The 57,671-nt window shown below is 44.7% G+C and carries 49 protein-coding genes (1 of these 49 running past the window's edge); all 49 read right to left on the bottom strand.

Annotation, left to right across the window (positions count from 1 at the left end):
• Window positions 1-140: 140 nt before the first annotated feature.
• Window positions 141-701 carry a cysteine hydrolase family protein gene (locus MH215_RS07550; protein ID WP_239289463.1) on the bottom strand — a complete coding sequence of 187 codons (561 nt, stop codon included), beginning with the start codon at window positions 699-701 and terminating at the stop codon, window positions 141-143.
• A 65-nt stretch (window positions 702-766) separates the two neighbouring features.
• The gene (locus MH215_RS07555; RefSeq protein WP_056700728.1) at window positions 767-1,570 is read right to left on the bottom strand and encodes an NUDIX hydrolase; all 804 of its coding nucleotides are present in this window, start codon (window positions 1,568-1,570) and stop codon (window positions 767-769) included.
• Window positions 1,571-1,628: 58 nt separating this feature from the next.
• Window positions 1,629-2,054 carry a PaaI family thioesterase gene (locus tag MH215_RS07560; RefSeq protein WP_239289465.1) on the bottom strand — a complete coding sequence of 142 codons (426 nt, stop codon included), beginning with the start codon at window positions 2,052-2,054 and terminating at the stop codon, window positions 1,629-1,631.
• Window positions 2,055-2,255: 201 nt separating this feature from the next.
• Window positions 2,256-2,669: a YlbF/YmcA family competence regulator gene (locus MH215_RS07565; protein WP_275446044.1), complete on the bottom strand. Its 414-nt coding sequence runs from the start codon at window positions 2,667-2,669 to the stop codon at window positions 2,256-2,258.
• A 320-nt stretch (window positions 2,670-2,989) separates the two neighbouring features.
• Window positions 2,990-4,546 carry a tRNA (N6-isopentenyl adenosine(37)-C2)-methylthiotransferase MiaB gene (miaB, locus tag MH215_RS07570; protein WP_056700721.1) on the bottom strand — a complete coding sequence of 519 codons (1,557 nt, stop codon included), beginning with the start codon at window positions 4,544-4,546 and terminating at the stop codon, window positions 2,990-2,992.
• Between the two features lie 306 nt (window positions 4,547-4,852).
• Window positions 4,853-5,425, bottom strand: coding sequence for a phosphate propanoyltransferase (gene pduL, locus MH215_RS07575; RefSeq protein ID WP_017689107.1), 573 nt, complete (start codon window positions 5,423-5,425; stop codon window positions 4,853-4,855).
• Window positions 5,426-5,709: 284 nt separating this feature from the next.
• Window positions 5,710-6,687 carry a dipeptidase gene (locus MH215_RS07580; RefSeq protein ID WP_239289467.1) on the bottom strand — a complete coding sequence of 326 codons (978 nt, stop codon included), beginning with the start codon at window positions 6,685-6,687 and terminating at the stop codon, window positions 5,710-5,712.
• Window positions 6,688-6,777: 90 nt separating this feature from the next.
• Entirely contained in the window at window positions 6,778-7,038 is a 261-nt protein-coding gene (locus tag MH215_RS07585) for a stage V sporulation protein S (protein ID WP_019005392.1), read from the bottom strand.
• 117 nt (window positions 7,039-7,155) lie between these two features.
• Window positions 7,156-7,950: a TIGR00282 family metallophosphoesterase gene (locus MH215_RS07590; RefSeq protein WP_239289468.1), complete on the bottom strand. Its 795-nt coding sequence runs from the start codon at window positions 7,948-7,950 to the stop codon at window positions 7,156-7,158.
• 108 nt (window positions 7,951-8,058) lie between these two features.
• Window positions 8,059-9,600, bottom strand: coding sequence for a ribonuclease Y (gene rny, locus MH215_RS07595; RefSeq protein ID WP_239289469.1), 1,542 nt, complete (start codon window positions 9,598-9,600; stop codon window positions 8,059-8,061).
• 306 nt (window positions 9,601-9,906) lie between these two features.
• The gene (locus MH215_RS07600; RefSeq protein ID WP_239289470.1) at window positions 9,907-10,647 is read right to left on the bottom strand and encodes a regulatory protein RecX; all 741 of its coding nucleotides are present in this window, start codon (window positions 10,645-10,647) and stop codon (window positions 9,907-9,909) included.
• Between the two features lie 445 nt (window positions 10,648-11,092).
• On the bottom strand, window positions 11,093-12,157 hold the full coding sequence (recA, locus tag MH215_RS07605; RefSeq protein WP_275446018.1) for a recombinase RecA: 1,065 nt from the start codon (window positions 12,155-12,157) through the stop codon (window positions 11,093-11,095).
• A 241-nt stretch (window positions 12,158-12,398) separates the two neighbouring features.
• Window positions 12,399-13,655, bottom strand: a complete 1,257-nt coding sequence (locus MH215_RS07610; RefSeq protein WP_239289471.1) for a competence/damage-inducible protein A — start codon at window positions 13,653-13,655, stop codon at window positions 12,399-12,401.
• A gap of 106 nt (window positions 13,656-13,761) precedes the next feature.
• Window positions 13,762-14,349: a CDP-diacylglycerol--glycerol-3-phosphate 3-phosphatidyltransferase gene (pgsA, locus tag MH215_RS07615; protein ID WP_056700707.1), complete on the bottom strand. Its 588-nt coding sequence runs from the start codon at window positions 14,347-14,349 to the stop codon at window positions 13,762-13,764.
• 325 nt (window positions 14,350-14,674) lie between these two features.
• Window positions 14,675-15,166 carry a YajQ family cyclic di-GMP-binding protein gene (locus MH215_RS07620; protein ID WP_056700705.1) on the bottom strand — a complete coding sequence of 164 codons (492 nt, stop codon included), beginning with the start codon at window positions 15,164-15,166 and terminating at the stop codon, window positions 14,675-14,677.
• A 158-nt stretch (window positions 15,167-15,324) separates the two neighbouring features.
• Window positions 15,325-15,489 carry a hypothetical protein gene (locus MH215_RS07625; RefSeq protein WP_164848671.1) on the bottom strand — a complete coding sequence of 55 codons (165 nt, stop codon included), beginning with the start codon at window positions 15,487-15,489 and terminating at the stop codon, window positions 15,325-15,327.
• Window positions 15,490-15,562: 73 nt separating this feature from the next.
• The gene (locus tag MH215_RS07630) at window positions 15,563-16,597 is read right to left on the bottom strand and encodes a helix-turn-helix domain-containing protein (RefSeq protein WP_239289473.1); all 1,035 of its coding nucleotides are present in this window, start codon (window positions 16,595-16,597) and stop codon (window positions 15,563-15,565) included.
• Window positions 16,598-16,791: 194 nt separating this feature from the next.
• Window positions 16,792-17,559, bottom strand: a complete 768-nt coding sequence (locus MH215_RS07635; RefSeq protein ID WP_056700702.1) for a DUF3388 domain-containing protein — start codon at window positions 17,557-17,559, stop codon at window positions 16,792-16,794.
• Between the two features lie 198 nt (window positions 17,560-17,757).
• Window positions 17,758-18,021, bottom strand: coding sequence for a DUF3243 domain-containing protein (locus MH215_RS07640; protein ID WP_145046389.1), 264 nt, complete (start codon window positions 18,019-18,021; stop codon window positions 17,758-17,760).
• A 119-nt stretch (window positions 18,022-18,140) separates the two neighbouring features.
• Complete coding sequence (gene ymfI, locus MH215_RS07645) at window positions 18,141-18,914, bottom strand: elongation factor P 5-aminopentanone reductase (protein ID WP_056700700.1); 774 nt, start codon at window positions 18,912-18,914, stop codon at window positions 18,141-18,143.
• A 1-nt stretch (window position 18,915) separates the two neighbouring features.
• Window positions 18,916-20,196 (bottom strand): EF-P 5-aminopentanol modification-associated protein YfmH, encoded by a 1,281-nt coding sequence (gene yfmH / locus MH215_RS07650; protein ID WP_239289475.1) that lies wholly within the window; start codon window positions 20,194-20,196, stop codon window positions 18,916-18,918.
• 3 nt (window positions 20,197-20,199) lie between these two features.
• Window positions 20,200-21,480, bottom strand: a complete 1,281-nt coding sequence (gene yfmF, locus MH215_RS07655) for an EF-P 5-aminopentanol modification-associated protein YfmF (RefSeq protein ID WP_239289477.1) — start codon at window positions 21,478-21,480, stop codon at window positions 20,200-20,202.
• A 217-nt stretch (window positions 21,481-21,697) separates the two neighbouring features.
• On the bottom strand, window positions 21,698-22,525 hold the full coding sequence (gene sleB, locus MH215_RS07660; protein WP_239289479.1) for a spore cortex-lytic enzyme: 828 nt from the start codon (window positions 22,523-22,525) through the stop codon (window positions 21,698-21,700).
• 194 nt (window positions 22,526-22,719) lie between these two features.
• Entirely contained in the window at window positions 22,720-25,446 is a 2,727-nt protein-coding gene (locus MH215_RS07665) for an FtsK/SpoIIIE family DNA translocase (protein WP_239289481.1), read from the bottom strand.
• 102 nt (window positions 25,447-25,548) lie between these two features.
• Entirely contained in the window at window positions 25,549-25,767 is a 219-nt protein-coding gene (locus MH215_RS07670) for a YlzJ-like family protein (protein WP_056700692.1), read from the bottom strand.
• Window positions 25,764-26,537, bottom strand: a complete 774-nt coding sequence (locus MH215_RS07675; protein ID WP_239289483.1) for a ClpP family protease — start codon at window positions 26,535-26,537, stop codon at window positions 25,764-25,766. Before MH215_RS07675 ends, MH215_RS07670 begins: the two co-directional genes overlap by 4 nt.
• A 213-nt stretch (window positions 26,538-26,750) precedes the next feature.
• The gene (locus MH215_RS07680) at window positions 26,751-28,430 is read right to left on the bottom strand and encodes a ribonuclease J (protein WP_056700691.1); all 1,680 of its coding nucleotides are present in this window, start codon (window positions 28,428-28,430) and stop codon (window positions 26,751-26,753) included.
• Between the two features lie 489 nt (window positions 28,431-28,919).
• Window positions 28,920-29,795 (bottom strand): 4-hydroxy-tetrahydrodipicolinate synthase, encoded by an 876-nt coding sequence (gene dapA / locus MH215_RS07685; protein WP_056700689.1) that lies wholly within the window; start codon window positions 29,793-29,795, stop codon window positions 28,920-28,922.
• Between the two features lie 42 nt (window positions 29,796-29,837).
• On the bottom strand, window positions 29,838-31,055 hold the full coding sequence (gene dapG, locus MH215_RS07690) for an aspartate kinase (RefSeq protein ID WP_239289485.1): 1,218 nt from the start codon (window positions 31,053-31,055) through the stop codon (window positions 29,838-29,840).
• 413 nt (window positions 31,056-31,468) lie between these two features.
• Window positions 31,469-32,065 carry a dipicolinate synthase subunit B gene (locus tag MH215_RS07695; RefSeq protein ID WP_239289487.1) on the bottom strand — a complete coding sequence of 199 codons (597 nt, stop codon included), beginning with the start codon at window positions 32,063-32,065 and terminating at the stop codon, window positions 31,469-31,471.
• Complete coding sequence (gene dpsA / locus MH215_RS07700) at window positions 32,062-32,961, bottom strand: dipicolinate synthase subunit DpsA (protein WP_239289489.1); 900 nt, start codon at window positions 32,959-32,961, stop codon at window positions 32,062-32,064. Before dpsA ends, MH215_RS07695 begins: the two co-directional genes overlap by 4 nt.
• A gap of 178 nt (window positions 32,962-33,139) precedes the next feature.
• Window positions 33,140-33,586: a dUTP diphosphatase gene (dut, locus tag MH215_RS07705; protein WP_239289491.1), complete on the bottom strand. Its 447-nt coding sequence runs from the start codon at window positions 33,584-33,586 to the stop codon at window positions 33,140-33,142.
• Entirely contained in the window at window positions 33,546-34,829 is a 1,284-nt protein-coding gene (locus MH215_RS07710; protein ID WP_239289493.1) for a M16 family metallopeptidase, read from the bottom strand. Before MH215_RS07710 ends, dut begins: the two co-directional genes overlap by 41 nt.
• 100 nt (window positions 34,830-34,929) lie before the next feature.
• The gene (locus MH215_RS07715) at window positions 34,930-35,925 is read right to left on the bottom strand and encodes a polysaccharide deacetylase family protein (RefSeq protein WP_239289495.1); all 996 of its coding nucleotides are present in this window, start codon (window positions 35,923-35,925) and stop codon (window positions 34,930-34,932) included.
• A 194-nt stretch (window positions 35,926-36,119) separates the two neighbouring features.
• Window positions 36,120-38,222, bottom strand: coding sequence for a polyribonucleotide nucleotidyltransferase (gene pnp / locus MH215_RS07720; RefSeq protein WP_239289496.1), 2,103 nt, complete (start codon window positions 38,220-38,222; stop codon window positions 36,120-36,122).
• A 275-nt stretch (window positions 38,223-38,497) separates the two neighbouring features.
• Entirely contained in the window at window positions 38,498-38,767 is a 270-nt protein-coding gene (gene rpsO / locus MH215_RS07725; protein WP_056700672.1) for a 30S ribosomal protein S15, read from the bottom strand.
• 159 nt (window positions 38,768-38,926) lie between these two features.
• Window positions 38,927-39,865, bottom strand: coding sequence for a bifunctional riboflavin kinase/FAD synthetase (locus tag MH215_RS07730; RefSeq protein ID WP_239289497.1), 939 nt, complete (start codon window positions 39,863-39,865; stop codon window positions 38,927-38,929).
• Window positions 39,866-39,932: 67 nt separating this feature from the next.
• Window positions 39,933-40,856 carry a tRNA pseudouridine(55) synthase TruB gene (truB, locus tag MH215_RS07735; RefSeq protein ID WP_056700669.1) on the bottom strand — a complete coding sequence of 308 codons (924 nt, stop codon included), beginning with the start codon at window positions 40,854-40,856 and terminating at the stop codon, window positions 39,933-39,935.
• A complete protein-coding gene (locus MH215_RS07740; RefSeq protein ID WP_239289498.1) occupies window positions 40,850-41,827 on the bottom strand; it encodes a DHH family phosphoesterase in 978 nt (325 codons plus the stop codon). Before MH215_RS07740 ends, truB begins: the two co-directional genes overlap by 7 nt.
• Before the next feature lie 19 nt (window positions 41,828-41,846).
• The gene (rbfA, locus tag MH215_RS07745; protein ID WP_056700664.1) at window positions 41,847-42,206 is read right to left on the bottom strand and encodes a 30S ribosome-binding factor RbfA; all 360 of its coding nucleotides are present in this window, start codon (window positions 42,204-42,206) and stop codon (window positions 41,847-41,849) included.
• A gap of 25 nt (window positions 42,207-42,231) precedes the next feature.
• Window positions 42,232-44,817, bottom strand: coding sequence for a translation initiation factor IF-2 (infB, locus tag MH215_RS07750; protein WP_239289499.1), 2,586 nt, complete (start codon window positions 44,815-44,817; stop codon window positions 42,232-42,234).
• Window positions 44,810-45,139 (bottom strand): YlxQ family RNA-binding protein, encoded by a 330-nt coding sequence (locus MH215_RS07755; protein WP_145046357.1) that lies wholly within the window; start codon window positions 45,137-45,139, stop codon window positions 44,810-44,812. Before MH215_RS07755 ends, infB begins: the two co-directional genes overlap by 8 nt.
• Window positions 45,129-45,437 carry an RNase P modulator RnpM gene (gene rnpM, locus MH215_RS07760; RefSeq protein WP_056700658.1) on the bottom strand — a complete coding sequence of 103 codons (309 nt, stop codon included), beginning with the start codon at window positions 45,435-45,437 and terminating at the stop codon, window positions 45,129-45,131. The genes MH215_RS07755 and rnpM overlap by 11 nt, the downstream gene beginning before the upstream one ends.
• Before the next feature lie 25 nt (window positions 45,438-45,462).
• Window positions 45,463-46,560, bottom strand: coding sequence for a transcription termination factor NusA (gene nusA / locus MH215_RS07765; protein ID WP_239289500.1), 1,098 nt, complete (start codon window positions 46,558-46,560; stop codon window positions 45,463-45,465).
• Between the two features lie 123 nt (window positions 46,561-46,683).
• A complete protein-coding gene (rimP, locus tag MH215_RS07770) occupies window positions 46,684-47,145 on the bottom strand; it encodes a ribosome maturation factor RimP (protein ID WP_056700654.1) in 462 nt (153 codons plus the stop codon).
• Window positions 47,146-47,397: 252 nt separating this feature from the next.
• A complete protein-coding gene (locus MH215_RS07775) occupies window positions 47,398-51,717 on the bottom strand; it encodes a PolC-type DNA polymerase III (protein WP_239289501.1) in 4,320 nt (1,439 codons plus the stop codon).
• 193 nt (window positions 51,718-51,910) lie between these two features.
• Window positions 51,911-53,365, bottom strand: coding sequence for a proline--tRNA ligase (gene proS / locus MH215_RS07780; RefSeq protein WP_239289502.1), 1,455 nt, complete (start codon window positions 53,363-53,365; stop codon window positions 51,911-51,913).
• A gap of 61 nt (window positions 53,366-53,426) precedes the next feature.
• Window positions 53,427-54,698, bottom strand: a complete 1,272-nt coding sequence (gene rseP, locus MH215_RS07785) for an RIP metalloprotease RseP (protein WP_239289883.1) — start codon at window positions 54,696-54,698, stop codon at window positions 53,427-53,429.
• 75 nt (window positions 54,699-54,773) lie between these two features.
• A protein-coding gene (locus tag MH215_RS07790; RefSeq protein ID WP_239289504.1) for a type 2 lanthipeptide synthetase LanM family protein crosses the window boundary here: on the bottom strand, window positions 54,774-57,671 show its 3' portion. It continues 60 nt past the right edge of the window; 2,898 of the gene's 2,958 nt are visible here — the last part of the coding sequence; its start codon lies beyond the right edge, outside the window; its stop codon occupies window positions 54,774-54,776.

Raw genomic sequence — 57,671 nt, forward strand, 5'->3', positions numbered from 1 at the left:
ACAGGTTAACATGTGGAGACTCTCTTCACGATTACATAACATTAACCATGTCGTTGTGAATCCAAAAAAGTCTCCGGTTTATTTCATTCACCATATTTAACGCCAATCTAACATAATTACAGCTCGCAGGGTTCATTAAGCTATCGGGCAAGAATAGTCTCTCTTGCTTTCACGACTTGAGCCCCCAGACTCGAACGGAAGTGTCCTAGTGCCCACTCATGTCCAGCAGCATTAAAACTGGCTACAGCATCCTCATACACCGTGATGTGAAAGCCTTTGTTGTAGGCATCCACCGCTGTATGTAATACACATATATCGGTACACACACCTATGAGTGCAATATCTGTAATTCCGCGTTCCCTAAGCCTAAGCTCCAGATCTGTTCCACAGAAGGCACTATATCTCGTCTTATCCATCCAACGAATATGCTCTTTCCGATCCTCCATCACTTGGGCTAAGCGTCCATATAGTAGCCTTCCCTCTGTATCCCTAATGTTATGAGGCGGAAAAAGTGTTGTTTCCGGATGGTACGGATCATTCTGTTCGTGCAAATCTACAGCCATAATGACTTCATGCTTATGATCACAGTAATTCTCAGTAATTGCAGCTACAGTCTCTTCAATCTCAACTGCCGGCCCACCAACAGGCAAAGCGCCTGTCACAAAATCTCGGGTAAAATCGATGACAATCAATGCTTTCATCGTCTGCACTCCCTTTATTTTGAGAATAGTCTGAGCCTGATTCAATCCTAAGTTAACTTGGCCAGTTAGGTATAAATGGATAAGCGAGGCACAAGTTCTGTGAAACGATAGAGCTGCGCCGGACGCTGTGAATATTGATTGGAACTGAGTAAGTTACCCTCTTCATCTCTTACTTCTTCTACGATCCCTTTACGGCTACGCGTTGAAGTAATCTTACGGATGAAATTCGGTTCTTCAAAATCAGGGACAACACTCTGAATGACCTGATATAATTCACTTAACGTAAAATCACGTGGAAGAAACTGACGTGCAATCGTCGTTTCCAGCATTTGTTGCTGAATCCGGCGATACGCATCTTCTATAATGGTTCGATGATCAAATGCAAGCTCAAGCTCCTCGAGCGCTTCTTGGATCGTAAAGAGTCCAACATCTTCTGCATCGTCTGCAGCCTGACGGTGTTCCAGCATCCATTCCTCCACCAGTGCAAAGAACGCATGTGAGATAATCCAACCCCGTGGATCACGCCCCGGTTGACTATATACATTCAGATATTCTAAATGTCCACCATCGACGCCTGTCTCCTCCATCAGTTCCCGCTTCGCAGCATCGTAGATAGACTCGTTCTCTTGACAAAACCCACCCGGTAGAGCCCATCTTCCCGCAAAAGGCCATCCTTTGCGTTTAATAAGCATAACCTTGAGTTCCCGAATAGGAAGGGTCTTCGTGACCGTCTTCCGCTCTCGTTTGGTCAAGGTGAACATGACGATATCCGCTGGCACGCCATCGGGAGTACGATATTTCTTGGAACTATAAGCACGAGCCGCTTGTTCATCGCTATCAGCATTTAAGTGTTCGTAGTTTTCGCTCATGGGCACCACCGACTATTTTCAATTTGATAATCTCATTATGACATAATAAAATCTTTTGTCAACCTTTGGATTCAGTAGTTTGCTTTCTAACCCCTGCAATACGGAATGTCGCTGTTGCCATACAACCGAGTGTACCGGTAGCGTCGCGAACCTCAGATTGTGCTGTAACGCTGCGCCCTGCTTGATGCAGTACCGTCGAGGTCACAATTAATTCCCCTTGTTTCATCGGAGCTAGAAAATGTACATTCAGATTCGTAGTTACACAACTGTCCACTGCCATTGCAGCGGTTGCCACCATTCCCATCGCCTGATCCATCAGAGATGTCAGCACACCTCCGTGGATAATACCCATGGAATTGGTATGGTGCTCACCTGCGGTGAGTCCAATTTGTACTTCTTTTTCATCACCTTTAATATATCGGCAGCCCAGGAAGCCCCAGAATCGCTCCTCGCCCTCTTCAACCATTTTGTCCAAAATACTCATTATTGATTTCCCCTTTATCCTCTTTGGTGTATATCGCTCTTGATGTCACACAAAATAACCCCACGAAGTGGAGCCTCTCAATATAATATCTAATTACATTCGAGTCTGTTCCTTGCTTCGTCCTATAAGAGGCTGTTCCGAAATTGAACACACATACTATACATCAAAAAGGCGCGGACTGCGTCCGCACCATTCTACAACTTAACCGCAGCTCGTCGGAGGTGAATCCGTGCCAGCTTCTACATTTACTTTCTCTGAGACTGTATCTCGAATAACAGAAATTACAAGCTGAAGCAAATAGTTAATATCACTCTGGCTTTGCTGGAATTCAGTTACCAATGGAATGCTGTCCAGTTCATCCTGCAAATCGGTAATTTCTTGTTCGATCTTGTTTACCATATCAGCATTTTTGAAACTTTCGAAGGCAACAATCTCTTTTTGCTTCTTCTTAATTGTTGCAATCAATTGCTGAATGCGCTCATGGTCGCGAATTTTGGATTCTGCCTGTTGAAACTGCCTAACTTCCTCGCTAGTTCCAAGCATATCCGCCAATTCTTTGGCTTTTCCCATAATATCGTCGCGTATGACCAGATTGCGCGTATCGTAGGTCGGCATACCATAATGGTTGTACTGCACTTGCTCCTGCGCCACTGAAATCGCTCCATTCTATGAGATAATATAAGATGGAATACACGCCCTGCACCGAGCCACAATGACTGCTTATGCAACGCTACAGTTTCGGATCGTTCTTTTGATCGCTGTTGTCCCTGTATTTTTTTGAATTTTTTGTTCAAAGGGTAAAATACAGTTACAAAGGCGAGCGCTTCGCTTCTCCAGAATCGATTCCGATCCTTCCGCTACATTTGCAGCATTAGCAAAGTGCACATCGCATCTTTCCATCTTATTGGGTTGTGGGTACTACTGATATTGTTATATTACTGGTTGGCAGCTACTGGCTCGTTGAGCAGGTTCCCGCGAATATAGAACGTCATCGGATCTGTGATCTCCACATGTACGAATGTACCGATCAAATCCTTAGATCCTTCAAAATGAACCAATTTATTGCTGCGCGTCCGTCCTGCCAGAACATTCGAATTCCGTTTGCTTTCCCCTTCAACGAGAACTTCTACCACTTTGCCACGCTGTTTCTCATTGCTGCTCTGGCTATACTCGTTGATCGTTTCATTCAACCGTTTCAGACGTTCCTTTTTCACTTCCATCGGTACATTATCTTCCATCACCGCCGCAGGCGTACCCTCACGCGGAGAGTAGATAAAGGTATATGCGAAGTCATAACCGACTTCCCGAACGAGTGACAATGTATCTTCAAACTGCTCATCCGTTTCTCCCGGGAAACCAACGATAATGTCGGTAGTCAAAACGACATCCGGAATGGCTGTTTTAATTTTGTTTGCAAGCTGCAGATAGTGTTCCCGATTATACTTCCGACTCATACGTTTGAGCACTTCGGTACTTCCTGATTGTACTGGTAGATGAATATGCTCAACCAAGTTTCCACCTTTGGCTAACACCTCGATCAGGCGATCATCAAAGTCACGTGGATGACTGGTTGTGAAACGTACCCGTGGAATATCAATCTTGCGAATGTCATCCATCAAGTCACCGAAGCTGTATTTCAGATCCGTAAAGTCTTTACCATAAGCATTTACGTTCTGACCAAGTAATGTAATCTCTTTGAATCCCTGTCTTGCCAGCTCTCGAACTTCAGCGATCACATCTTCTGGTCGTCTGCTCCGCTCTTTTCCTCGCGTAAATGGAACGATACAATATGTACAGAACTTATCGCAGCCGTACATAATGTTCACCCACCCACGCATACCTTCGCGTTTTTTCGGCAGATTCTCAATGATATCGCCCTCTTTGGACCATACTTCAACGACCATCTCTTTACTGAACAATGCTTCCTGAATCAGATGTGGCAATCGGTGTACATTATGCGTACCAAAGATCATATCGACGAAACCATGCTTCTGCATAATCCGATTAACGACGCCTTCTTCCTGAGACATACAGCCGCACACACCAAGCAATAGTCCTGGGCGTTCGAGTTTGAGCGTTTTCAGGTGCCCTAGCTCGCCGAATACTTTATCTTCCGCGTTTTCCCGAATCGCACATGTATTCAGCAGAATAATGTCTGCCTCTTTGCGATCTTCTGTGGACTGGTATCCCATGGATTCCAGTAACCCTTTGATCGTTTCAGAATCATGCTCGTTCATCTGGCAGCCATACGTATATACAATATAGTGTTTGCCTTTCCCTATGTTTTTCAGTTCATCTGGGATGGCGTTATCGTATAATACCTGTACGTCTTCCTTGCCCCGCTGTTTCTCCTGACGATGATTCGGCTCCGATTTGATATTGATGTCCCGGCCCCGAATTCGAATCTTTTTGCTGAATTCATCTTGCGAAATTACTTTGGCATCGGAGAAATCAAAATATTGGGAGTAATCCTTTTTTGAGTCTTTAGCCATTTCCTTCGGTCACTCCTTACAGCCTCTATTAATAAAAATTCGTTAGTTCATCTCTAGGTCGCATATAAGCTTTGCACTCCATAATTCAAAAGAGCATTACAGTAAATTATAACATGTATTGGGCTCTAGTTCCACATGCAAAGCGCACGCACCTTCTCCTCTAACAGATGACGAAAGAGTTTCCTGTCTGTGCTTCAAATGCAACAAAAAACCCGAGCCCCGCTGATGATCCAGCTATAAGGTGTACTCGGGTTGTTGTATGAATGGAGCGCCAAGGCCACTCCACAATTGACACATTACAAATGACTAGTCGATGATTTCAGCAGTATCGCCGTTACGTGCGCCAGCTGCATTTGCTTCATCTGTGTCAATATGCATGTCCAAAGCAAAGGAATCAGATACACGAGCCAGTACATTTTCCAATACCAGACCACGATCTCCGCCCAGACGAACTTTCAGCATTTGCTTGTCCTCAATGCCCCATTTTGCAGCATCGGACGTATGGAAGTGAATGTGACGAGCGGCAACAATAACGCCTTTATCGATCGTTACTTCGCCAGCTGGTCCTTTAATTGTAATGCCTGGTGTACCTTCAATGCTTCCGGACTCGCGTACAGGTGCTTTAACACCAATAGCGAAGGAATCCGTCATCGAAATTTCCAGTTGTGTTTCAGGGCGAACTGGACCAAGGATACGAACTTTATCAAACTGTCCTTTGGAACCAATCACAGCTACTGTTTCGTTAGCAGCGTATTGTCCAGGTTGGGACAGAGGTTTAAACTCAGTCAATTCGTAACCTTTACCAAACAAAATTTCAACGTGCTCTTGGGATACATGAATGTGGCGGGCTGATACGCCCACAGGTACTGTTTTACTCATTGTGAATTTCACTCCTTGTTTATCTATGGCCTCATTAGGCTCTTAACAATTCAATGGTATTATACTCCTTTTTGCAGTGAAATGAAAATGAACTGATGAAAATTCATGAAATACACTTATTTCACCTGGATTTAAACCTGTTTTTTTGGAAAATCTGTCGTTTGATAAAACCCTACTCTATCCCATCAATGGTTATGATCTTATAGCACGAGATAACATGTACCTTCTTTCTCAGACGCACACTTCTCTCAGATCATCATGCCCCTTATGACTTTGTTTAAACTTTAACGTTTCGCTACAGGTTCGATTTCAGGCAAATTTTTGCTCAGATAGCTCATACCGTTTCCCCAGATCCAGCCGCGAACCAAGGATTCATCGTAGTGCTTGCATAGTGTATTGATTAAGTTCGGGTAATGTCCTGCGTGTTCAAGCTGTTCGATATATGTAGGAATTCCGTCAAAATCAGACCCAAGCATCAAATGATGCTGACCACCCAGAGAGCAGATTTGTTCAATATGTGGCAATAAATGCTCAATCTTAACATCACCTTCCTGCTTCACAAACCAAGGAACAAACGTGAGTCCTATTCGGCCATCCCGTGTAATAATCGCACGAATCTGATCATCCTTCAGATTACGTACATTCGGACATACGGTAAAGCTGTTGGAGTGTGATGCAATAAAAGGACGTTCACTAAGATCGGCAAGTTCCCAAAATCCCTTTTCGCTTAAGTGTGACACGTCTAGCAACATGCCTATCTGATTACAACGTTGAACCAGCTGTCTGCCTTTCTCAGTCAGACCTGCACCCCGCTGTTCCATAATTCCATCTGCCGCCCAATTGGCATAATTCCACGTTATACCCACAATGCGAACACCCATCCGATAACAGATCTCTAGATAGAAGAGGTTTCCCTCCAGCCCATCCACACCCTCCAACGTAAGCAACCCCCATGGATGAGGCTGTCCTGCCTCCTGAGTGAGCTGTTCACGCCATAACAACGTCTGTGTGCCTTCTGCGCGTTCGTTATTACGTTCCACCTTAGTACGGTATATTTCCAACTGGCTCATGACATGTTCAAACTTACCTCTGCCCAACACTTCGGGTAAATACACAGCAAATGCTTGCAGTCCAATGTTGCCAGCCTGCAGTCGTTGCCAGTTCACATCAAGCTCTGGAGCATCTAGAAAGCAAATCCCCGGCTGTGTCAACATTTTGCTAAGCACATCACAATGATAGTCTGCTATGAGCCATTTTTTCATACGAATTCCCCCTTTTCCACGCTAATATAGTGAATAGAACGCAAAAAACCTGTCTACTTCGTAAACAGGTTTTTGCTAAGAATGCATGTATTATCTGGGCTCCACAATCAGCTTAATGGCCGTTCGGTCCTCACCGTCAATCACAATGTCTGTAAAAGCTGGAATACAAATCAAGTCAACTCCGCTTGGTGCTACAAATCCCCGGGCTATCGCTACCGCTTTAATGGCTTGGTTCAGTGCTCCCGCTCCAATGGCCTGCAGTTCAGCATTTCCACGTTCACGAAGAACTCCTGCAAGTGCGCCTGCTACGGAATTGGGATTGGACTTTGCTGAAACTTTTAATACTTCCATGGTAAGTACCTCCCTGGGAATGTTGAATGTTTGTTTCCACTTACTAGATGTTATTCGCGGGAGGCAAAAAAATTCCTTCTTTTTAGACGGGTTTCCTTGCAAAATGGGACATTGCCCCTATTCCATGCGCCACTCGTCTTCTGTCAGGCGGATTTTTTCAATTCGTGTTGCTGCACCTGTAGATTCGTCAATCTCGACCACTACGCCGTGAAAATGCCATTTGCCGTCGTCTACAACAAAGCGCACAGGCAGTTGTGTATAGAACTTACGGAGCACCGCTTCACGCTCCATACCAAGAATACCATCACGTGGCCCAACCATACCTGCATCTGTCAGGTAAGCTGTTCCACCTGGCAAAATGCGATCATCGTTACTCTGTACATGAGTATGTGTACCTACGACAAGAGACGCACGTCCGTCAAGATGCCATCCCATCGCGATTTTCTCCGAAGTCGCTTCAGCATGCATGTCAACGAGAATACAATTATAATCCTGACGTAGCTCATCTACAATTTCATCAGCTACACGGAACGGGCAGTCTAGTGCAGGTAGGAAAGTCCGTCCTTGCAAGTTTACGATGGCAAGTTCTTTACCTTCGCCTTTGACCACAGTATACCCTCTTCCTGGTGTGCCAGGAGGGAAGTTCGCTGGGCGAATCATACGTGGTTCATCATCTATAAAATCAAAAATATCCTTGTTATCCCATGTATGGTTACCGAGGGTGATTCCATGCACACCCCAATTGAAAAATTCGTTAGCAATTGCACCTGTAATTCCTCGACCTGCGGCTGCATTTTCACCATTAACAATAATGACATGTGGTTTATATTTATTTTTCAGGTACGGAAGATTTTCTTTCAGTGCTTTCCGTCCAACGTTGCCTACAATATCACCAATAAACAGAACTTTCATGGTACTGCCTCCTTCATTCCCTACAAAGCTTCAGATTCCGACACTTGCAATACATGGTTATCAACAGGAAAAGTGGCCCATCACTGCGGCCACTTTTCCCAAAATACTCTATTTTGCGTATTCAACCGCACGGGTTTCCCGAATGACGGTGACTTTGATGTGACCTGGATAATCGAGTTCATTCTCGATCATCTTCGTAATGTCACGTGCGAGACGGAATGCTTCAGCATCGTCGATCTTCTCAGGCTGTACCATAACACGAACTTCGCGTCCAGCTTGGATAGCGTACGATTTCTCGACACCTTCGAACGATTCTGAAATCTCTTCCAATTTCTCCAGTCGTTTGATATACGTTTCCAGTGTTTCGCGGCGTGCACCTGGTCTTGCTGCGGAGAGCGCATCTGCTGCGCCAACCAGCATTGCAATAACCGAAGTTGCTTCGCAATCCCCGTGATGGGACGCGATACTGTTAATTACTACAGGATGTTCTTTGTATTTCTTCGCCAGTTCCACGCCAATTTCGACGTGTGATCCTTCCACTTCGTGATCCAGCGCTTTACCGATGTCATGCAATAGACCTGCACGTCTTGCCAGCGTTACGTCTTCTCCGAGTTCGCCAGCCATCAGCCCAGTTAAGTAAGCCACTTCCATAGAATGTTTCAAGACATTTTGACCATAACTTGTACGGAACTTCAGTCGTCCCAAAATTTTGATCAAGTCTGGGTGCAATCCATGTACGCCAACTTCAAAGGTTGCCTGCTCACCGTACTCACGGATACGCTCGTCCACTTCTTTACGAGACTTCTCAACCATTTCTTCAATACGTGCCGGGTGGATTCGTCCATCTGCCACCAATTTTTCCAGGGCAGTACGAGCGATCTCACGACGGATCGGGTCAAAGCCCGACAGAATAACTGCTTCTGGCGTATCATCGATAATGAGGTCAATCCCCGTAAGGGTTTCAAGTGCACGGATGTTGCGTCCTTCACGACCGATAATCCGGCCTTTCATTTCTTCATTCGGCAATGTCACAACAGATACTGTTGTTTCGGCAACGTGATCAGCCGCACAACGTTGGATAGCAAGCGTAATAATCTCGCGAGATTTCTTGTCCGCCTCTTCTTTCGCCTGCTGTTCGATGTCCTTGATCATTTGAGCCGTCTCGTGACGAACTTCCTGTTCTACGTTGGACAGTATGATACTGCGTGCATCCTCCATAGTGAGATTGGATATACGCTCCAATTCAGTCACCTGGTTTTTGTAGATCATTTCAATTTGCTGCTGTGTCTCATCAATACGTTTCTCTTTGTTAGCCACTTGCTCTTCTTTACGTTCGAGTGATTCCATCTTTTTATCCAGCGACTCTTCTTTTTGCAACAATCGTCTTTCTTGTCGTTGAATTTCGTTCCGACGTTCACGAGTGTCTTTTTCAGCCTCGGCGCGAATGCGATGAATTTCATCCTTCGCTTCCAGCACCGTTTCTTTCTTCAGTGCCTCTGCCTCTTTTTTCGCGTTCTCCACGATTTGTACGGCAGCTTGTTCCGCACTAGAGATTTTAGCCTCTGCAAGAGATTTGCGAATAAAATATCCTACTCCGAACCCAATGAATAGCGCGGCTACAACGAGAGCGATCATGATAGCAGTTTCCATACTGTTCACCTCCTCGTTGATTCCTCCAAGGCATTCCTTGGGTCAATTTCAGTTTTCAAGCCTTACATATGTTTGGGAATAAAGATTACCTACGGCGATCCCCCGCCGATTTTCATTTCAAGTGTACATGTTCACCACGTACTATTCGCTCTCAAGCGAACCCATAATCATGAATGGTTGAAATCTCAAGAACCGAAACCGCTTTTTTGGAAGGAAAAAGGGTTTCCATTTCAATAAGACTCATGTCCATTTTAGTATTTGACGAAAGAAATTGTCAAGAGAATGCGACATAGAGTGTCCTGTCTCCTAATCCCACAGTAAAGCGTCGTCATCATCAGGGTCTTTAGCCTCAGTTTCTTCAATTAAACAATTAACGACACGGCGCACCATATCCATCGGAAAACCACGCCGCATCAGAAAAGGAAGCGTTTTGCGTTTCTTCTCAGAAATGTCGCCTTTGACTTGATTCCACTTTTTGCGTCCTGCCGTCAAAGCAGTCTCAAATTCTGTATCCCCGCTCACGGTTTCCAAAGCTTCGGCAATTAGATCATTGGCAATGCCCTTCTGACGAAGTTCTTGCCTTATCCACAGTTTTCCCTTACGCTGACCCTCCATACGCTGACGTGTCCATTCCTTCGCAAATGCTTCATCATCAATCAATCTCTCCTGCTCCAGCCGATCCAACACCTCTTCAATCAACGGAGGCGCAAACTGCTTCTGCCGCAAACGCTGGCTTAATTCATGCCGTGTACGCGGCTTAAATTCGAGATAACGCAAAGACTGAACATATGTCTGTTGGCGCTCATCAGCCACAATGATTTCCTCAAGATCCTTTTTTATAAATGTGTTGCCCCGCATCAACCGATATTTAATCATTACATCTTCCAGAACAGTAATTGAGTGCATACCGAACTCGATACGATATCTCGCCACTCGTCCCTTCAGTAACCGCTCAACCCGTGTAATGGTCAACTCCTCATGATCGGGAAATTGGGAGATTCCCGTTAACTCTGCTTCTTCGAATAAATCCTCATCGTATTTGTCCATGCCTTAATCTCCTTTCATCGTTGCTATATAGGTTCAACTAAAGAAGTTTACACTTGTCACTTCGATGACAGAATAACCTTCCGATCACTGTTATCCCCAGATTTTTTGAATTCCCTTCTTCAAAGGGAAAATCCGGGGATAGATTATGCTTCCGATGTAGCTTTCTGTAAGAAAGCTTTCAGCCGAACGCTTCGCTTCTTCACGTTATTTCTGTCCTCTCCGTTCTCGTGTAAAAAGTTTAGTTGAACTTATATAGCTCTGCTCTCTACAGGAGATCAGATATTATTATAAAAGGCCGGGAGTTTAGCCCGGCCATATCTTATACAGTTAGCGTGCCAACAGCCCCTGTCCTATGGGACAGAGGCTGTTGGACAATGCGAGCCACAAACCTTATTTCCTGTGTATAGTCAAGTCACAATCAGACAAGCCTCAGGAGTTCAGTACATTACTCGTTAATTTCAAACAATTCTTGTTCTTCTGCTTCTTCTTTTTTCTGATCATCAGTCGTTGGAGCAGGGACTAGCGTCGTTAAATTGCTTGCTTCACGAATTTTTTGCTCAATTACTTGGGCAATTTCTTTGTGCTCTTTCATGAATTGCTTCGCATTTTCGCGACCTTGTCCTAGACGCTCGCCCTCATAGGAATACCATGCACCACTTTTGTTAACGATATCCAGTTCTGTACCAATGTCAATGATACTACCTTCTCTAGAGATACCCTCACCGTACATGATATCAACTTCAGCTTGTTTAAACGGTGGTGCTACTTTATTCTTAACCACTTTTATACGTGTACGGTTCCCGATGATGTCATTGCCTGACTTGATACTTTCAATCCGACGAACATCCAAGCGAACTGTGGAGTAGAATTTCAAGGCACGACCACCAGGTGTTGTTTCAGGGTTACCAAACATAACCCCAACTTTTTCACGAAGCTGGTTAATGAAGATTGCGATTGTTTTGGATTTGCTGATTGCACCCGACAATTTACGCAACGCCTGTGACATCAGACGTGCCTGCAAACCAACATGGGAATCCCCCATTTCGCCTTCAATTTCAGCTTTTGGTACCAATGCAGCAACGGAGTCAATAACGACAATATCCACAGCACCACTGCGAACGAGTGCTTCTGCAATTTCAAGCCCTTGCTCACCCGTATCTGGCTGAGACAGAAGCAATTCATCAATGTTAACACCAAGCTTACTTGCATATTGGGGGTCAAGAGCATGCTCGGCATCGATAAATGCAGCTTGTCCTCCTACTTTTTGCACTTCAGCAATCGCATGTAGTGCTACAGTTGTTTTACCAGAAGATTCAGGTCCATATATTTCAACAATCCGGCCTTTAGGCAAGCCGCCTGTTCCTAATGCAATATCCAGAGCCAAGGAACCACTGGGAATTATTTCCACTTGCATGTGGGTCGACTCACCCAGTTTCATGATGGATCCTTTACCAAATTGCTTCTCTATTTGACGGAGCGCCATATCAAGCGCGGCACGACGGTCTGACAATATGCTCACACCCTTTACTGTTTATAAGATAATGATACCTTGTTTTAACACGTTTGCCAAGCTTTTTTTCGAACATACATTCGTTTTTTTTTGTAAAGGCCGAGGCGCCTCTTCCTCAAGAAAACCTGGAATTAAACAGAAAAAAGAACCGTAAACAAGGCTACAGTGCCTGATTCTACGGTTCTTCCGTCTGTTAAAATTATACCTGTTTTGCACTGCAAAAGCAAACCAAGCGGAAGAACTAATCTAGTTCAACAAGCTTGCGCCACAATCGGTACAAGATAGATTTGGTCGAACGGATGCGAACCGTTTCCCGATTACCGTTAATACGTAATTCATGGATTTCCGTCTCTTTGCCGCGCTCAGCTAGAGCAATGAAGACAAGACCAGGTGGCTTACGCTCAGAATAACCCGGCCCTGCGACACCTGTAACAGCTAATCCAAAGTTAGCATCACCAATCATGCGCACCTGCTCTGCCAATACTTTAGCAACCTCAGGACTTACCGCTCCGGGCGCATCTTCACCCTCAAGATAATCATGAGGAACGTTCAGCAATTTTTCTTTCATCTCATTGGAATAACATACAATTCCACCTTTAAGAATAGCCGCACTGCCTGGAATGGATGTCAGGCTCTGCATGACAAGCCCGCCTGTGCAGCTCTCAGCAGCACTAAGAGTCAGACCCATATCAGCCATCATCGTAACGATCGTATACTCAATAGGCACATCCTCATTGGCGTACAGATGCTCTGGCAAACGCTCACGAATCTGAACTTCCATCGCATCCAGCTTAACCTGCGCCTCTCCCTCATTCGGTGCTTTGGTAGAGACACGCACAGTAACCTCCCCTTCGCTTGCATATGGTGCAATCGTAGGGTCTGTCTGTCCGTCGATCAGGTCAAGCAGACGATCCTCCAAAGCCGACTCCCCTATACCTGCAAACTTCAGCATTCTGGAATAGATCGGCATCTCTTCTGTCAGAACATGTTGGAAGAGCCATGGCTTAACCTCCTGCTCAAACATAGGAATCAGCTCTTTAGGCGGCCCAGGCATAACTACATAGTGTTTTCCATTGTCCGAGATGGCATTTCCCGCTGCAAGCCCCGTCTCGTTAGCTAGAGGTGTTCCCCCTTCAATAACAATAGCCTGACGGCGATTATTCTCGGTCATCGTAACATTTCGGTCCCTGAAAAATCCTTCTATTTTGTCCATCGCTAGTCGATCTATATGCAGCTTACGACCTAACACTTCAGCCAATGCATCCTTAGTTAGATCATCCTGTGTTGGCCCTATGCCACCGGAAAATAAAATGACATCTGCACGACTCTGAGCAATGCGGATTGCTTCACTAAGGCGACTTAGATTGTCCCCAACAACTGTTTGGAAATACACATCAATTCCGATCGCGGCTAATTCGCGAGACAAATATCTCGCATTGGTATTCACAATCTGTCCAAGCAATAGCTCTGTGCCAACCGCAATGATTTCTGCCTTCATTCTGTATCCTCCTGTGCACGCTGTGAGTATTCAAAGGGCAATAGGATGTTTTCCTATTGCCCTTAGTACAAATTGTTCCTTCTAAATTACCCGTTTTCCGGAACGATTACGCTTTTGATAAATTAAGCAAGTTTTTGTTTTTAATAAAATAATCAATTCCTGACCAGATTGTTATAATCGCTGCAGCCCACACTGCGATAACATCCACATGAACCCCTGTGTAAGAGAACGGGAAATTATTCAGCAGAAGCAGTACAATAGCTACAATTTGCACAACGGTTTTTAGTTTGCCCCAATTGCTTGCCGCTACAACAGATCCATCCAGCAATGCAATCTGGCGGAGACCTGTGACTGCAAATTCGCGGCTGATAATCACGACAGCGATCCAGGAATCTAACTTGCCCATTTCTACGAGCGAAATGAGTACAGCAGTCACCAACAGCTTGTCTGCCAAAGGATCAAGCAGCTTGCCAAGATTAGTAACCATATTGTTCTTACGTGCCAAGTAACCATCGATTCCATCTGTACTTGCTGCAATGAGAAAAATTACAGCCGCAATCAATTGATTATAAGGAAGCGAAAAGCTTCCAAGCTGCAACGGCTCTGGATAAAATGGAAAATCCACAAGCAGAAACACCATCAAAAAAGGGATTAAGCAAATTCGTGCAAGCGTAATCCGGTTGGGTAAATTCACAAGACGCCCTCCCTCTTATCCTCCAATAACTCCAAACACTCATCTTTATCCCAGACGCATCATCAGAAACTTGTAATTTGTACAGGCCACTTCAGCAACATACCTCACTATGTAAAAAACGCAAAAAATAAAGTCCACCGTTCAAACGTAAAAGCGTTTAAAACGTTCCGGTGACTTCCAGAAAATGTACTGCATATCACAAAGTCAGCAAACGATGATGACTGGGCTAATATGATGGATTGCCAGCAATGCACACTTAGTATAATATACGCCCATTGCAGTGTCAAAAAACGCTTGTAAATTTCAAGCGCCCTGAACGTATGGCTTATTTAAAGTTGGTATACTGCAGATCTAGTGGCAGATTTGCACCATTCAACAATTGCATTACCGCTTGCAAATCATTCTTACTTTTTCCAGTTACCCGTAGTTGATCACCCTGAATCTGGCTCTTCACCTTCATCTTGGAATCACGGATCAAAATATTGATTTTTTTAGCAATATCCTGGTCAATTCCTTGTTTGAAGCTCAGACGTTGACGAACGGTTCCCGAAGAAGCTGGTTCAACCTTGCCATAATCAATGTTCTTCAGCGGCAGCCCTCGTTTAGCCATCTTCGATTGTAACACATCAATGACAGACTTGAGCTTGGTCTCGTCATCAGACACAATTGTTAGAGCATCCTTATCCAATTTCAAGCTACTCTTGCTCCCCTTGAAATCATAACGTGTGCCTATTTCCTTTTCCGTTTGTGTTACGGCATTAGTCAGTTCCTGCAAGTCCATCTTGGACACGATATCAAAAGAATTTTCTGAACTCAAACCGGTCACCCTTTCAGTTATCATATGTTCTGTGTAACATTATAGAGGATACCCTATTGAAAAGTCTAATTTTAGAGAAGATAAACAACAGAAAAAGCATTCTTGACCCTCCATGATTGGCTGATCAAGAATGCTTTTTCTTACTGTTGTCTTATAGCTTAATACCTGCTGCGGTTTGGTTGTCTGAACATATCAAGCACACCCAAAATCACATGTGCAAGTCCAAAGCCCAAAATTCCGTAACCCCAAGCGCTCGGGGTTAAATAGTACCCCAGGAGGCTGACAATAATCCCTAAACCTGTTACGATCCAGCTGACTGTCATAGCCTTCCACCTCGCTTTACCGAAGATTAACTGCAAGTTAAGACAACATTAGTGTCCCCCGCAGTGACTTCGGTTATTCGCCAGTGGCTGTGCCTTCGCTTCCGTCCGTTGATGTAGAGTCTACACTATCCGTTGTTGTGGTAGCAGCATTGTCATCCCCAAGCTGTAAACGGATCCGATTCGTGGCTTTACCGTCTGTTACCACTTGTCCGCCTACCTCAATAGTCGTCGCTGAAGCACGACCGGATTTAATGTAAAGACCTGTGCTATCCAGATTAAACGTAAATGAGTTTCCATCAGCAGTCATACCGAACTGCAGTTTTTCGCCGCTGGAATTTTCACCTTTGTACACCTCAAGCCAGCTCTCACCTGAAGCATTAATCGTTACCGTCACAGGCTGTCCTGCACTTCCACTCACTTTAAAGTTTGTGATATTGCCTGATTTGCCATCTTCAGTCACAGCTACCCCTGTAGGTGGACTGGTAGGCTCCTCCTCTGCGTCCTCTGGCGTTTGGCCTTCAGAATCATCGGTTTGTTCACCTGTCTGTCCCGTATCTTCTTGACCTCCACCGTTACCGCCTGCAGTACCTTCATCTCCACCTGTTTCCGTAGATGGTGGATTAGCCGCCTGTCCGTTATCCGCAGGTTGATCTGGCTTATCATCTGGTTGTTGCTGGCTATCTGTAATCTTTGTATCATCCAGACTTGGAGTTTCATCTCCACCCTTGCCCGAAGACCAAAAGGCATAAAGCAACACCAGAATTAACAACGGGAATGTCCACATTAAAGCGACTGACATCCAACGAGTGTTCCGCTCGACCGGACGACTGGAACGCTTCTGAATAACAGGCTCCATAGTCGCTTCAGCTTCCTCTGCCGGTACATCCTTTTTGTGACCCTCTAACAGCTCATCAGGGTTCAGTCCAACCGTTTCCGCATAGGTTTTAATGAACGCACGCACATAGAAGCTACCTGGAAGCACCTTGTAATCCCCTGCTTCTATTGCCTCCAAGTACCTTTTGCGAATTTTAGTCATTTCCTGTACGTCGTCAAGACTCATCCCTTTTTGCAGCCGGGCCTCTCTCAACTGCTGACCCAGTTCAGACATGCCATCTCCTCCTTCAGTTTTTCTTTTTCTCTTTAGTCAGCATTTTGCATCATTCGATCCCACATGCTCAAGGGTACAAGATCTAGACGAAAAACGAAGTCTCCCCTAGATCCTATGGGTTTGATAGTTGATCTTTCGGATTGTGCAAAATGCTCTAGTTGGTGCTAATCTATTTCATGATCTTTCACGCAGCCTTACAGTTCATCGGTGTAGCTGGCCGTAAACGTATCATAAATAATTTCTTCGCCTGGATTGTTCCGAAGCTCGATGATAATGTCAAAATCATTATAATCATACTCAGATTCCTGTACAAAAATATCTGGATGCTCAATGACCTTAGTACTTGGCATCGTCATGATATCCTGTAACAAGTTATAGTGCCGTTCGCTCGAACGAATTGTACTAACAATACCATCGATGATAAATACATTGTTTGGATTCATTTCGTCCTCGGACAGTTGACTCCTTATGGTCTGACGAAGGAGGGTAGACGACACAAAGGTCCAACGTTTCATCGCACACACACTACCGGCAATAATGGATTCCGTTTTCCCTACGCGTGGCATACCGCGTAGCCCGATAACCTGATTACCTTCCCTTTTAAATACTTCACCCAAAAAGTCCACAAGTAACCCAAGTTCATCGCGTGTAAAGCGAAATGTTTTACGATCATCAGAATCACGATCGATATATCGACCATGACGAACAGCCAGTATATCAACTAGCTTCGGTTGGCGCAAAGCTGACACGGTAATGCTGTTAACCTTAGCAAGCATCTCGCCTAATAGACGAATCTTCTCATCATCATCCGATTCAAGAAGCATACCACGAGTTTTCCCCTCAACACCATTGATAGTCAATATATTCACTTCAAGCATCCCCAGCATGGAGGCGATATCCCCCAAAAGGCCGGGTCTGTTCTTATGTATTTTGTATTCCATATACCATTGTTTAGATTCCATTTGAACACCCCGTAATGCATTATTCCACATTATTCGACAGCAACAGAACGCGTCCTTGAGACGGCAAACTGAGTCATCTTCTAAAAATGGGTCACGTTAATGATATATAAAATGAAAATGAATTACAAGAACAGGTCTGTAATCAGTCTGTAATCATTAGAGAAAAGCCCCCTTGCGGGAGCTCTCCATCTGCAAAACTTATGCGTTTTGTTTGGCCAGTTTGACCATCAGGCACGCGATCGTGCGACGCTCATCTGCATCGCCGACATCCCATAATTCCTTCAATGCGCGGTTGGAATGGTTCGCCGGATCGACCTTCTCATCCAGAAAGTCACCGATCTCGTAGGCAAGTTTGTTGATGGTATCTTCACTCATACCCATCTTCTCTGCTTGCAGTACGCGATCACCTAAGAACTTCTTCCAAGTGTCAAAGTTAGAGACCACTGTTTTTTCTGTTGACATGATAAATCCTCCTTAGCTGTCGCATGAGATTTAAAATCAACAGTTGTAATATGTGCTTTCCGCACATTTTATATACAGGGTAAATCATCCAGCTTAGCTTAGTCTTATATCCAAGCGTATTAAGTAAGCCAGCCTCCGTTAGGGCTAATGATCTGACCATTAATATATCCGGACTCTGGCAAGGCGAGGAAATAAACCAGTGACGAAATTTCATCAGGCTGAGCAAGTCTGCCAGCGGGAATCTCCTCTTCTAACATTTTCAACTCATTCTGATCTAGATGGTCTAACATCGAAGTCTGAACCGCCCCGGGAGCGACCGCATTTACGGTCACCCCAGATGGTGCAAGCTCTTTAGCTAACGCCTTGGTAAAGGCATTTAAGCCTCCTTTAGTCGTGGAATACAAAACTTCACAGGAGGCACCTGACAACCCCCATATGGATGACACGTTAATAATTCGTCCATATCGTTGTGAGATCATATGTGGCATCATTTCCTGTGTACACATAAATGTACCTTTCAGATTGATTGCCATCACTTCATCCCATATTTCTTCCGTGACATCTGCGAGCATTCCATAATGGGATATCCCTGCGTTGTTGACCAGTATGTCAGGCATAAGCCCGTGACTTTCCAGCTTCTCTCGCATACGTCCAATCTGTTCCCGACTGCGAAGATCCGCAGATACCGTCATTACCTTGCCACTACCTTGCTCCATACATCTTCTAGCCGCTTCATTGGCTGCTTCATGTGATTTCATGTAGTGGATTACTACATTCATGCCAACTCTCGCAAAGCGCTCTGCAATGGCTGCTCCAATGCCTCCACTCGCACCAGTAACCAGCACCGTCATTTCTCCAATCGGCTTCAACATTTGTCCTGTTCCCCTCTCCATGTTAAGGACTTACGACAAGCGATACCGCTAGTTGATCCCAACGAATATGTTCTTTTAATCTGTCATTTACTTCTTCCAAGGTAAGGGATTCATACACCGGTAACATGTTGAAGAAGTCCCCTCCGCGGAATTGTTGACGTGTAAACTCATGTGCAATGTTCTCTGGTGAATTCAGCATTCGTAAATATCCACCTATTTTCTTTTTGCGAGCCCGCTCAAAATCAGATGCTTCAAATCCTTTTGCCACGATAGCATCGACTTCTTCACGGATTCGGGCGAGCAGCAGATCTGGATCCTTCGTATCACCACCAATAGCCGAGAATGCATACTGCGGCGAGCTGTTGTATTCAAATCCGAAACTATCTGAGATCAGATCTTCATCATACAGCTTCTGGAACAGTGGTGTACTGGAGCCAAAGAGTAGATCCATCATTAATTGGGTAGCCATGTCACGACGCAGCAATTCTTCTCCAGTGAATCCGACCTCTGTTTCCTTGAAACCGAAGAGACACTTAGGCAAGGATACAGCGAGTTTGGCTTCCCGTCTGGCCTCCCCTACTTGCTCTGGTTCATCCTCGAACAGACGCTCTATCTGTCCTTGGGACTCAAAGCTTTTCTCCGCCTGGTTCCTACGAACCAGTTCCATCACTTCTTCTGGGTCTACTCCACCAACAACGAACAAGAGCATGTTACTCGGATGGTAGAAAGAATGGTAACAGTTGTATAACGTTTCCTTTGTGATCCCGCTTATGGATTCAACGGTACCCGCAATGTCGATATGCACAGGATGATTCTGATACATGGCTTCAATTAAGCCAAAGTAAACACGCCAATCGGGATTATCGGAGTACATATTAATTTCTTGGCCGATAATACCTTTTTCCTTGTCCACATTTTGATCCGTAAAATAAGGATTTTGCACAAAATTGATTAATGTTTGTATATTTTCGTTAATATGCTCTGTGGCAGAAAACAAATAAACGGTCTGATCGAAGCTGGTAAATGCGTTCGCCGAAGCACCATTAGACGCAAAAGTAGCAAAAATATCACCCGTGGGCTCTTCAAACATTTTGTGCTCCAAAAAGTGAGCAATGCCATCAGGCACTTTCACCTCTTCTTGTCCCTCAACCCGGAAATGATTATCGACCGATCCATATTTCGTAGCAAATGTAGCATACGTTTTCTGGAATCCCGGCTTAGGCAATAAATAGACATGCAGTCCATTTTCCATGACATCGTAATACAGCGTTTCCTGCAAATGTTCATATTTTATGCTCTCCACCGGTTATTCCTCCTTCTCATCACGCAAGAAATAAATCGTATCCAGACGGAACTTCTCTGCTGCTTGTTGAACATCAACTTTGCTAATGGACTCCACTTGGTTCAACAATTCTTCAACTGTACGATCTTTCCCTGATAATTGGCGATTAAAATCATAAGCGATCATCTCGTAGGCCGAATCCTGCATCTCTTTCAAAAGGTTGCGAATCATCGCCTTGGTCTGCGACATTTCCAGATCCGTGATTGCTCCACTTTTCATTTCTTCTAGCTGCTGTTTAATAATGGTCACAGCCTTCTCATAATTGGGGATTTCGATGCCTGATTGAATGGTTGCAATCCCCTTATGACCGTCATAGCGTGAAGAAGCGTAATAAGCTAAACTTTCTTTTTCACGAACATTAACGAACAATTTCGAATGTGGATACCCGCCCAAAATACCATTGTACAGCAACGCTGATGCATATTCAGGGTCTCTGTACGTGATTGATGTCCGCAATCCCATATTAAGTTTACCTTGACTGACACTCATTCGTTCAACCACTGTATTGACTTCATTATCTCCGACAGAAGCTTCTTGCGCATGATAGTCAGCAGACGTTACTCGCTCCACATTAAAATGTCGCTCGACCAGGTTCTCCACTTCTTCCAACGTTGTATCTCCAACCACATATAGATCCGTACTTGCATCCTGCAACCATGATTGATATGAATTTGTCAAACCCTGAGGTTCGATAGTAGAAAGATCTTTGCGCTCACCCAACGGATGCAGACGGTAAGGCTCATGCTTACACATCTCCTCAATGCTTCGCTCTGCAGCGTAACGCATTTTATCATTCACGATGGATTCTAGCTTTTTGCGAACCGTTTCACGCTCGGCTTGTACATAAGACGATCTGAAATGTCCGTTCTCCTGAGCCGGGCGGGTGAGCACTTCCCCTAGAAAAGCAAACGAACGATCTAGCAGCTGCTCATCTCCACCTACAAACGAATCATTAATGGTATCCATCCGAAATTGTACAATCTGATAGTCTCCGCGTTTATATACGTCAAACCCAAATCCAGCACCATACAAATGTTCCAGTTGTTCACGGAACTGCGTTGTTTCAGGATATGATTCTGTTCCCCGTCGAAGTACAAAAGGGGTTAAAGCCACCTTTGTAACTGTATCTTCTTGTAAAGGAACCCCTGCGTAAAGCGATATAGCGAATGTCTTGAAACGTTTCGTAGGCAGTACATGTATACGAAATTGTTTCCGACTTCCTCGTTCAAAGCCTGATGTATTCAACTGTCAAAACCCCTTTACGGCGTCATTTATCATGCACGATTGAGTGGTGATGCTAAGTGTAGCAAATCTTAAGCGTATCAACCATTTTAACCCATCCAAAAGCCAAGAAGCAACCAAAGACACGCCTTCTGGTTGCTTCTTGAGAACATTCAAAACGTCTGTATTCCCCTATTTCTAAATATTAAGAAATGGACTTCAAGACGCTCCTTCTAGATCATCACATACAGAAGATGTGCTGACCGATTGTTTTCACCTGAGGGCGAGTCCAGATCCATTTCGATGTTGCTGTCTTCGGATTAAAATAATACAGACATCCACCCGATGGATCCCAGCCATTCATTGCTTGTTCAACAGCCTTACGCGCTTGCGCATTAGGCTCTAAATAAATCTGACCATCCGCTACCGCAGTAAACGCACCAGGTTGGAAGATCACTCCTGACGGTGTACTTGGAAAGCTCGGTGAGTTGACACGATTCAATATTACTGCTGCTACAGCCACTTGACCTTCAAATGGTTCGCCTCGCGCTTCTCCATATACGGCATTCGCCATAATTTTGAGTTCATTCTCGGAAAGTCCCATCGTGTTGGCTGAACCCATATCACTCTGTTCTTGATTAGCCGAATCCGCATTCCCTTTTTTATTTCCAGCCGGCTGTTTATGCAAAGGAGGCTCAGTAGGTGACCACTGCTTGGTTGCATTGTACAGCTTCAATTTGGTCTTAGCGCCAACGACTCCATCTGCTTTCATTCCGAATTCGGACTGAAACCACTTTACAGATTTTAACGTGCTACTGCCAAAATTACTGTCAATTTTACCATTGTAGAATCCGAGATACTTCAGTCTACCCTGTAACTCATAGACATCCTGACCATAGCTCCCATACTTGACAGCATTACTACTAAAGGTGGGCATAGCCGTCTCTTCCGTTTGCGGCTTACTTGGGCTAGTACTTTCAGTTGCCGCATTGTGAGGGAGCAAATAACGAAGTCCCAATGCGGACATCAGCAAAATAGCAGTGAAAAGCCATATGTTCATTTTTCGCATCGATTGTGCTCTACCTTTCTCTTGTGGGATTAACAGAATCGCTAAGCTTATTATGACAAGCCTGCCTGTTTCCTATGCACCAATTCTCCCGAGGATTGGACAAGATGCCAATGCATCAAACAAATGAACACATAAAAAAACCCTCAATCAAATTGATTAAGGGTTTTGTCTGCCGCTTGTTATAACCTATAACATTACGAGCTTATTTTATTTTGCTGATATTGCTCCAGTGAGATTAATACTTCCCTCGGCTTACTACCTTCATAAGGGCCTATTACACCTCGGGCTTCCATGGAATCAATTAAACGTGCAGCCCGGGTATAACCAACTCGCATCCGGCGCTGCAATAGTGATACTGAGGCTTGCTTAGCCTCCAATATAATCTGTACAGCCTGCTCATACAGTTCGTCCTGTACTTCGTCCGCCGCCTGAACCGAGTCATCCACCTCAGGCACGATCGATTCATCATATTGAGCCTCACCTTGGCCACGCACATAATTTACAATGTTCTCAACTTCCTCGTCGCTCATGAACGCTCCTTGTACCCGGACAGGCTTGGAAGCCCCCATAGGCATGAACAGCATGTCTCCACGTCCTAAAAGCTTCTCCGCACCACCCATATCAAGGATTGTTCGTGAGTCGACTTGGGAAGACACGCCGAAGGCAATTCGTGATGGGATGTTGGCTTTGATTACCCCTGTAATAACGTCAACGGAAGGCCTCTGGGTTGCGATGATCAAATGAATTCCTGCGGCACGCGCCATCTGAGCCAATCGAGCAATCGCATCCTCCACGTCACCTGCCGCAACCATCATAAGGTCTGCAAGTTCATCTACAATAACTACGATGTAAGGTAAAAATGCTGCTGGATTATCCTTCATCAAGTTGTTGTAACCTTCTACATTCCGAGTACCCGATTTGGAGAATAGCTCATATCGTTTCTCCATCTCAACTACAATTTTTTTCAAAGCAAGTGACGCCCGTTTGGGATCCGTTACAACAGGAGCCATCAGATGCGGGATGCCGTTATATACGTTCAGCTCGACCATTTTGGGATCGACCATCAAGAACTTCACTTCATCTGGCTTAGCTTTGTACAGTATGCTCGTGATAATCCCGTTAATACATACCGATTTACCCGAACCCGTGGCTCCAGCAACAAGTAGATGGGGCATCCGAGCTAGATTACCAATGATGGTCTGACCGGAGATATCACGTCCAAAAGCAATCGTCACCTTGGATTCAGCTTCTTGGAAGGTTGCCGTCTCCATGACTTCTCTCATGGTTACCATAGAAACTTCTCCATTAGGCACTTCAATACCTATGGCTGATTTACCAGGAATTGGTGCTTCCATACGAATGTCCTTAGCTGCCAGAGCCAATGCAATATCGTCTGTAAGACTTACAATTCTGCTGACCTTCACACCGATGTCAGGTTGAATCTCGTACCGCGTCACCGCAGGTCCTCGAACAACTTCAAGAACCTTAGCCCGAACTCCGAAGCTTTCCAAAGTAGCTTCTAGCTTCCGTGCTGTCTGCATATAATCCTTCTGATCCCCAGCCTTACCACCATTGTTTGGCTTAGAGAGAAGGCGGAACGAAGGTAATTTATAAGGTTTCGGTGGCGGTGGTGGTGGCTGAATAGGTTGTGCTTCTTCGTTACCACTACTCGATGTAGGATCAAGCGGTGTGGAATTGTTCTCTGTGGCTCCAGCAGTTAGAACGTTATCACCATTATGAATCTCACCAACACCTTCCTTAGGTGCAGACCATTCTTCATCAGAGCCAGGTGATTCATCATTGATCTTAATCCCATGATCCCCTTCGTTACCAGGGTCGCTTATATCCGCTGGAAATGGATATGCGTCATCCAGATCATCATCCTTGTTGTTATCCTCTGAACGAACATGTTCAAAAAAATCGCGAATGATAGGAGCAGAACTGGCTCTAGTTGGCACAGCTCCAGCTGGTGTAGGCGTTGACTCCGCAGTATAGCGGGACTCTTCACGCCATGTTTCCGCTACATCCTCTTGTGCCGCTCGATACAAAACCTGCTCTGAAGTAGATACATCATCTTGATGCTTGCTCGGTTCAGCATTCGTCTGTTCACGATCTGCCCCCCATTTTCCAAACAATTGGAGGAAGATTGGCGTCTTGCGTTTAGGAAGCTGTGCATCTTCTAAATCGTCATCTTCATCCTCTTCATAAGTGTCTGCTGGGACAGGTACCACTTTACGTTTGTTGCCCGACTTCTTACCTGCCGTAGCAACTCGTGTAGGTCTGGATTCAAACTTCTTGTACATGGTAGTGGCCGCGTCCCACACTTTTGTTCTGAAGATTCGAACCAGGTCGACATAGGAAAGATTCGTAATCAGCATAAAGCTGATAATAAACATGACAATCATAATCAGACGAGCACCTAAACTGCCAAATAACCATAAGAAAAGAGCAAACTGACCTGCTCCAAGGTATCCGCCACTAATATCCTTGCCCAGCATCGATTCTCGTTCACCCGGTGCAGGCTGAAGCAACTCGGTCTGCATATCATTATGTACCTGCGTAATGACCGCACCTGGTTCAAGTGCTCCAACGGGAATTAGCTTCTGGTGCATCGCGGAAACTGTACTCATTAAGGTTAACGCGAACACTAGAAGGACTAGTCCCGTCTTGCGTGTAGTCCAACCACTCGGCCATTTCCGGTGAATCATTACCATTAATCCGTAATAAATTCCGATCAGCGGAATTATAAAATAAAATTTGCCCAGCATTAGTCCAAACATTTTGGACAGGGAACGTCCTACCGTTGCTTCACCCGAAAGTGCAATGACCGCAAGGGTAATCAGGACAATCCCGTAGATTTCATATTTTAAAACGCCACCAAACGCAGCAGCCTTTTTCTTCTTCTTTTTTCTTCTGGCCAAAATCAGGTCACCCCCAGAAGAATATTATACCATACAAATATAATCCGTACATATGTTCTTTTCTTGCTCTATTTGTCTTATTTCGTCGCGTCATGTTAACTCCTAGTTACCGGAAAGTGGCACCCTGGATCCTGGTGTATTGGAAGCATCCAGATATGCTTCAAGCGGGCAATCAAGCAAACGAATAATGACAGCCTCCGTCTCACTGACAGGTCTAACCTGCATCAACAAGCCGTTTACCTTAACCTCTCTCGTAGCCTCACCCTCTTGCCACATTCCAGACCAGAGCTGTTCAGGAGGCATTACGGTATACATGGTCATTGCGTATACCCTCCTACTTGCATCGTTTGTTTCTTGTCTCCAATCAACTGATTCAATTGAGCAATGGCCTGACCAATTCCCCCAACAGCATCCATTAATCCATATTTAACAGCATCTGCACTTCCTACCGCAGTTCCAATATCTCGATTTAGCTCACCTGTCTTAAACATCAGTTCCTTGAAAATCTCTTCTGAAATATTAGAGTGTGTGGTGACGAAGCGTACAACCCGTTCTTGCATCTTCTCCATGTATTCAAACGTCTGAGGCACTCCAATGACCAGTCCGTTCATACGGATCGGATGAATGGTCATGGTTGCACTTCCTGCAATTAGCGAATAAGTCGAGGCTACTGCAATTGGAACACCGATACTGTGTCCTCCTCCAATCACAACCGTAACTGTAGGTTTGCTCAGAGAAGCAATCATCTCAGCAATTGCCAGACCCGCTTCAACGTCCCCACCTACCGTATTCAAAATAATCAATATTCCCTCAATACGCGGGTTCTGCTCAGCTGCAACCAACTGAGGAATAAGATGTTCATATTTTGTTGTTTTGTTCTGGGGAGGCAAAATCAGATGGCCTTCCACCTGACCAATAATGGTCATACAAAAAATATTGGACTCCCCTGCTGGTGACTGTGTTTGTCCAAATTGCTGGATAGCCTCCGTGACAGGTGCCAAGCCTTTGCCCTCTTTTTCGTGTGGTTCTGGTAGCTCTGTCTCGGGTTGATTCGATTTAGACATCTGTCTGTCATTCATTTCATTATTCATTAGGCTATTCCCCTTCTCCAATACATTTGATGTATGCCTTAGTATGGGGAATTTTCCAGCATCCTTATACCCACTTCATATTCAAATAGGAGTGTCACGTGGCAAAAAGATGTAACAAACACAAAAAAGCCCCTTCTCTACGAGGAACCGTCCAATATTACTCGTAGAGAAGAGGCGACTGTGTGCCTGAATATATGTTTGTTTATCGTACGTTTAAACTTCCATGATGATTGGCAAAATCATCGGTCTACGACGAGTTTGCTCATACAAGAAGCGTCCCAGTGCATCTTTGACATTCGTTTTGAGTGAAGCCCATTCGTTAACGTTCTCACTCATCAGCTTTTGCAATGTGCTACTTACAATGCGATTCGCTTCATCAAGCAGTCCTTCGGATTCCCGTACGTATACAAAACCACGGGAGATAATGTCCGGACCTGATACAATTTTGCCATCCTGTTTGCTCAACGTTACTACAACAACCAGAATACCATCTTGAGATAACAGTTTGCGGTCACGAAGTACGATATTACCTACGTCGCCTACACCCAGGCCATCAATCAATACGTTACCTGCAGTAACTTTACCTGCTCTACGAGCAGAGCCACCTTGGATTTCTATTACTTCACCGATGTCAGTGATAAAAATGTTATCCGGATCAATGCCAACCGATTCAGCAAGTACTGCATGGCGGCGTTGCATACGGAATTCACCGTGGATTGGCAAGAAGAATTTTGGTTTCATCAGGTTGAGCATCAATTTCAATTCTTCCTGACTACCATGACCGGATACGTGAACGCCACTGTTTGCACCGCTGTAATGCACGTTAGCACCCAGACGGAACAATTCATCAATTGTACGTCCTACATATTTTTCATTACCAGGAACCGGTGTTGCTGCAATGATTACAGTATCACCTGGCAGAATATCTACTTTACGATGCGTCGAACGTGCCATCCGAGTTAGAGCGGACATTGGCTCGCCTTGGCTTCCTGTGCAGAGAATTACAACACGGTCAGCAGCCATTTTGCCTACTTCTTCCGGTTCAATGATCATGCCATCTGGAATTTCAAGATAACCCAGCTCAGAAGCGATCCCCACTACGTTCACCATACTGCGTCCGATAACTGCAACTTTACGTCCAGTCACTTCCGCTGCATTAATGACCTGTTGAATCCGGTGTACGTTCGAAGCGAATGTTGCTACAACAACACGTTGGCTCGCTTTACGGAAAATATCTTCCAGAACGATGCCCACATTTTTTTCCGAAGGCGTGAATCCTGGCTTCTCTGCATTTGTACTATCGGACAAAAGAGCAAGTACGCCATTCGTTCCGATCTGTGCCATACGTTGAAGATCCGCATATTGACCGTTGACTGGTGTGTGGTCAAATTTGAAGTCACCTGTATGAACAACAGCACCTTCTGGTGTTTCCACGCATACACCCACAGAATCCGGAATACTATGGTTAGTGGCGAAGAATGTTGCTTTCAGCACAGAACCCAGTTGAATCTCGGAATCAGCATCGATCAAAATCCGTTTTGTTTCACCCAGCAAATTCGCTTCTTTCAGCTTGTTTTCTACAAGACCGAGGGTAAGTTTTGTTCCGTATACCGGAACGTTCAAATGTTTCAGAACATATGGCAAGCCGCCGATATGATCCTCGTGTCCGTGAGTCAAAATAATGCCTCTTACTTTGTCACGATTTTCAGTCAGATAAGAGATGTCAGGAATGACAATATCGATTCCAAGCATATCTTCTTCAGGGAATTTAAGGCCAGCATCTACGACAACAATGTCGTTGGCATATTGGATGACGTACATATTTTTACCAATTTCACCTACGCCGCCCAGTGCAAAAATCATCAGTTTATCGTTATTATTTTTCTTAGACAAATGAATCTAAACCTCCTATGGTAGTTGGACGTCGTACCTTATTATTTATTGTAAGTTAAGAAAAGCAGTCCTCACATCTTCAACCTAAATATTAGGTATCAATGTATATGAACGCCTCTATTCACGATATTTGGAAGAAGTTCTTCGAAGTTATTCCCCTTCACCAACAAGTTGGATTTTTGAAATGATTCCTTCTTAGCCGTTCCTTCCCTTTTCACCGCAAAGCCACATCACCTAACGATGTCGCTTTCAATTTCAAAAAAATACCGCACCCAGTCACTTGACATCATTATACATGATTAAAAACAAAAAAAACAAGTCACTGTGTCGTTATACATAGGTTTCCCTCTGACATTGAATGTGAATCAGCCTAAAATAGGGGAATAAAAAAAGAACCGTCTTCTTATAGAGCAGAAGAACGGTCTTTGATCCGTTTAATATTTTGGAAAATATTAATAAAATAATTATCCTAAGTATTGCTGACTCACTCTAGTTAAACAACCCTCGAATATACACTTGCTCTTCCTCGGTTGGAGCAATGAGCGGAAGACGCACTGAACCTACGTTCAATCCACGCATTGTCAGCGCATATTTAACCGCTACCGGGTTAGGAAGAGGCTGTGGACACTCAAATAGCCCTTTGAATATTGGGAAAAGTTTCTGATGAATTTTAGCAGCTTGCAGAGGATCTCCTCCAACAAACGAATCAATCATCGTCTTCATTTCTGCCCCAATTACATGACTAGCTACACTAACGATGCCGTGGGCACCAACGGCAAGCGCCGGTAAACCAGAAGCATCGTCTCCTGTGTACACTCTGAAATGCTCAGGGGCATCCGCAGCGATTAACGTAACGTGCTCTAATGAAGCACACTCTTTCGTTGCAATGATGTTTGGAATCTGAGCAAGACGAAGCGTTGTAGCCGCAGTAAGGCTCGCTACCGTACGTCCAGGAACGTTATAGAGCATAACCGGAAGTTTAGTCGACGCTGCGATAGCCTCAAAATGTTTAAACATCCCTTCCTGACTTGGCTTGTTGTAATACGGAACCACCAACAATACACCATCAGCACCTACACGCTCGGCTTCTTGTGTTAGATGGATCGAATGAGCCGTGTTATTACTTCCCGTGCCAGCGATAATTTTGCAACGGCCAGCAGCATGTTTGACTGTAAACTCGAAAAGTTGTACCTTTTCCGAATCGCTAAGCGTGGGAGATTCCCCTGTCGTTCCAGAAACAACAAGTGTTTCAGACTTTTGTTCTACAATCAGATAGTCAATTAGTCGTGCTGTTTCCTCCCAATGAATCTCTCCTTGATCGTTAAACGGAGTGACCATTGCTGTAATCAATCTTCCAAAGTCCACTTCGATTCCTCCTCAAAACAGGTCTGCTCGGTTCAATTCAGCTTATAAATGAAGTTCGAATGAGGCGTGAAGCGCCCTCAATGCCTGAACCATATCTTCTTTTTTTACGAGTACCCAGATGGTCGTGTTGGAATCTGCGGATTGCAGAATCTGAATATCGGCTAGCGTTAATGACTCCACAATTCTAGCCATGATCCCTGGTACACCATTAATGCCCCCACCGATCACCGATACTTTGGCACAGCCAGACAAACTTTGGGGTTTAAGACCAATCTCCTGCAACACTTGAATCGCTTTCTCAGAATCACTGTCAAACACCGTATATACGACTCCCGATGGGGTCACATTAATAAAATCGACACTGATCGAATTCTCAGCCATCGTTTTAAACACCTTGAGCTGTAACCGATCCGCACCGCCAGGAACTTCAACCGCAATCTGAGTCACATTGCTTACATATGCTATACCTGTTACATAACGGTCAACAATGCCTGTCTGTACATCTTGAAATCCTTCAGGATGTGTTACCAGCGTACCTTCACTGTCCGCAAAAGTAGAGCGTACCCGCACCGGAATTTGAGCTTGCATGGCAATCTCTACCGCACGGGGATGGATGACCTTGGCACCATGATGCGCCATATTGCAGATTTCGGCATAACTCACAACAGTCAAAGGACGTGCATCCTCAACGATTCGCGGATCGGCAGTCAATATGCCATTGACATCGGTATAAATATCAACCATCTCCGCACGCAGCGCAGCGCCCAATGCTGTAGCAGATGTATCACTTCCACCACGACCAAGCGTAGTAAAGTCTCCATTCTCCGTCTGCCCTTGAAACCCTGTAACAATAACGACCCGTCCCTGCCCAAGCTGCTCCAGTACACGAACAGGACGGACATCCAAAATCCGGGCATTCCCGAAATTGTCGTCCGTCACAAACCCTGCTTGCGCTCCGGTCAGCACTGTCGTGGATATCCCTTCATGTTCCAGCAAACTGCTAAGTGTAGTTGCCGATATGATTTCACCACAGCACAGCAGTAAATCCTTCTCACGTGCAGATATGGCATTTCCGTTCTGGGCAGTCCAGTCCAGTAATGTATCTGTTGCGTAAGGCTCACCTCGGCGACCCATGGCGGAAACAACAACCACCAAACTTAGGCCTGCTTCAAGCTCACGTTTAATATGACGGAGCACGTGCTCTCTAGCCTGAACGGTAGATAGCGACGTGCCACCGAATTTCTGTACCATGATGCGCATCTTTATTCCTCCATTTGTGTACGCAAGAAGACTAGACACGGGCCAAATCAACAAATGGATCAACCTAGGGAGCGTCCCGATGCGATAACTTCACCCACTGTACGGCATACATGGCATGCCCGTTAGTAGAATGTTTGCACCTGACAATCTACACACAGGTCACGAATGTTACCGCCATAATACGCAAGACCTATGAACGCATCCCGCTTGCGGTGAGCTTAAGCATCGCAAACAGGAATGCCCTTACACGACAGGAACGCGGACACAGGCTGGTGTTCACACCTGGTTTATCGTCCCCCATGATTTTCTTTGTCTATCGAACCTTATGCATCTCTTCAAGCGTATAACCGTTATCCTTGAACTTGTTCCTCTGCGAAACCGTATCTAACAACAGGCCAAGATTATATATTACATTAAGCTTGTGGAGAACGCTCAACAATCATTGGCTGTAGCTGTTTGCCATCCAATGCACTCCAGCAAGCTTCTGGAATCAGTTCCATCTTGGCTACTAACGAATTAGGCTTCTTCACCGGGTCATCCTGCCCGAACGGCACAAAATACATGTATTTCGCTACAAGCAGTTTGGCGATGTTGGCCGCATTCAGACCCAGACCATCATTCGTAGAAATAGCGAGTACGACAGGACGCTGATTGCGCATCTGCGCTTTGGCTGCCATCAGCACAGGACTATCGGTCATTGCATTAGCGAGCTTACTCGTCGTATTCCCTGTGCAAGGAGCGATAACAAGTACATCCAGCAATTTGGAAGGCCCTAACGGTTCCGCCTCAACAATTGTAGAAATAATATCATTACCCGTTATATCTTTCAACTGTTTCTGCCAATTCTGAGCCGTTCCAAAACGTGTATCCGTCGTTAAAACTGAATTGGAAATAATAGGGACCACATTTGCGCCTTCAGCTACGAACCGGCTAATGACCGGCATAACCTCTTCAAACGTACAATGAGACCCTGTAATTGCGTAACCTACCGTTTTTCCCTGCCAGTTCATTGTTCAACCTCCCGTACGTTTTGTTCTTCCAAAAGCAAACGGATCAGCGCGTCGGCAATAATACCGCCAGCCGTTTTGGGAGCAACTATACCGGGGAGGCCAGGCGCTAGCAGCGCCTTCATACCGCGTTTCTCAGCATACCGAAAATCGCAGCCGCCAGGGGCAGATGCAAGGTCGATAATGACTGCTTTTTGCGGCATTCTGGACAGGATTTGTGCTGTGATTATCATAGTCGGTATCGTATTAAAAAGCAAGTCAACTTCCCCGGTTTGAGCAGCCAAATCCGTTGTCATAAAAGGCTTCCAGCCCATAATAGTCGCGCGAGCAACATCCTCTTCACGCCTAATTCCAACCCGCACATTTGCTCCAAGTCCCTGCAGTGTTTTGGCCATTGTGAATCCCGTACGACCCAAACCAAGCACAATACATTCCGACCCGTGGATCGTGAAGTCCGTCTCGCGAATCGCCATAGCGATAGCGCCCTCTGCTGTCGGAATAGAGTTATAGAGCGCAATATCATCACGATTCAACACTTCAACTAAGCGCAGCCCATTCTCTAGACACAGATTACGTAAGAATGGCTTAGCCATGCCTGTAAAGACAATGCAATGCTCCGGCAATGCCGCAACATGCTCCTTTTTTAGAAAAATCGGCAACTCACTGAATGACGTATTCACTTTACCCTGGTCATCACAACCTACGACGGGTAGAACCAATACATCTGCGGAAGCGAATACTTCATCATCCAATTCCTGAAGTTCAATTCCCGGAATAGAGCACTCCAGTTTGTCGAATCCAACCACGGTTACCGTAGCATCCAACTCTGCGCACTTTTGAATGACTTCAAGCTGCCGCGCATCTCCGCCCAGGACTACTATCCGGACACCGGTCAGCATCGGGACGTCACTCCTTTCACCACACGTATGCCTTATCGTATGCAGTTGCCTACATAGGGGTGAAAACACATTAAAAAAAGAGCCATCCCACTGTCTCGGGATGACTCTTCCTGATCCGTTCATATGCGCATACCTGGTCATCGCGATCGACTCCACCAAGAATGCATATGTACTTCATTTATTTGCCTGTATGGCCGAATCCGCCTTCTCCACGAATCGTTTCCGAAAGCTCACTTACTTCAGATAACTCCACTGCAGGTACCGTTTGGAAAACGACTTGAGCAATTCGCTCACCTCGTACAATAGTAAATGGCTCTTGCCCAAGATTAATGAGCAGCACCTTTACTTCTCCACGATAGTCGGCATCAATGGTGCCAGGTGTGTTCAGACACGTAATCCCGTGTTTGAATGCAAGTCCACTACGTGGACGGATCTGTGCTTCAAGTCCTGCCGGCATAGCCATTGCGAGACCTGTTGGAATAAGTGTACGTTGACCCGGTTGCAATGTAACTTCTTCCTGTAATGCGGCTACTACATCAAAACCGGAAGCAAGCTGCGACATTTTTTGTGGCAGCTTAATATCTTCATTGCCCGGTAGCTTTTGAATTTGAACGTAATGCAACAAAATCATCCCTTCTGAGTCCAGCTATAGATCGATCCGAAGCCCCAACCATCGCAAGAGCAAAAGGCTCGGCGAACATCAGGTCTAGTACAGCATCGATATCATCCATGGTTACTTGTTCAATTTTGGCAATCATTTCATCTAACGTATGATGTCTGCCCAGCATAAGCTCGTTTTTGCCAAGACGGTTCATACGACTGCCCGTGCTCTCCAAACTGAGAATCAGACTTCCTTTGAGCTGCTCTTTTCCTTTACGTAGTTCATCTTCGGACAAACCATGAACTGCCAGATCATTAAGCACCTCTTTTGTCAGATCCAATACTTCCTTCGTCTGTTTCGGTGCAGTACCTGCATAGATTGTGAAGAGCCCGCTGTCCGCATGAGAGCTATGATAGGAATAGACTGAGTAGGCCAAACCACGTTTCTCCCGAATTTCCTGGAATAGTCGAGAACTCATTCCCCCACCAATGGCGTTGTTCAACACAACCATAGCGAATTGAAGCGGATCACCAATTTTGCAGCCTGGGAAGGAGATACAAATATGATTCTGTTCGGTTTTCTTCTTGTGGAAAAGCTGACCACTCTGGAACTTAGGCTCCGTAACTTGCTCGGCAACCCCATTCACATCGAATTCACCAAAATGCTTTTCCATTAATTCAATGATACTGTCATCAATATTACCCGCAATACTAATGACTGTATTTTCAATGGTATAGTGCTCTTTCATATATGCACGCAGATGGCTCGAATCCATCGTCTTGAGACGTTCTTCCGTACCTAAAATCGGATAAGCCAGCGGATGCTCGCCATAAGCAGCAAGTGCCATAAGATCATGCACCATATCATCTGGTGTATCTTCGTACATCGATATTTCTTCAAGGATGACATTCTTTTCCTTACTTAGTTCACCCTCATCCATTTTGGATCGGAAAAACATATCAGACAATATGTCTACTGCAATCGGCAGATGTTCGTCCAATACTTTTGCATAATAACAAGTGTATTCTTTGGAAGTAAAGGCATTAACATTACCACCAATAGCATCAAATTGCTCCGCAATCGCTTTTGCATCATAACGATCTGTTCCCTTGAACAACATATGCTCAATAAAATGAGAAACCCCGTTGCTCGCAAGCTGTTCGTTACGCGAACCTGTTTTGACCCATATACCAAAAGACACGGAACGACAGGTCGGAATCTGTTCCATGACAACCCTGAGGCCATTGCCCAGCTGAATTTTTTTCACGGTTGGCCCTCCTACATCTCTATAATTGTCTCATCTCAATAAAACTAAATTGAAATCGACATTTGGTTCCAACTGTTTGATATTAACAAAAAAACATCGTTCACTCAACCGCCTTAGCCTTCACTCGCTCCGAAGATAAGGTTTCTGTGACGGTACCTAAGATAAGCCCTTTAGCTCGAATAGAATCAATCATGCCTTTTAACGCACCTGAGGAAGCAGCCGTTGGGTGCATTAGGATTAAGGTTCCAGCATCCACGTTTTTCGCAATTTTGGCTACAACAGACGCTGAGCTTGGTTTACGCCAGTCCACGGTATCCAGTGTCCATAGCACCGTCTGTAAACCCATGCTGGAAGCAATATCTACCGTTTTTTGATTAAAGTCTCCAGATGGAGGTGCAAACCAACGATTTTCTACCCCCAACGTCTTTTGCAGTAAATCTTGAGTTTTGCTGATCTCCAGCCTTGCCCGTTCTGCACTCAGTCGACTCATATTGGGGTGGGAATACGCATGGTTCGATAACTCATGTCCACGTTTTTGAATCTCTTTTGCAAGTTCCGCATTTTTGCTTAACCAACTACCATCCAAGAAAAAAGTCGCTTTGACATGCTCTGCTTCGAGTGTATCGAGCATCGGGACAATATATTCATTCCCCCAAGCTACATTGATCATAAAAGATACCATAGGCTTCTCTGGGTTACCACGATATATCGGATGTGCCCCTAGATCCTTGAGGCCAATTTCCGGTTCCGTTTGCCGATAAACATACGAAATTTTGGTATTCAGGTTTCCACCAAGCGCCTTTCGATACGTAGCCTCCACATCAATCTCTGTTCCATTATATCCGGGAATTGCTTTCCATACCCGATCTACTCTGGCATTCATTGGAGCGATTTTGGTTTCAGCTGCTTTTTCCCGAATAGCTGTTAACAAAGCATCTTCACCCGTAGCCTCTTTAAACATGTCAAATGCATTTTGAGTTCCCGGTCCATCACGGATCTCCGTGATGTATGTACGAACACTGCCTACTTGTCCGACCAATATAACCGTGATTATACCCGCCAGAACTGCAGCCAGCTTTTTGGATTGGTTTCTCACAGCTCCATCCTCCCGCCGTCTTTGTCCCCATCATATGAGGACAAGGGCAAGAATATGAATAAAACACACTGCTCGCTATCGCTTTTCTTGCAGTTTTCCGTGGATGAAACCTATTTTGGGCGTTAAAAAAAAGAGCCAGAAATACAACCTTCTGTCTCTTCATTCAATGAACCTTTATAACTTAAGCTGTAAACTTAAGATTGAGCCGGAGCTTCTGCCGTCAATACAGCTTTACGTGAAAGGTTGATGCGACCTTGTGGGTCAATTTCCGTTACTTTAACCGTAATGGAATCACCAATAGCTACAACATCTTCCACTTTGGCAACACGTTCTGTGGACAATTGTGAGATGTGTACCAGACCTTCTTTATTCGGAAGAACTTCAACAAATGCACCGAATTTTTCTACACGTTTTACTTTGCCGACATAAATTTCGCCAACCAGTACTTCACGCACGATACCTTCGATGATTGCTTTCGCTTTATCGTTCATTTCCTGATTAGAGGAAGCAATAAAGACACGTCCATCTTGTTCAATATCAATTTTAACACCGGTTTCCTCGATGATTTTATTGATAATTTTACCACCTGCACCGATAACATCACGGATTTTGTCCGGGTTAATATGCATCGTAGTGATTTTAGGAGCATATTGTGACAACTGCTCACGTGGAGTTTTCATTACTTCAGTCATTTTGCTCAAGATGTGCATACGACCTTCTTTGGCTTGAGCCAATGCTTCAGACAAAATTTGACGATCAATACCATCAATTTTGATGTCCATTTGAATTGCAGTTACACCTTCAGGTGTTCCAGCCACTTTAAAGTCCATGTCGCCCAGGTGATCTTCCATACCTTGAATATCGCTCAAGATTGAAACATGATCGCCGTCTTTGATCAGCCCCATAGCGACACCGGCTACTGGAGCTTTAATTGGTACACCAGCATCCATCATTGCGAGTGTGCTCGCACAGATACTTGCTTGTGAAGTGGAACCGTTGGATTCAAGTACTTCAGATACAAGACGAATTGTGTATGGGAAGTCTGTTTCGGAAGGAATCACTTTTGCCAAGGCACGTTCACCTAGTGCACCATGTCCGATTTCACGACGACCAGGCGCACGCAATGGACGAGCTTCACCTACGCTGAACGGTGGGAAGTTGTAATGGTGCATGAAACGTTTGGTTTCTTCCAGACTGATGCCATCCAAGATCTGAACATCACCCAACGCACCAAGCGTACAAATGCTAAGTGCTTGTGTTTGACCACGCGTAAACAGACCAGAACCATGCGTACGTGGCAACAGGGATGTATCACATTCAATTGGACGAATTTCAGCCAGGCCACGACCATCCGGACGAACCTTATCATGTGTAATCAGGCGACGGACTTCTTCTTTTACAATATCGTGAAGCACTTCTTTTACATCTTTGAGCAGTTCAGGTGTTTCGATATATTTCTCTTCGAAGTGAGCAACCGTTTCGTCATTCACTACATCAATTGCATCCTGACGAGCATGTTTCTCCGCAATTTTAACTGCTTCAACGAGACGTGCACTCGCAAATTCACGAACACCGCTATTTACATCAGCGTTAACTGCATGCAGTTTCACAGCCATTTTTTCTTTGCCAGCTACTTCTACCAGTTGTTCAATCACGGCAACAATGTTTTTGATCTCATCGTGACCAAACATGATTGCTTCCAACATGATTTCTTCTGGCACTTCGTTAGCTTCAGCTTCAACCATCATAATGGCATCTTTCGTTCCAGCTACCACAAGTTCGATCTCACTTACTTCAAGCTGTGCAATCGTTGGGTTAATGATGAATTCACCATTAATACGTCCCACTTTCACACCACCGATTGGCCCGCTGAATGGAACATCAGAAATGCTCAATGCAGCCGACGTACCGATCATCGCAGCAATTTGTGGTTCACAGTCCTGATCAACACTCATAACGATGTTGAGAACTTGAACATCATTACGGAAGCCTTCTGGGAACAACGGACGAATCGGACGGTCAGTCAGACGGCTGGCAAGGATCGCCTTTTCACTCGGTCTGCCTTCACGTTTGATGAATCCCCCAGGAATCTTACCTACAGCGTACAATCTCTCTTCATAGTTAACCGTCAATGGGAAAAAGTCTAAATCTTTTGGTTCGCTGGAAGCTGTAACGGTACACAATACAACGGTATCTCCGTACGTCACCTTAACCGCAGCGTTAGCTTGTTTAGCCAAACGACCTGTTTCAAGCACAAGCGTTCTTCCACCAAGTTGCATTTCAACACGCTTTTCCATGAAATCCCTCCTTTTAATCGTTCCTAACACAATGGATTCTGCATCTTCACAGTATTTCCTGCTTGTCCAACATTCATTAGCATCGGCAGGTTTCACATTTCATTAAGAGGACAACAAGCCCTCTAGCAAAACAAAAGCTCCTTGCGGAGCTCCCATCTACAAATATATGGCAACATGTTCATCTACAAAACAACCCGGCTGTAGGTTCCGCTTGTCCTTTTAGACAAAAGGAAGGCGGATAACAGCCAGGTTGGTTTTGAAAACATGTACGATAATTAACGACGCAATCCGAGTTTCTCGATCAATGCGCTGTAACGTTTAACATCTTTGTTTTTCACGTAAGCCAAAAGCTTACGACGTTGACCTACCATTTTCAAAAGTCCACGACGTGAGTGGTGGTCTTTCTTATGCGTACGCAAGTGGTCTGTCAAACTTCTGATGTTTTCCGTAAGGATAGCAACTTGCACCTCTGGAGATCCTGTATCGGACTCGTGAGTTTTGTGCTCGTCGATCAGTTGTTGTTTACGTTCTTGAGTCAATGCCATCCTATTCACCTCCTTCATATAATCGCCATTAGCCTCGTAACCGCCGGTGAGAGCATGCAACCAAGCTAAGGTTGTCTGTTGTCTCAATCGACAACGTAGTACATTGTATCATAGTTCGTAGGCTAAAGTAAATCTCAACCTACATTTTGTTTCATTTTTCTAGGATAACAAACGAGCAGCCGTCAATGCATCCTCACGGATCTGGCTGATCAATGCATCAATTGAGGCAAATTTACGCTCTTCACGAATATAGTGAACAAGCTCTACCTTTAATTCCTGATCATACAACTGCCCTTCAAAATCAAGCAGATGCACTTCAAACGTAGGCTTCATGCCGCTTTCGTGGAAAGTCGGCTTCACACCTAAATTCATAACTCCACGCAGCATCTGTTCTCCATATTGCACTCGAACTGCATATACACCTTTGGCTGGAATTACATAACGATCCAACAGTTCAAGGTTAGCCGTTGGGAAACCAATGGTACGACCACGCTTTTCCCCATGAATCACGGTTCCTCGGATACTGTAAGGTCGACCCAGCCACTGACTAGCTTCATCCATTTGCCCACGTTTGAGCAATCCTCGGATGAGGGAACTGCTTACCTTCTCACCGTTTAACAAGAAAGGAGGTACTGTCTCAACCGTCATGTCGTTACCGCCTAACGACCTAAGCAGTTGTTCGTCGCCTGCTCCTTGATGTCCAAACCGGAAATCAAAACCGACAACAGCCGTACGCGTCTGAAGTGGCAACAACAGATCGTGTGCAAATTGCTTCGGAGTCAATTTCGAGAATTCATCGTTAAATTCGACAACATATAGTATGTCTACGCCGAGCCCAGCCAGGATCTCTTCTTTGTCTCGCAGTGGAGTCAAATATCCTTCGTAATCGCCTTTGCGCATAACTTCCTTCGGATGAGGATGAAAGGTCATTACCGCCGCTTGCGCACCAGTTTCACGCGCAATGCGGACAGCTGACAAAATGACGCTTGCATGTCCGAGATGCAGTCCGTCAAATTGACCAATAGCTAGCACTTGGGGCTGTGTATGCAGCTCATCGGAAGTCAATGTCTGCGGATATGTTAGCATTACGGTTTTCACAATCATTCACCTGCATTTCACTTGATAGACAGAGCTTATCATCTACACAGTCTAAACTCAAGATCCGTTATTCGGGCAAAAACACCTTGACTGCTCTGACTGTCGCTTTAAGTTCGTCTCGTTCAAAAATGCCCAGGAACGTCCCATCCTGGGTGTATAACCGCAGAAGGCCAGGTTGTTCTACAGGTGGCTCTAACAAACGCGCAGACAACTTCTGACCCTGAAGAGCTCCTTTGGCTAGTTCATCATTAACCGTGTGTGAAGGTATAAAGTCAATTGCTTCGTCTACTGGTATGAACGCTTCGGTTATTGTATTCTCTGCCATACGCTGCTCAACCTCTTCAATTGTCAAACAACGATCTGCGGGAATCCCTGCCGACATGGTGCGTTCGAGCTGTACCATCGTGGAAGGATAACCTAGCTCACGTCCAATATCCACACATAACGTTCGAATATACGTACCTTTAGAACACAATGCACGGAATGAGATATCCGTTGTGTCTCCATGAGTCTCAATCCCGGTGAATTCAAGCTCATAGATCGTCACTTCGCGACTTTTGCGTTCGACAGTTTTTCCTTCACGTGCCAGTTCATATAGACGTTTTCCATCCACTTTGAGAGCTGAATACATCGGTGGAACCTGAGAGATCGTACCCTGAAACTTCTCTAGCGCCAGACGTACCTGCTCCTCCGTCACGTTGACAGCTTCTTCCGAACGCTCAATGACTTCACCTGTCATGTCCTCTGTATCTGTCGAAAGACCAAGACGTAGTGTAGCCACATACTCCTTAGGCAGTTCCTGCATATACTCAACCACCCGTGTTGCACGTCCAAGACAAAGCGGAAGAACCCCCGTAACCTGTGGATCTAATGTTCCTGTATGTCCGATACGCTTCATTTTCAGAATACGCCGTAGCTTCGCAACGACATCATGTGAAGTGTAACCTGCTGGTTTATATACCGCTAGTATTCCTTCAAACGGTTTTACCATTGTGCATTCACCTGCTTCAGTACCTTAGCTACGATGTCTTCCAGCGTACCTTCCAGTCGGCAGCCTGCAGCAAGTACATGGCCACCCCCACCAAATGTTTGTGCAAGTTCAGCTACATCGACTTTACCTGCAGAGCGAAGCGATACTTTTACGGCTGAATCATTAATGACTTTGAAAAAGATCCCTACTTCCACACCTTGAATATTACGTGGGTAGTTCACAATACCTTCAAGATCTTCATTAGCCGCACCACAAGTAATCATATCTTCAGGCGTGACAACAACCCAAGCAATCTTGCCATCATCCGTCATTTGCAGGCTATTTAGCGCCTGATTCAAAATACGAACTTGAGAAAGAGTAACTTGCTCTAGTAACGTCTGAGCTAGGTACGGACCGTCCACACCATGTTCGAGCAACTTAGATGCTGTTGTCATTACATTTGGACTTGTGTTGGCATAACGAAAACCACCTGTATCGGTTAATAACCCCGTATAAATGGCCGTCGCTGCATCTTTATTCAACGTCACTGGAAACAGACTTACCAAATCAAACAAAATCTCTGCCGTTGCTGCAGCATCTGATTTAATAATATTCACAGTTCCGTATGCATTATTGGTTGGATGATGATCAATATTTAAGATGACTGCATCCTCTTCAAAATAATGACGAGTCAAGCCTACTCGTGCAAAATCAGCACAGTCCACACAAATGACTGCTTTAAATTTTCGCGCTGGTGGTTGTTCGGTCATGTTCACGATGTCATCTGCTCCCCATAAGAAGCGCATACGCCCGGGAATTTCGCCTTCATTAATCATCGTGAATGTCTTGCCCAGACATGACAGCAGCCAGCCCACCGTTACCGTCGAGCTGACTGCGTCACCGTCCGGCTGTACATGCGACACGACCAGGTAATCATCATGCTCCAGTAGAAATTTCTTTCCACTTTGAAGCGCCTGTTCATAAGTGTGCATTGCCGTCTCCTCTATTCTGTTACTGGGATTCGTTCTTGTCTGAACCAATATCGCCAAGTAGCTTCTCAATCCGGCTACCATAAGCGATGGATTCGTCGATCTTGAATATCAACTCGGGAACGTGGCGGAACCGGATACGCTTGCCCAGCTCAGAACGCAAAAATCCATTTGCTTTTTCCAGAGCTTTGAGCGAGTTATCCTTCTGTTCCTGTTCACCGAAGACACTCAGATAAACTTTGGCTTGCGACAAGTCGCCAGTTACTTCAACTCCCGTTACGGTAATGAAACCGATCCGTGGATCTTTCAGTTCTGACTGGATGAGCACACTGAGTTCTTTCTTGATCTGCTCGCCCACTCTACCTGTACGAATCTTAGCCATTGTTGTTCACCTCATGCTTCCTTGCTTATCGTTGTACGCTCTCCATAATGAAGGCTTCGATAACGTCGCCTTCTTTGAGATCATTGTATTTATCCAGCGTGATACCACATTCGTAGCCTTGAGCTACTTCTTTAGCATCATCTTTGTAACGCTTCAAGGAATCCAGTTTGCCTTCGTAAAGGACGATGCCATCACGAATCAAACGCGCCTCTGCGGAACGTGTAATTTTACCTGAAGTAACCATACATCCAGCAATTGTACCCACTTTACTGATCGAGAATGTGCTCCGAACTTCAGCATGACCGATTACTTTTTCTTTGTAAATCGGGTCAAGCATACCTTTCATTGCTTGTTCAATTTCTTCGATAACACTGTAGATAACACGATGCAGACGGATGTCTACTTGCTCTTGATCTGCTGTGGTCTTCGCTTGGTTATCTGGACGAACGTTGAAACCAATCACAATCGCATTAGATGCAGCTGCCAAAATGATATCGGATTCTGTAATCGCACCAGCACCACTATGAATGATCTTCACGCGCACACCTTCAACCTCGATTTTAGCAAGGGAACCTTTCAATGCTTCAACCGAACCTTGTACGTCACCTTTAATGATTACGTTCAAGTCTTTGATTTCACCATCTTTGATGTGTTGGAACAGATCATCCAACGTTACGCGAGTGTTTGTACCCAGATCGGATTCACGTTGTGTAATCGCACGCTTATCAGCGATGGAACGAGCTTTACGCTCATCTTCAAACACCATAAACGGATCACCAGCACCTGGAACCTCAGTCAAACCTGTGATTTCTACAGGTGTGGATGGTCCTGCTTCTTTCAATCTGCGACCTTTGTCATTCACCATCGCACGCACACGACCGAAGCAGTTACCAGCTACGAATGCATCTCCGACTTTCAATGTACCGTGCTGTACGAGGATACGTGCAACTGGTCCACGTCCTTTATCCAGCTCGGCTTCAATCACTGTACCACGGGCACGTTTGTCCGGGTTCGCTTTGTATTCATTCACTTCCGCAACGAGCAAGATCATCTCAAGCAGACCTTCTAAACCGATTCTTTGTTTCGCAGAAACGTTAACAAAGATTGTGTCTCCGCCCCATTCTTCTGGAACGAGTTCATAGTTAGTCAACTCTTGCTTCACTTTATCCGCATCTGCACCTGGCTTATCGATTTTGTTAACAGCAACGATAATCGGTAGGCCTGCTGCTTTGGCATGGTTGATTGCCTCAACCGTTTGTGGCATAACACCATCATCAGCGGCTACGACGATAATTGTAATATCCGTAACTTGAGCTCCACGTGCACGCATCGCTGTGAACGCTTCGTGACCAGGAGTATCGAGGAACGTAATTTTTTTGTTGTTAATTTCAACTTGATAAGCACCGATATGCTGCGTGATTCCGCCAGCTTCGCCGCCCGTTACGTTAGTAGAACGAATCGCATCGAGCAATGTTGTTTTACCATGGTCAACGTGACCCATGATCGTTACAACTGGAGGACGGGATTGAAGATCTGCTGGATCATCATTCTCTTCTACCGTTTCGAAACGATCATCTTCAAGCACAATCTTCACTTCAACCTCAACGCCGAATTCGCCTGCAAGCAGAAGAATAGTGTCAATATCGAGTTCTTGGTTGATTGTAGCCATAACGCCCATGCCGATGAGTTTTTTGATAACTTCAGAAGCATCTTTGTGAAGCAGCTTAGCAGTCTCACCTACAGTCATGTCACCGCGAACGATGATTTTCTTAGGCGTGTTATCAATTTTCTCACGTTGTTGGTACTGTTGTTGATTTCTGTTGCGATTGTTTTTTCCGCCACGGTTGCCACGGAAGTTACCACCACGATTGTCGTCATAACGACGACCGCCGCCACCGCTGTTAGAGCGGTTGCCGCTGTTGTTATTATTACCTGAGTTGCCTTGTCCGCTTCTGCTGCGTTGGCCTTGGCCTTGCCCTTGGCTTTGACCTTGGCCGCCAGTACGGTTGCCACCAGTGCTACCACTGCTTGGTCCTCCGCTTCTTGCTTGACCGCCACCGCTATTGTTTGGACGTTGTTGTCCTGAACCTTGCGGACGGGATGAAGTACTGCTTTGTCCACCTTGTGCCGGTCTTGGACGGTTACTCGATTGTCCTCCTTGGCTGGAGCCTTGGGAAGAGTTTGTTCTGTTGCGGCTATCTTGGCCGCTAGGTCTTTGGGAGCCATTGTTATTGTTGGAATTTGGTCTATTGTTCATACCTACCTGCTTTTCCTGTTGTATTTTTTTTAGTACGGGACTACCGGATGAATTACTGTCACTCGGCGTGTTCACTCCGCCGGCCGGCTTGCTGTTGTCCACTGTTTTGTTGCTACCCACTGCGGAAGTAGCAACTTGTTTTGCTTCGTTACTTTGTTTTGAGGCTGCAGTGGATTTTATATCTTTAAAAAATTGTTCCACCTTACCCACTGATCCATTCTCCATGACACTCATATGATTGTTTACGGGAATATCCAGCTTTTTAAGAATGGTTATAATTTCTTTACTGCTCATATTAAGGGACTTCGCATATTCATAAACCCGCAATTTATCCTTGTTTTCCTGTTTACTCAATATACTCCACCTCCGACATTATACCGACTTGCTTGGAGATCATTTTTGCAAACCCCCGGTCCGTTACTGCAAGGACAACCCGCGTTTCTTTACCGATACTTGAACCTAGACTATCCCGGTCAAATCCGATTACGAGCGGAACCTTATACGTTCCACATTTGTCGCGAAATTTCTTTTGTGTATTGGCCGAGGCGTCGCCCGCAACAATAACCATTTTAGCTTCGGAAGAACGGACTGCTTTGAGCACAATTTCTTCACCTGTTACGAGCTTACCTGCACGCATGGAAAGTCCTAGATAAGACAAAGCCTTATTATTCATCATCTTCACGCTCCTGTGCAGCTTTGAATGCATCCTCTACCTTAATAAAGTCAGCAGCCAATTGCTCATAAATTTCTGGTGAGACCTTGCCTTTCAGCGCCCGATCCAAAGATCGGTTTTTGAGTGCAAGCTTAAAACAGGATTCTTTACCGCATAAATAAGCACCACGTCCGGATTTTTTGCCAGTTAAATCAATTAGCACTTCATCCTCTGGCGTTTTAACGATTCGGATCAGTTGCTTTTTAGGCATCATTTCCTGGCACGCCACACATTTGCGCAGCGGTACTTTTTTGGTTTTCATACGTTAACGCCCCCCGTGCTTTACTTTAGTCGACGGAGACGGAATCTTGATGCATTTCCGAAGAAGAATCTTTTTCTCTGCCGAATTCCTGTTCCGCCTGGCTCTCGCTCTTAATGTCGATTTTCCAGCCGGTCAGCTTGGCTGCCAATCGGGCATTTTGACCTTTGATCCCGATAGCGAGGGAAAGTTGATAGTCAGGAACGATAACCCGAGCCATCTTTTCTTCCTCAAACACTTGAACTTCCAACACCTTGGAAGGACTCAGTGCATTAGCCACATATTCGTCCACCTGATCGGAGAAACGAACGATGTCAATTTTTTCACCGCGCAGCTCACCCACAATGGTCTGCACGCGCATCCCTCTAGGACCTACGCAAGATCCAACTGGATCTACTTCCTCATTACGGGAATGCACAGCAATTTTGGAGCGGAAGCCAGCTTCACGGGCAACGGATCTAATCTCAACTACACCGTCGAAAATTTCAGGAACTTCCAGTTCAAAGAGGCGTTTCAACAAGCCCGGGTGTGTACGGGACAAAATGATTTGTGGCCCTTTGGTCGTATTCTCGACCTTAGTGATGTAAGCTTTGATACGATCACCATGAACAAATTTCTCATTCGGCATCAATTCGGTCAGCGGTAAAGCCGCTTCGATTTTGCCCAGATCGATGTAGATATTGCGCAAATCCTGACGCTGCACTACTCCCGTAACGATATCCTCTTCCTTATCAACGAAAGCGTTGTAGATCAGGCCACGTTCAGCTTCACGAATCCGCTGGGTCACTACCTGTTTGGCAGTTTGTGCGGCGATACGGCCAAAATCGCGCGGCGTTACTTCGATCTCCGCAATATCTTCCAGCTGGAAGTGTGGGTTGATTTCTCGTGCAGCAGGCAATGAAATTTCAGTACGTGAATCCAGGACTTCCTCCACGATCAGTTTGCGAGCATATACCCGGATAACCCCAGTATTGCGGTTCATATCAACACGCACGTTCTGAGCGGTGTTGAAATTCCGCTTGTAGCTGGAGATCAGGGCTGCCTCGATCGCTTCAAACAGCACATCCTTACTAATCCCTTTTTCACGCTCCAACTCATTCATTGCTTCAATAAAATCCATACTCATGAATGTTGATCCCCCTTTCAAACATGGCATCTCATACGTAAAACGGCGAAAGGCTCTGAACTCCTGAGCACCTTGCCGTTATCGTGAGATGTGTCTTTTTCATTAATAAAGTGAACAAGGCACTTAAAACAAAATAGCTAGGCGCGCACTGGCAACCTTTTCATAAGAAACGGTATGCTGTTTCTTGCCTGCTTCGATCACGAGTGTTCCGTCATCAAAGGAAAGTAACTTACCTTCAAATTCCTTCAATCCATTCACCGGCTCGTAGGTTGTTACAAACACATTTTTGCCTACGGATTTAGCAACATCCTCTGCTTTTTTCAGTGGACGTTCCGCACCGGGAGAAGACACTTCAAGGAAATAGACGGTAGGAATCGGATCGTTCTCATCCAGCTTGGCGCTCAACTTTTCGCTGATTAAGACGCAATCGTCGATGTCGATGCCACCTTCTTTGTCGACATACACCCGTAAAAACCAGTTGCTGCCTTCTTTGACGTATTCGATGTCAACCAGCTCGAAGCCTTGTTCATTCAAGTAGGGTTGGATCATTTCTTCCACGGTATCTTTAATGTTCGTTGTGCTCAAAACCGATAACCTCCAACTTAGGTTAAACCAGCATCATCGCTGGCAGATGATTAAATACCCAAGATTCTTGTATACCAAAGACTAAAGAGTGGGTTTCCCCACTCTTCAGAAATTCGTACTATCTCGTTCACTTCAGAAATTATAACATAGTCTGGTAATAGTGACAAGTAAGCGATCTTTAAGGCAATTTACACACTAATGAAGTAAAAATTACGAGTTGACTTCAACCATGCTTTCCCAGTAAGCGTTACATTAGAAAAGAGATAGTTGATTGCTCTCGGGAAGCCCCCGGAAACAACCCATATTCGACAGTAGCTCTATAATCGTTTTAGACGCCTTAGACTTCTGCTGGAAGTCCTCAATCGACAGGAACTCACCATGTTCTCTGGCACCTGCGATATTACGCGCAGCATTGTCACCAATTCCAGCCAAAGCGGAAAATGGAGGAACCAATGAGGTGCCATCTACGATAAACTTAGTTGCTTCAGAACGATAAAGGTCGATCGGCTTCAGCGAGAATCCACGAGCCGTCATCTCTAACGCCATCTCAAGGATTGGTAGCATGTTTTTTTCTTTGGGTGGTGCTTGGAAGCCTAATTGTTCAATTTCTACGATCTTCTTATAGATCGCTTCATACCCCTGACATACCAGGCCAATGTCAAACTCATCTGCACGTACTGTAAAGTAAGTCGCATAATATTCGATTGGGTGATAAAGCTTGAAGAACGCAGTACGAACTGCGGAAATAACATAAGCAGCCGCGTGGGCTTTAGGGAACATGTACTGGATCTTAAGACAAGAATCAATATACCATTGCGGTACTTTGCAATTTTTCATCTCATCAATCCATTCTTGTGGCAAACCTCTACCCTTACGTACACTTTCCGTAATTTTAAATGCCAAACTTGCATCCATTCCAGCTTTATAAATAAGGAACAGCATAATATCATCCCGACAACCAATTACGGTTTTGATGTTACATGTTCCGTTTTTGATCAGATCCTGTGCGTTACCTAACCACACTCCTGTTCCGTGAGACAGACCAGAAATCTGCAGTAAATCGGCAAACGACGTTGGCTGGGATTCAATTAACATCTGACGCACAAATTTTGTTCCCATCTCCGGTACTCCAAATGTGGCAACAGGTGAACGAATCAGTTCAGGCGTTACACCAAGAGCTTCTGTAGAGTTGAACATACTCATGACTTTCGGATCATTCATAGGAATTGTCGTTGGATCGATTCCTGTCAAATCCTGCAGCATCCGCATCATTGTCGGATCATCGTGTCCTAAGATATCGAGTTTCAACAGATTTTCTTCAAAAGCATGATAGTCAAAGTGCGTCGTTTTCCACTCTGCGGTAACATCATCTGCCGGGTATTGTACTGGGGTTACATCTTCTACTTCAATGTAATCTGGTACGACGACGATCCCGCCGGGATGCTGTCCAGTACTCCGTTTTACGCCCGTACATCCTGAAGCCAACCGATTCAGTTCGGCTCCGCGCCACTTTTTATGATGCTCTTCCTCGTATTTCTTGGCAAATCCAAATGCAGTTTTCTCAGCTACGGTACCGATGGTTCCGGCACGGAATACACTCTTCTCACTAAATAGTACCTTGGTATAGTTATGGGCATGAGGCTGGTAATCACCTGAGAAGTTCAAATCGATATCGGGAACCTTATCTCCTTTAAATCCAAGAAAGGTCTCAAACGGGATATCTTGACCTTCGCCCTTCAGGGTGTTTCCACAATCCGGACACTCCTTCGCAGGAAGGTCAAACCCGCTCCGAACACTACCGTCAAGGAACCATTCACTATGTTTACATTCGGAATTCACACAGATATAGTGCGCAGGTAATGGATTAACCTCAGAGATACCAAGAAACGTAGCAACAACCGATGAACCGACCGAGCCCCGAGATCCTACAAGATAACCATCTTGGTTCGACTTTTTAACCAGCCGTTCGGATATGAGGTAGTTGGCAGAGAAACCGTATTTAATAATCGGAATCAGTTCTTTTTCCAATCGTGCGATAATGACCTCTGGTAGATCCTCTCCATAGATTGACTTGGCCGTATTATAGCAGGTGTTACGAATTTCTTCGTCCGCACCTTCCAGAATTGGAGTAAACAGCTTATCCGGGAACAACTTGATCTCCTCAAACCGGTCAGCAAGTTCAATCGTATTGGTCACAACAACCTCGTACGCTTTATCTTGACCTAAGAATTGGAACTCTTCCAGCATTTCATCCGTCGTTCTCAGATGGGCATCGGGCTTCCGCTGATCTTTCAACGGGCTAAATCCTGTAATACCGTGAATTGTAATATCCCGATATAGCTTGTCGCGTGGTTCCAAATAGTGAACATTGCCCGTCGCTACAACCGGTTTCTCCAGTTTCGCACCAATATTAATGACTTTCTGTATCGCTGTTTTGATCTCTTCTGGGGTCGCAACCAGCCCTTTATCAACCAAATGCATATACATCGTCAGTGGTTGAATCTCAAGAATGTCATAAAACTCTGCAATCTCCTCAGCTTCTTCGAGCGATTTATTCAGCACCGCTTCGAAGAACTCACCTTTTTCACAGCCAGACAAGATAATCAGACCTTCACGTAAATTGACTAGTTTCGATTTAGGAATGCAGGGCACTCGTTTAAAATGCTCCGTATGTGAAAGAGAAACCAATTTATAGAGATTTTTCTTACCAATATCATTCAGTGCATAGATTCCGCAATGGAATGGACGCGTATTCGATAGATCGACACCAACATAATCATTCAGACGATCAAGCATCGTTAGCCCTTTTAGCTGAGCTGCATCATGTACCAATCCATTGAGAATACCTGCGAGCGCAATCGTATCGTCTATCGCTCGGTGATGGCTCTCTAGAGCCACTTTATATTTGTCTGCGAGTGTATTAAGACGATGGTTTTTCATTTTTGGGTAGAGCAATCTTGCTAGTTCCAGCGTATCAAGAACAGGATTCGTTAACTCAGGCATACCTAGTTGTTTTAACGAAGCTTGAATAAATCCCATATCAAAACGTGCGTTATGAGCGACCAACACGCCATCCCCTGCAAATTTCACAAAGTCTTGAATGACAGGTTCAAGTTCTGGAGCGTCTTTCACCATATCATCATTGATGTTGGTCAATTGCTGAATGTTATATGGAATTCGTTCGTGTGGGTTCACAAACGTAGCAAAACGATCAATCTCTTTGCCATCCTCTATCTTTACTGCTGCAATCTCGATGATTTTATTCTGCGTTACAGACAGACCGGTGGTCTCAATATCAAAAACGATATACGTTGTGGCTTTGAGATCCAATGGCTGAGGATTCAAAACGACGGCCACGGAATCATTCACCACGTTGGCTTCTAGCCCATAGATCATCTTAATCCCGTTTTTCTTAGCTGCTTTTGCTGCCTCCGGGTATACTTGAACACCACCATGATCACTCACTGCAATGGCTTTATGTCCCCACTCTGCTGCAGTTTTTACATACTTATCAATAGAGGTTACGGCATCCATCGTACTCATGGTAGAGTGCAAATGGAATTCCACCCGTTTCTCGGTAGCTTTATCCTTGCGGGATGGCGGTGCCTTTACTTCAACCAAGTCTGAAGGAATCATAGCAAGTTCAGGGATCTGCATGAAGCGGTCATATTCAACACGACCACGCACTTTCACCCATTTCCCATTTGCTAGCAAACTAAGAATTCGGACATCTTCTTTTGTTTTCGCAAACATTTTCATCTGCATGGAGTCCGTAAAGTCTGTAAGATAGAAGGTAAACAACGTGTTACCATTACGCAATTCCTTACGATCCAGTCCAAAAATCGTCCCTTGCAAGGTGACCTTCTTCTCTTCATCTTGAATTTCCTGCATCGGAACAGCGGGTTCTTTGATGTCATATCCCATCTGCAGACGGACATCCCCTTGCTCTTCTTCTTCAGGCATCTCAGGCTCTACCTCACTCATCATCTTCTCAATGACCTGACGCTCTTCTTCCTGTTTTTTAAGCTGGAACTGCTCTAATGCCTCTTTGTTGCTTTCCATCTGACCCACTTGCATTTTAACTTTCAGAGATGTATGGAAATACTTCTCATAAAAACGTGTAATCGCCTGATCAATTTGCTTCTTCTTTGCAAGCTCCATTGATGTTGCATCACTCATAGTTAATTGCAGTAAGTCCGCTTCACATTCAAATTTAGTGCGGCTCAACCAGCCATTAACCGATGGGATTTCACGAGCAACCCATTCATGGAACAAATTCCAGTACTCACTTACAATATCTGTAGACAAGACAGCGTCACTATATTTAAAGACAAATGAAATTTTGGCAATATGGTTCATTTTCTCCTGAATATGCAGGCAGAATGTGCGGTAGATCGGAGCAGGCACCAAGGTATCCTTAGCAATTAAAATAGTCCAGTCTCGATTACTACGGCTTGTTTCCACCTGTTCAATCCAACCATCCATAAAATATGGCTCAACGAGCCCTGCTGGAAGATCCGTCTGTTTCATCAATAATTCAAATCTTTTTCTCTTCTCCTCGAATCCACTCATAATGTTCCTCCTCGTTGCCCTTCAAAGCATGAAAAGCCTCTGTAATCAAAAATGTCCCCGATCCGAACGGCACCGACTCATTTTATCCGACAGAAGCTTTTCATTCCTACCTTAACCAGCAAACATCCTTTTGCTAGATCGAAAGAAATTATGATTACATAATTTCAATGCAATATAACGAAGCCTGTGTTACTTAGTAGGCTCTTGCAAATACTACGGTATGTTGTGCTTTTTCTCCACAAGCCAGGCACGTATGTTTTTCTTCCGCAGGCTGGAACGGGATGTTCCGGCTTGTAGCGCCCGTTACTTCTCTTACTTTATCTTCGCACGCTTCTGAGCCACACCATCCTGCTAGCGTGAAACCACGTTTATTTTCCATTAACTCTTTCATCTCATCCAATGTATCTACAGAATAGAAGTTGTCCGACATAAATGTACGTGCACGCTCCAACATATCGGACTGAACTTGTGCCAGCATCGTTTGAATTTCTCCAACCAGGTTAGCCTGCTCCACAACTTTCTTCTCACCTGTATTCCGAGATACAAGAACACAAACACCGTTCTCCATATCGCGCGGCCCGATCTCAAGACGAATCGGCACACCGCGCATCTCATACTCGTTAAACTTCCAACCAGGACGTACATCGCTACGGTCATCCATTTTGACACGAACCCCAGCTTGTTTCAACTCCGCAAATAATTCATCCGCACGGCCTACAACAGCATCACGTGTTTTTGGCGGTCCAATCGGAATCATAACCACTTGAGTAGGTGCAACTTTAGGCGGCAGCACCAGACCACGGTCATCACCATGCACCATAATTAGCGCACCAATGAGACGAGTACTTACCCCCCAAGACGTCGTGTAAGCAAGCTCCAACTCATTGTTGCGGCTAAGATATTGGATTTCAAAAGCTTTTGCAAAATTCGTTCCCATATAGTGAGATGTACCTGCTTGCACCGCACGTCCATCTTTCATCATTGCTTCAATTGAGAAGGTGTCTACCGCACCGGCAAACTTCTCCGATTTTGTTTTCTGTCCTGTTATGACCGGAATCGCAAGGTATTCTTCAACTACTTCACGATAAATCTCAAGCATTTTCATCGTTTCCTCGCGCGCTTCTTCTTCCGTCTCATGTGCAGTATGTCCTTCTTGCCACAAGAACTCGCTTGTCCGAAGGAAAGGCAACGTTCTTTTCTCCCAACGCACAACGTTAGCCCACTGGTTAATCAGAACTGGCAAGTCCCGATATGATTGAATCCACTTGGAGTACATGTGACCAATAATTGTCTCAGATGTTGGGCGGATTGCAAGACGCTCTTCCAACTTCTCTCCACCAGCCTCGGTAACCCACGGCAATTCAGGGTTAAAGCCCTCTACGTGCTCTTTTTCCTTCTGGAAAAAGCTCTCTGGGATAAACATTGGGAAGTATGCATTCCGGTGACCCGTTTCACGGAAACGACGATCCAGCTCATCCTTAATATGTTCCCAAATTTCAAATCCATCAGGTTTAAAAACAATACATCCGCGAACAGGAGAGTAATCCATCAGATCTGCTTTTTTGATTACATCAATGTACCAACGAGAGAAATCTTCACTCTGTGGTGTAATTTCAGTTACAAACTGTTTTTCATTTTCCTTTGACATAAGACTCCAGCGTCCTCCCATTACGACTACCTTCGACTTACCAGAAGATAGTCAAACCATATTATCCATTAATTAAACGTAGTATATCATTATATGTTACAGCCAGCATCAGTACAAACAACATCGCAAACCCAATAAAGTGAACCATGCCTTCTCGATTCGGGTCAACCGGTCTGCCTCGCAGAGCTTCAATCCCCAAAAACACAAGGCGGCTGCCATCCAATGCTGGAATTGGCAACAGGTTGAAAATCCCTAGATTAATACTGATCATTGCACTCCAGTATAATAAACGATCCAACCCGGATTTGGCGATCTCCCCCGTTAACTCGATGGTTCTAACTGGGCCACCAATATCATCAAGAGCGAAGTTTTGTACGAGCTGTTGAAGGCCTTTGAAAATTAATTTGGATGTTTCAATCGTATATTTACCAGATAACGTGAAGGTTTCTACAAAACCAGCTTGTCTCGTAGGAAACCCTAGTGAGATCCCTACTTTACCACCTTCCTGGCCTGGCAATGAAGTCGGAGTAACCGAAACGTCAAGTTCCTTCCCATCCCGAATCACTGTCCAGTTCATAGCCTTATCTTTCGACTCAGAGATGGAAGCAATGACTTGTTGTTGGTCAATTCCAACAGACGTACCATTAATACTCTTAATGATATCTCCCTCTTTAAATCCAGCCTTCTCCGCAGGCGTGTTTGCTGAAACATCAGCTATTTTTATGTAGGAGGGATTCTCGACAGGAACACCACTTACTTGAACAAATATTGCAAACAACACAAATGCTAGAATAAAGTTCATCATCGGGCCGGCAAAAATAGCTAAGGAGCGCTGTCCAACGGTTTTACTGCTAAACCAACGATCTTTAGGAGCGATTTGCATGCTAGCATTTTTGTTTACAATAACAGCCTGAGGATGAACATCATAGTTCATGCGCTCGCCGTCAACATCAAGTTCAATTTTAAGAGCTGTTTCCAGGTCTATTTGCAGAACTTCACCTTTGATTACGTTCTTGTACTTTTCAAGATTGCTCGTGAAGATTTTCTCAACCTTATCGTCCTTAATTCTAACACATATCGTTTGTCCTACATCAATCCCCGTAGTATCCGGATCTTCACCTGCCATTCTTGCATACCCACCAAAAGGAAGCAGACGGAACGTGAACTGAGTTTCACCCTTCTTATATGAAAACATTTTAGGACCAAATCCAATTGCAAATTCACGAACCAAAATACCAGCGCGCTTCGCAAAATAATAGTGGCCCCATTCATGAATGGCTACAATAACAAAGAACATCATGAATATATAGAACGCGATTTTAAGAGTCTCCAACAAACACTACACCTCCTTAACTTATTATGCATGCTCTAGAATAACATTATTCTTAATTAAATACCAAGAAGTTTTTTAAGCCCCAGTAAACGCACCAAGTACTGGAATCTCCAATGATAGAACAGAAGGAATTTCAGGATTATTCAATCGTAATAGTCCATAACCTAAGCCTGCTACTCCCGTCATCAGCCCTAATTGGAAGTCTCTCGCCGAAATACTATTATACTTCAAGCATATTTCAACGCCAAGTTCCTGTAGTGATTTGTAATCTGGCGGTGTGCTAATCGCCTTCTCTATCGATAATAAAATGTCTATATTGCCAAGACTGCCATGACACAAGAAAGGTGGCAACTGCAGACCATCTGTTATGATTTTTGTTCTAGCTGCCTCAAGCTCATCTACGAGACGTGGATCATCTACCTTCTCTGCCATGTAGAGCCTTGAAAGTCCGATACCAGGTGACCCATGGCACCAATAGACCGATAGAAATTCCTGAGTCTCTTTAAACCGTTTATCCCGCCAATTGTTGTGGTCTTTGCTGTAATCAGCACGTTCAAGCTCTATCAAAGTCTGGGCAAAGCTTCTATACTCTTCTTCGCTGGTTATGAACCATAACTCAGTGAATGCCCAAGCAAATCCACTTAACCCATGCGATAGTCCATTGAGCAAGCCTTGCTTGGATACTAAGAGATCCTTAACCCCGCGCAATAGGTGCTCACCACATTCAATCGCTAACATTTTGAATCGAGGATCAGAGGTCTGTGCAACTAATCTCGCGAGTAAAATTATCACACCCGCACTGCCACCAACAATATCAAACTGTTGATCTTTTTGAATGAGCTCCTTAATTTGGTCAATATACTTTAAGGCCTCTTCGTAATATGTAGCATCTTCCCAAATCGAAGCCAGCTGTAGCAATGTGTAAGCGTAACCTAGTAGTCCACTAAACACCGAAATGTTGTTCTTTTGAGCAATGGTTATCATATCTACCGAGGTTTGTAACGCTTCTCTCGCAAAGTTACTATATCTGGAATCCCCAGTTTCCTTCCCTAACTGAGCCATGAATAAGACAATACCTAACGAACCATCGTATAAAGTAGGATCTAAGATTCCAATGTAATGACCCTCATCAGCAACAGGTTTACGATCAACCCATATTACGGTTTGTTTCTCACGATCCCAGGCTGCGTGCTCTATCAGTTCATCCCCAATTTTCTGCGCTAATCTCAACAAATTGACCTTGTCTTCAACTTGAGCATTACAATTCGGACTGTTTCCTGTCTGAATTACTTGCGGTTTAACAGATGAAGTAAGTGACATGGTCAGGTATCTTAACTGCTTCTCAAAATCCTGTTTTCCCAAACAGTTCAATCTATCTTGAACTCTGGAGATACCTGTCATTGGAAAACGGAGTTCGATTCGACTCTCCGTTGTTTCAATTGTAATATGGTCTGAATCCATATCAAAAGTGAATACTGGGATCTCTTGTTTCAGCATACATTCCATTTCATAAGGCACAACCTTAGCATAATAAGGTGTATAGACCGAATTTCTTTGAAAGTGTGCGAACAGTTGAGTTCTCTTATCTAACTTTTGAAGATAGTCCGGGTGCAAACTTGACTTCAAAAATTCACCGTACTCATTCGTCGAACGGAAGATCATTCGAACCTTCGAATTCTTAAAATGATGCAACGGACCATGAGGTCCTACAATCTCATTTTTATGTTTGTAAATGGTATGATAACTGTCCTTGAACCCCGTTTGTATTTCTGACAAATAGTGATGAAACCCTGTAAGTTCTCCTTTTAATCGAGGTTTATTATTCGCTGGTTTTTTCTTTACTTTCTGACTTACTAATCTCATCTCGTCTGTATAGGGCAGTTGGAGGACCTCACCGATCATTTCATTATTGGAATCACCCCAATTTCCAAGCCCACTCGTATCGCTATCTTCTTCTGGAGTTCGTTTAAAAGGGATTAACATGCTACTGAAAACGGAACGATCCATCTCATGAAGAAACAATTCCCGCCAAACTTCACTCGTGTCAGAAGCAATTCGGTTGGAAAACAACGTTTCCATATCAATGAGAATAGGATATTCTCCATCCGCTATAATATTCTCAAAATGAAAGTCTCTTGACCCTAAAATATATAATAAAGCTACATACCCTCCGTATCGATAGTAATATCTCTTGACCTCTTCCTCAGTTGTACACTCCATATATTGTACGTATGATTGCCAGCCATATGAGCCACAATCTATCGATTTAGGTGTGCGGAAGTCCATTTTATTGTTCCATTGGTTGAACCATTTCGTAAACTTTTCAAAGCCAATATCAATACTAAGAGAACGTGGTTTATATATTAACCTTTGTCCATTTCCTAAATAGAGTACGCTTACAGAACGACCTTTAGAATGGGTATCGCCAACACCCGTCGAAATGCGCTCTAGCACAAGCGACTGAATACTCATTTCCTTTTTCAAGGTATCCATATCCTTGTGCAGATGTGTTAGTATTTCTGTATGATATTCGATGAATTTCGTCGTTTCATCTGTCATCAACTTAGCTAACACAGGATACATGAATAAAATGGACTCGACATATTCTCTATCCTTTAATAATACAGTATTATAATTGTGATAGCGATTTTCAGATGTCTCACCATTGGACAACCCGGATAACCTTGCAATATGCAACTCTTGAATTAATGTGCGAATGCTTAGGTTCAGCAACTTTGAATATAGCTCCTCACACCAATGATGCTCTAACAAATCTCTATTCACATCTAATGATTCAAGCTCAAGTAATACTGCATCAAGGTTCTTCAGAGCAAATATAAGAAAAGGCTCCATAAACGAACTAAATAACCTATCATCTTGATCTTTAAATAATGCTGTCTCTGTAGGCTGGCTCCATATCCTTTCTATCGTTTTTATCCAATCTCCGGTTGCTAACGTGTCATGATCAGCGTT

It is taken from the genome of Paenibacillus sp. ACRSA, from assembly GCF_022346845.1.
In the GTDB taxonomy this organism is placed as follows: Bacteria; Bacillota; Bacilli; order Paenibacillales; family Paenibacillaceae; genus Paenibacillus.

What these genes read in the sequence shown, in the direction of transcription:
- rpsO (WP_056700672.1), bottom strand. Translation starts at nt 38,767, where the DNA reads ATGGCATTGACTCAAGAACGTAAACAACAACTGATCGACGAGCACAAA.
- MH215_RS07625 (WP_164848671.1), bottom strand. Translation starts at nt 15,489, where the DNA reads ATGACAGTCAGCTGGATCGTAACAGGTTTAGGGATTATTGTCAGCCTC.
- MH215_RS07755 (WP_145046357.1), bottom strand. Translation starts at nt 45,139, where the DNA reads ATGATGAATAATAAGGCTTTGTCTTATCTAGGACTTTCCATGCGTGCA.
- miaB (WP_056700721.1), bottom strand. Translation starts at nt 4,546, where the DNA reads ATGGCTAAAGACTCAAAAAAGGATTACTCCCAATATTTTGATTTCTCC.
- MH215_RS07565 (WP_275446044.1), bottom strand. Translation starts at nt 2,669, where the DNA reads ATGCCGACCTACGATACGCGCAATCTGGTCATACGCGACGATATTATG.
- rny (WP_239289469.1), bottom strand. Translation starts at nt 9,600, where the DNA reads ATGGAAACTGCTATCATGATCGCTCTCGTTGTAGCCGCGCTATTCATT.
- truB (WP_056700669.1), bottom strand. Translation starts at nt 40,856, where the DNA reads ATGGTAAAACCGTTTGAAGGAATACTAGCGGTATATAAACCAGCAGGT.
- MH215_RS07550 (WP_239289463.1), bottom strand. Translation starts at nt 701, where the DNA reads ATGAAAGCATTGATTGTCATCGATTTTACCCGAGATTTTGTGACAGGC.
- rnpM (WP_056700658.1), bottom strand. Translation starts at nt 45,437, where the DNA reads ATGAAAACCAAAAAAGTACCGCTGCGCAAATGTGTGGCGTGCCAGGAA.
- MH215_RS07560 (WP_239289465.1), bottom strand. Translation starts at nt 2,054, where the DNA reads ATGAGTATTTTGGACAAAATGGTTGAAGAGGGCGAGGAGCGATTCTGG.
- MH215_RS07630 (WP_239289473.1), bottom strand. Translation starts at nt 16,597, where the DNA reads ATGTCTGAACTGGGTCAGCAGTTGAGAGAGGCCCGGCTGCAAAAAGGG.
- ymfI (WP_056700700.1), bottom strand. Translation starts at nt 18,914, where the DNA reads ATGGAGAGGGGAACAGGACAAATGTTGAAGCCGATTGGAGAAATGACG.
- MH215_RS07635 (WP_056700702.1), bottom strand. Translation starts at nt 17,559, where the DNA reads ATGGAATCTAAACAATGGTATATGGAATACAAAATACATAAGAACAGA.
- nusA (WP_239289500.1), bottom strand. Translation starts at nt 46,560, where the DNA reads ATGAGTATGGATTTTATTGAAGCAATGAATGAGTTGGAGCGTGAAAAA.
- MH215_RS07580 (WP_239289467.1), bottom strand. Translation starts at nt 6,687, where the DNA reads ATGAAAAAATGGCTCATAGCAGACTATCATTGTGATGTGCTTAGCAAA.
- MH215_RS07590 (WP_239289468.1), bottom strand. Translation starts at nt 7,950, where the DNA reads ATGAAAGTTCTGTTTATTGGTGATATTGTAGGCAACGTTGGACGGAAA.
- MH215_RS07675 (WP_239289483.1), bottom strand. Translation starts at nt 26,537, where the DNA reads ATGAATAATGAAATGAATGACAGACAGATGTCTAAATCGAATCAACCC.
- dapG (WP_239289485.1), bottom strand. Translation starts at nt 31,055, where the DNA reads ATGCGCATCATGGTACAGAAATTCGGTGGCACGTCGCTATCTACCGTT.
- MH215_RS07695 (WP_239289487.1), bottom strand. Translation starts at nt 32,065, where the DNA reads ATGAACTGGCAGGGAAAAACGGTAGGTTACGCAATTACAGGGTCTCAT.
- sleB (WP_239289479.1), bottom strand. Translation starts at nt 22,525, where the DNA reads ATGCGAAAAATGAACATATGGCTTTTCACTGCTATTTTGCTGATGTCC.
- MH215_RS07670 (WP_056700692.1), bottom strand. Translation starts at nt 25,767, where the DNA reads ATGACCATGTATACCGTAATGCCTCCTGAACAGCTCTGGTCTGGAATG.
- MH215_RS07740 (WP_239289498.1), bottom strand. Translation starts at nt 41,827, where the DNA reads ATGCACACTTATGAACAGGCGCTTCAAAGTGGAAAGAAATTTCTACTG.
- MH215_RS07555 (WP_056700728.1), bottom strand. Translation starts at nt 1,570, where the DNA reads ATGAGCGAAAACTACGAACACTTAAATGCTGATAGCGATGAACAAGCG.
- MH215_RS07640 (WP_145046389.1), bottom strand. Translation starts at nt 18,021, where the DNA reads ATGTCAACAGAAAAAACAGTGGTCTCTAACTTTGACACTTGGAAGAAG.
- MH215_RS07610 (WP_239289471.1), bottom strand. Translation starts at nt 13,655, where the DNA reads ATGAAGGCAGAAATCATTGCGGTTGGCACAGAGCTATTGCTTGGACAG.
- rbfA (WP_056700664.1), bottom strand. Translation starts at nt 42,206, where the DNA reads ATGGCTAAGATTCGTACAGGTAGAGTGGGCGAGCAGATCAAGAAAGAA.
- MH215_RS07585 (WP_019005392.1), bottom strand. Translation starts at nt 7,038, where the DNA reads ATGGAAGTATTAAAAGTTTCAGCAAAGTCCAATCCCAATTCCGTAGCA.
- MH215_RS07775 (WP_239289501.1), bottom strand. Translation starts at nt 51,717, where the DNA reads ATGAGTGGATTCGAGGAGAAGAGAAAAAGATTTGAATTATTGATGAAA.
- pnp (WP_239289496.1), bottom strand. Translation starts at nt 38,222, where the DNA reads ATGGAAAAGCGTGTTGAAATGCAACTTGGTGGAAGAACGCTTGTGCTT.
- pduL (WP_017689107.1), bottom strand. Translation starts at nt 5,425, where the DNA reads ATGAGTAAAACAGTACCTGTGGGCGTATCAGCCCGCCACATTCATGTA.
- MH215_RS07600 (WP_239289470.1), bottom strand. Translation starts at nt 10,647, where the DNA reads ATGGACAAATACGATGAGGATTTATTCGAAGAAGCAGAGTTAACGGGA.
- dpsA (WP_239289489.1), bottom strand. Translation starts at nt 32,961, where the DNA reads ATGCTGACCGGTGTCCGGATAGTAGTCCTGGGCGGAGATGCGCGGCAG.
- proS (WP_239289502.1), bottom strand. Translation starts at nt 53,365, where the DNA reads ATGTCAAAGGAAAATGAAAAACAGTTTGTAACTGAAATTACACCACAG.